The following is a 57,671-nucleotide window of genomic DNA, read 5'->3' on the forward strand; positions in this document are numbered from 1 at the left end:
GTACGGGGGGGGGGGGGGGGGGGGGGGGGGGGGTGGGGGGGGGGGGGGGGGGGGGGTGTTGGGGGGAAAACCAAAAACCCCCCCCCACGACCCCCTCGCCGAACCGTGCAAATCACCCAAGTCGGACACTGTCACCGCGGAAAAAGTCCGTTATGAACAGTTGGAAGGTGCCTGGTCGGCGAGTCCCGCTCCTGCCGCCAACTCCGGAACGCCACGTTTGCCTTACCCCTCTATAACCGTCCTTAACGCTCACGAGTACATGAAGGCCAGGGGCGACCGCCGCAGAATCCGCGTAGGTAGCCAAGACACCTTGGTCACCACTCGCGACCTCTGAACCGGCTACGAAAGTCGTGTCTTGTTGCTCCGATCATGCAGCCCGCGGGCGGAACCCTTGAACGGATCAGCACCATATGCTTCTATCTGCTCGATAGTCGCCGAAAAGGTGCAGTTTCGAACACGATCGACCGGGTTCAACGCCATTCCGGGAGGGCTCCGTGCGCCGTCGTACCCTGCTGAAAGCCGCTGGTGCGGCTTCCGCTTTCACCTTGCTCCCGGCGAGCGTCCGGCAGGCGCTCGCCGCCGAGGCGCCGACGGGCGGGCTCGATGTCATCGAGCATGTCGTGGTGTTCATGCAGGAGAACCGGTCGTTCGACCATTATCTGGGGACGCTGCGCGGTGTGCGGGGATTCGCCGATCCGGCCGCGATCAAACTGCCTTCCGGGGCCTCGGTCTTCCAGCAGCCCGACGGCGCGGGAACGCTGCTGCCGTACGCGATCGACGACCAGTTCATGGCCGACGTCGACCACAGCTGGTCCGGCGGGCACCGGGCGTGGAACAAGGGCCGCCACGACGCGTGGCGCGCGGCCAAGGGTGTTCGCTCGCTGACTTACCACCGGCGTTCGGCGCTGCCGTTCTATCACGAACTCGCCGACGCGTTCACGGTCTGCGATGCCTACCACTGCTCGGAAATGGGGCCGACCAACCCGAACCGGATGTATCTGTTCACCGGCAAACTCGGCTTCGAACCGGACGGCACGACCCGCGCGATCGGCAATGACGCGTGGCAGAACCCCGGGCACACCGGCTACACCTGGAAGACCTACGCCGAGCGGCTTCAGGCCGCGGGCCGCAGTTGGCGGGTGTATCAGGAATGGGACAATTACGGCGACAATTCGCTGGACTATTTCAGCAGTTTCCTTGCCGTCGGCGCCAAGGCCTTGTCGAAGGTGAAGGACTCCGCGGGCAAAGCCTTCCCGAAGCTGGAGTACTTCTACTACGCCCTGGATTCGGCCTCGGCCGCCGAACGGACCCGGCTGCTCGACGGACTGGCCGCGGGGGTGGCGACCTTGACCGCGACCGAGCGCGCTCTGTACGACCGGGGCCTGGCCAGGGTCGCGCCGAAGCAGTTGCCGGTCGCCTTCAAGGCCGATGTCGACGCGGGCAGGCTGCCGTCGGTGTCGTGGATCGTCGCGCCGGAATCGCAGACCGAACATCCCGCGTGGGGGCCCAACACCGGGGCCGAGCTGGTGAAGTCGATCCTCGACACGATCGCCTCGAAACCCGGCGTGTGGAACAAGACCTTGTTCCTGCTGACCTACGACGAGGACGGCGGCTTCTTCGACCACATGCCACCGCCCGCCCCACCCGCCTCGGACGACGAGGGCAAGAGTTCCGTGGCCACGACCGACGAATTCGTCTCCGGTGAGCCGATCGGGCTGGGGGTGCGGGTGCCCATGTTCGTCATCTCGCCGTGGAGCCGGGGCGGGAAGGTGTGCTCGGAGGTCTTCGACCACACCTCGGTGTTGCGGTTCCTGGAACGGTGGAGCGGCGTCGCCGAGCCGAACATCTCGCCGTGGCGGCGCACCGTATGCGGCGACCTGACTTCGGCGCTGGACACCACGGCGCCGAACGCGACCTATCCGGCGCTGACCGAACCGGTGCCGACGAGCGGGCCCTGGAACACTCAGCCGCAGCCGCCTTCCGTGCAGAAGCTTCCGGTGCCGGAGACCGGTGTCCGGCCCGCAAGGCCCTTGCCTTACCGGTTGGCGGCTTCCGGACGAGTGACGGCCGAGCGGTTCTGGATCGACTTCGCCAACACCGGAACCGCGGGCGCTCATTTCTCCGTGTACGCCAACGCGCACCGCACCGATGGGCCTTGGCGCTACACACTCGGCGGGAACGCGACGCTCTCGGACTACTGGCAGGTGGGTTCCCCGGAGGGCGCGTACGACCTCACCGCGCACGGCCCCAACGGTTTCCTGAGGCGGTTCGCGGGCAATCGGATCACCGCGACCACCGGCGGCGCGCCGAATCCGGAAGTCGTGCTGCGGCCGGGTTCCGGCGTCGTGTACCTGACGATGACCAACGCCGGCGCGGCGTGCGAGCTGACCGTGCGCACCGGCAACCGGGGTGGCGGACCGTGGACGTACACGGTCGCCCAAGGCGCGACGGTCGAGGACTGGTTCAGCACCGAAGGCGGCATGGGCGGCTGGTACGACCTGACCGTTCAGGGGCCGGACGGCTTCCTTCGCCGCTTCGCGGGGCATGTCGAGACGGGCACCGAGAGCATCAGCGACCCGGTGATGGGCTCCGGGCCGCTCGCCGCCACCGTCCGCTCGGCCGACAGCCAGGAGACCGTGGGCGAGTCCGGCGCCGCCACGAACGCCGTCGACGGTGATCCCGCCACCCACTGGCACACCAAGTGGTCCGGCGGGGAAGACCCGCTGCCCCACGAAATCCAGCTCGATCTGGGCGCCGCCCGCACCGTCACCGGCCTGGCCTACCTGCCGCGCCAGGACGGTTCCGGCCACGGCCGCGTCGGTGCGTACGAGGTCTGCCTGAGCACCGACGGGTCCGCCTGGGGAAGCCCCGTCGCCACGGGTACCTTCGCCGACGACGCCGCCCGGAAGACCCTGCGGTTCTGGCCCACTCGGGCGCGCTATGTGCGGTTCCGTGCCCTCACCGAGGCGGGCGGGCGCGGCCCGTGGACGTCGGCGGCGGAGGTCACCCCGCTCGGCTGGGCGTGACACGAACGGGCCCCGTCCACTCTCGATCCTGAAGCCTGCCGAGGGTTCTGGCATGTGGAAGCCGACGCGGGTGACGACCATTCCGCCGGGCCGGACCCAGCCGCTCACCGCGAACTGGCCGCCACGCATCCGGGGGACTTACGTGAACGGAATCCTCGCCGACCCGGCGTGAGGCTTCGGCCCGGCTACGCGGTGGCTGGGTGTACACCGCCCGCGCTGAAGTCACTCCAGTGACGTGTCGCCGAAGTGTTCGAGCAGCAGCCGCAGGCCGCCGATCAGTTCGGCCCACTGCGCCGGTTTCAGATCGGGCAGGAGGTCGGCTTCGTTCTCCAGGTGGAGTACGAAGACCTCGTCGACGACTTCGCGGCCTTTGCCGGTCAGCCGGATCTTGACCGAACGGCGGTCGTCGCTGTCGCGCACCCGCTCGACCAGGCCCTTGGCCTCCATGCGATCGATCCGGTTCGTGATCGCCCCCGAGGTGACCATCGCGGCCTTGAGCAGCGCGCCGGGTGTCAGGCCGTCGGCTTCGCCTGATCGGCGGAGCGTGGTGAGCACGTCGAACTCCCACGACTCCAGGTCGTGCCGGGCGTTGAACTCCTTGAGCTTCCGGTCGAGGATCCGGGAAAGCCGCTGAACGCGGCCGATCACCTCGGCGGGCCAGAGCTTGTCTTCGAGGTCCGGCCGCTCGTGCCGCCACAGCGCGATCACCGCGTCCACCGCGTCGGCCATGACGCCTCCAATCGTCTCAACATTAAGAGACTTGACATTGACAGAAGTCGGTGCTGTTATCTCAACGTTGAGATTATCAGTGAGGAGACATCATGGCGGTCATCGCCGAACGGCCTGTCGCTCCGACCGAGCAGGCGGCCGCGAAACCGACGCTCCGTGACGCCGCGCTCGCCGCACTGGCACCGGCCAGCTGGGGCACCGTGTACGTCGTCACCGCGACCCTCCTGCCCCCGGACCGGCCACTGCTGGCCGCCGCGCTGCGGGCTCTCCCGGCCGGGCTGCTCCTGCTGGCACTGACCAGACGGCTCCCGCACGGATCCTGGTGGTGGAAGACGACCGTGCTCGGAATGCTCAACTTCGGTGCCTTCCTGCCGTTGATCTTCCTCGCCGCGTATCGCCTTCCCGGCGGGGTCGCCGCGACCCTCGGCGCCCTCCAACCGCTGCTGGTCGCCTTGCTCGCGCTGCCGATGCTCCGCGTCCGGACACCGGCGCCGATCCTGCTCGCCTCGATCGTCGGCGCCGGTGGTGTCGCCCTGCTGACCCTTTCGGCGGAAGCCCGCCTGGACCCGCTCGGCCTGGCCGCCATGCTCGGCGCCGTCGGGCTCATGGCCGTTTCCCTGATCCTGACCAAGAAATGGGGCCGTCCCGAGCATCCGCTGGCGATGACCGGCTGGCAGCTGACCTTGGGCGGCGTCGTCCTGGCCCCGGCGACGCTCCTGTTCGAAGGTCTCCCGGACTCGCTGACGACCGCGAACCTGCTCGGCTACGCCTACATCGGCATCGTCACCACCGCGCTGGCCTACCCGCTGTGGTTCCACGGCATCGACCGCCTCGCCCCGGCGTCGGTCTCCCTGCTGACGCTGACCAACCCCCTCGTCGCCACGGCCGCCGGGTTCCTGGTGCTCGGCCAGACCCTCACCGGTTGGCAGCTCACCGGATTCGCCATTGCCCTCACCGCTTTGACGCTCAGCCAAACACTCAGGAGCCCCAGGTGACCGGCAACTCGTGGACGCCGTAGATGTTCATGTCGGTCTTGAGCCTGACCTCGCCGGCGGGGACGGCGAGCGCGAGCGTCGGGAAGCGGCGCAGCAATCCCTCGAAACCCGCCTTCATCTCGATCCGCGCCAGCTGCTGGCCGAGGCACTGGTGGATGCCGTGCCCGAAGGACAACAGGCCGCGGGCGTTGCGACGCAGGTCCAACGCGTCGGGATTCTGGAACCGCCGCGGGTCACGGTTGGCGGCCAGCAGCGAGATGATGACGGTCGACCCCGCGCGGATCGTTTCACCGCCGAGTTCCAGGTCTTCCGTGGCGTAGCGGAAGAAGATGTCGGCGACGGACAGGTAGCGAAGCATCTCTTCGACGGCGCCGGGCAGCAGCTCCGCGTCGGCACGCAGTTCGGCCAGCTGTTCGGGGTGTTCCAGTAGCGCGAAAGTGCCCAGCGACAACATGTTCGCGGTGGTCTCGTGGCCCGCGAGCAGCAGCAGGAAAGCGGCTCCCGTCAGCTCCTCGATGGTGAGGTCGTCGTGGCGGCCGAGATCGGACAGGATGTCGTCGCCGGGCGTCTCGCGTTTGCGGGTGACCAGTTCGGTGAGGAAGGTGTTCATCCCGATGAACGCGGCCATCTTCTCCTCCAGCGTCTGGTCCCTGACCATGAGCTGGGCGGAGTCGGCCTGGAAGTTCTCCCGGTCCTCGTAGGGGACGCCGAGCAGTTCGCAGATCACCAGCGACGGCACCGGCAGCGCGAACTCCTTGACCAGATCGACCGGCGGGACCAGCGCGGCCATCGCGTCCAGCTGCCGTTCGGTGATCTCGACGATGTGGTCTTCGAGCTGCTTCATCCGTTTGACGGTGAAAGCGCCGGTGAGCCGCTTGCGCAACCGGCCGTGGTCCGGCGGGTCCATGGCGACGAACATGCCCGGCATCGGCGGGGAGGGCTCGGTCGGGGTGGGCATCCCCGGCGTCTCGTACGGCGCGTGGAGGATGCCGATGTCCTGGCGCGAGCTGAACCGGGTGTCGGCCAGCAGCTGCCGGGCCTCGTCGTAGCCGGTGACGAGCCAGCCCTCGTGGCCGTCGGGGAAGACCATGGGACTCACCGGGCGGGCCTCGCGCAGCCGGGTGATCTCGCTGGGCGGGTCGAAGGGGCCCGCGTCGCGGTCCATCGGGAGGCCCTGCGGGATGGGAACCGTCTGAGTCATCGCTTCGCCTTTCGTGGTGGTTGTGACCACCACTGTCGTCGCGAGCCCTGACATCGGGCTGACACGGCGCTGACACCACCCGTGTCAGCGTCGTGGCGGGGGCGTGTCAGCGTGGCCGCCCAGAGTGGTGCCCATGACAGAAACAGCGATCGCGGTTTCGGGACTGCGAAAGACCTTCGGGGACAAGGTCGTGCTCGACGGCATCGACCTGGAAGTCCCCGCCGGCACCATTTTCTCCCTGCTCGGCCCGAACGGGGCGGGGAAGACCACGACGGTGAACCTGCTGACCACACTGATGAAGTCCGACGGCGGGACGGCGAAGGTCGCCGGCCACGACCTCGTGACCGAGGCCAAGGCGGTGCGCGCGGCGATCGGGGTCACCGGCCAGTTCGCGGCGGTGGACGAACTTCTGACGGGCCAGGAGAACCTGCAGCTGATGGCGGACCTGAGCCGCGGAACCGCGGGCAAGCGGGTCGTGGCCGACCTGCTGGAACGCTTCGACCTGGTGGAATCGGCGCGGAAACCGGCGGCGGCCTACTCCGGCGGTATGCGCCGGAAACTGGATCTGGCGATGACGCTCGTCGGCGATCCGCGGATCATCTTCCTCGACGAGCCCACCACGGGACTGGACCCGCGCAGCCGTCGCACGATGTGGTCGATCATCCGTGAGCTGGTGGGCGGCGGCGTCACCGTCTTCCTCACCACCCAGTACCTCGAGGAAGCCGACCAGCTCGCCGACCGGATCGCGGTCCTCGACCAGGGCCGCCTGGTCGCACAGGGCACTCCCGACGAACTCAAGCGCCGGATGCCCGGAACGCATGTCCGGCTGCGGTTCACCACCGTCGCCGAACTCGACGCGGCCGCGCGGATCCTCCCCGGGGCGACCAGGGACGACGAGGCGCTCGCCCTGCGGATCCCCAGCGACGGCGGGACGAAATCGCTGCGCTCGCTGCTGGACCGGCTCGACGAGTACGCGGTCGCCGCCGAAGAGTTCTCCGTCCACACCCCTGATCTCGATGACGTTTTCCTCGCCCTGACGGGCCACAGCACGGAGGCAGTGAAGTGAAATCCGCGTCCACGGTGATGTTGCGCCGTAATTTCAAGCACCTCGTCCGCAACCCGACCTCGGTGTTCAACGCGATCCTGATGCCGGTCGTGATGATGTTGATGTTCGTGTACGTGTTCGGAGACGCGTTCAGCGTCGGCGTCGATTACGTCGACTACGCGACGCCGGGATTGATGCTGCTGGCCGTCTGCTACGGGCTCGGCGCGACCGCGACCGCGGTGAACTCCGACATGACCAAGGGCATCATCAACCGGTTCAAGGTCATGGACGTCTCCCGCGGCGCGGTGCTGAACGGGCATGTCGTCGCCAGCGTGCTGACCAACCTGCTCGCCATCGCGGCACTCACCGGGGTGGCCTTCCTGCTCGGCTTCTCCCCGGCGGCCGGTTTCCTCGACTGGCTGGGTGTGGTGGGGATCGTCGTCCTGCTCGGTTTCGCGGCGGCCTGGCTCACGGTCGCGCTGGGGCTGTCGGCGAAATCGCCGGAAACCGCGGGGATGGCCTCGGTGCCGCTGGTCATGCTGCCGTTCTTCAGCAGCGCGATCGTGCCCGCCGAGAAGATGGGACCCGGGCTCCGGGAGTTCGCCGAGTACCAGCCCTTCACGCCGATCATCGAGACCCTGCGCGGGCTGCTCAACGGGGCACCGGCCGCGGGCGACGTGCTCCCCGCCCTCGGGTGGTGCGCCGGGATCGCGCTCGCCGGATACCTGTGGGCGTCCTCGACGTTCAAGAAGCGAGCGTGACCTCGGCCAGCCGCTTCCAGTCCGCTTCGGTGCCCTCTCGCGCCGCCTCCGCGAATTTCGCTTCGCCGAGGCGGCGCAGCACGGTCTCCTCGATCCGGGTCACGTCCGGACGGGACCGGTCCGGCAGCCCGCGCAGCTCGTCGGCCGCCCCGAGCAGCCGTGCGGCCTGCTCGGGATCGTCCTGGCGCAGGGCCAGATCCGCGATCCCGACGAGCATGTGGGCGATCAGGGGCACGTGCCGCACCTCGGCGGCCGCGTGCCAGGCCGCCTGCCGGTGTTCACGGGATTTTTCGAGCTCCTCCGCGAAATAGCCGAGAAGGTCGTGGCTGATGGCGCGAACGTGGCCGAGGCCGGCTTCGTCGCCCATCACGGTCGTCGCGATGTCGAGCTGCCGCGCCGCCTCCTCGGTTTCCCCGCGCCAGTGGGCGAGTTCCGCGTGCGCGAGGGCGAGCATGCCCAGCGCGCCCGGCCAGGTGACGCGTTCGGCGTACCGCTGCGCTTCGGCCACCGCGGCCGCGCTGGCCTCCTCGTCGCCCATCAGCCAGTACAGCTGCGCCTGCCGCGACCGCAGCCGGATGAGGTCCTCCATGGAGCCGACCTCGGTCACGACCGTGACCGCCTCTTCGTAGTACGCGCACGCGGTGGCGAACTCGCCGCGAGTGGCGATGCGGTCCGCCAGTTCGGTCAGGGCGAACGAGATCCCGAATCGTTCGCCGATCGCCCGGAACTCGGCGAGCGCCTGCTCGAGATACTCGTCCGCCTCCCGGCCGGGATGGCCGAGCGTGATCCGCATCTTGCCGAGGTGCAGCCTGCCCAGCGCGCGGACCCAGTCGTTCTCGTCCTCCAGCACCGGTTCCCACGCGGACAGCGCTTCGTCCCCGGCCAGCATGCGTTCCAGCGGGACGACGAGCCCGAGCAGCGGGTGCTTGTTCTCACTGCGCGTGCCCAGCCGGTACGACTCGTGGATCCACTTCGCCGCGGTGTGTTCGTCGGCGAAACCGGAACTCACGAACAGCGAGACGAGCCCGTACACCACGGCCGCGACGTCGTCGGACACCTCGCCCGGCGTCCTGACGGCCGCGCTGACCAGCTCCATGCCTTCCGTGCGGTGCCCGCTGAGCCACCAGTACCAACCGCAGGCCGCCGCGAGCCGCATCGCCTCCGGGCCCTCGCCCGCGGTGAGGGCGCCACGCATCGCGGACGTGATGTTGTCGTGCTCGGCCTTGAGTTTGGCGAGCCATTCCAGCTGCTCGGCGCGACGGAGCATCGGCTCCGCGGCCTCGGCGAGCTCGGTGAAATAAGCGAGATGCGCGTGGCGCGCCACCACCGTTTCGCCCGCCTCGGCGAGCCGTTGCGCGGCGTACTCCTTGATCGTGCCGAGCATCCGGTAGCGCGGCGCTTCGTCGCCCGCCGCGACCAGCAGCGACTTTTCGGTCAGCGTGGTGAGCAGTTCGAGGACCTCGTACTGCTCGACCGCCTCGCTGACGCAGACCCGCTCGGCCGCTTCGAGGCTCGCCCCGCCCGAGAACACCGAGAGCCTGCACAGGACCGTCCGTTCGGCGTCGGACAGCAGCTCCCAGCTCCAGTCGACCATGGCGCGCAGCGTCCGGTGCCGGGGCAGCGCGGTCCGGCTGCCGCCGGTCAGCAGGCGGAACCGGTCGTCGAGCCGGTTCGCGAGCTGCTCGATGGACATGGTGCGCAGCCTGGCCGCGGCCAGTTCGATCGCCAGCGGCATCCCGTCCAGGATCCGGCACACGCGCGCCACGGTGGACAGAGTCGTCTCGTCAGCCACGAAATCCTTGTGTACCGCGCTCGCCCGGTCCCGCAGCAACCGGACGGCGGGGGAGGATTCGATCTCGGCGGCGCCGGCGTGCCGGTCCGGCACCGCCAGCGGCACGACATGCCACAACGTCTCGCCGGTGATACCGAGCGGCTCCCGGCTCGTCGCCAGTATCCGCAGACGGCGGCATTCCCCGAGCACACGATGGGCGAACGCCGCGGCCGCCTCGATCACGTGCTCGCAGTTGTCGAGGATCAGCAGGACTTCCCGGTCCCGGATCGCGGCGATGACCCGTTCGACGGGCTCCGCGTTCGACGAGTCGCCGAGCAGGGCGTCCCGCAGCCCGAGCGCGGCGAGAGTCGCTTGCGCGACATCATCTTCCGGGCCGATGGCCGCGAGTTCCACCAGCCATGCCCCGTCCGGCAGATCGCCGAGCAAGGTGCGCGCGGTTTCCGTGGCCAGCCGGGTCTTTCCCGAGCCGCCGGGACCGAGCAGCGTGGTGAGCCGGTGCCCGGCGACGAGGTCGCGGACCTTGGCGACGTCGGCGTCCTTGCCGACGAAGCTGGTCAGCTCGGCGCGCACGTTGGTCTTGCGGTTCTCTTCACGCCGTCCCAGTTCGCCCCGCAGCAGCGCGACGTGTACCGCGGACAGCTCCGGCGACGGATCGACGCCGAGCGCGTCGGCCAGGGCTTCCCGCGTGCGCTGGTACACGAGCAGCGCTTCGGTGTCGCGGCCCGTCGCCGCGAGGGCCCGCATCTGCGCGGCGACGAGCCGCTCGCGCAACGGATGCGCGGCCACCAGATCGGTCAGTTCGGTGACGAGGTTCGCGCCGTGGCCGAGGTCGAGTTCAGCGTCGAACCGATCCTCCAGCGCCGTCAGACGAAGCCCTTCGAGCCGGGTGACCGCCGCGTCGAAGGCGCCGCTGTCCTGCAGGCCGACGTCCTGCATGGCCGCGCCGCGCCACAGGGCGAGGGCCTCACGCAGCCGCTTCGGCTCCTCGTCGCCGCGGGCCTGGCCGACGAGACGCTCGAACCGCACGGCGTCGACGGCGTCGGGCGACACCTTCAGCCGGTAGCCGTCGGTCTGGCCCTCGACGACCCCTTCCGGCAGCACCTTGCGCAGCCGGGAAACCAAGCGCTGCAAGGCGTTCGTCGCGTCGGCGGGAGGTTGTTCGCCCCAGATCCAGTCGACAAGCGTCGCCTTCGGGACCACCCGGCCCGGTTCGAGCGCGAGCGCGATCAGCAACCCGCGCAACCGGGCACCCGGCACGTCGGCGAGACCGCCGTCGTCCGTGCGCACCTCGAAGGGCCCCAGCATCCCGATCTGCATTGGGCCGATTTTGCCACGGGTGACCAGGGGACTTACGACTCGCCGGAGATCCTCGCCGAGCCGATCGACGCCGCGGTGATCGCCCTGGCGGCGGTCCGGGTCGACGAACCGGAGTTCAGGCCGGTGAGCGACGTCTGGTCGAGGGCGTGCACGACGAACTCGTAGGTGTTCACGGTGGAGGGCGAGCACGGGCCCTGGTAGCCGTAGAGGCTCGCGCTCCCGCGGTAGTAGACCTGCCTGGAGCCGTCGGGCACCGGTGGCCGGTAGACGTGCTGGACGTTCTGGGGGAGCGAGACCGTCGTCACCGGGATGTCGTAGATGACCCAGTGGATCAGGCCGGCGTTGTCGAGGTCGCGCATGACGATCGCGTAGCTCTTCGCCCCGGCTGGAGCGCCCGACCAGGCCAACGGCGGCGACTCGTTCTTCTTGGCCGGGTCCTGCCCGCCGCCGCTGGTGCACTCGTGGACCTTGGGCATGAGGCCGCCGTCGGCGAACGCGGAGCTGGACAGGGTGAACGCGGTTTGCTCCGCCGCAGCCGTCGGGGAAAGGCAGGCGGCGCCGAGGGCGAACAGGGCGCAGAACACGATTCTCGTTGCTCTCATCGGAGACTCCCGAGGACGTTTGTGGTTCCCGTGCGCGGAATTCAGCGTAGGCAGCCCGGAACGGGGCGGCTAGCGCACTTTTCCGGCCTATCGAGGTGATTTCGCCGGATTCAGCCCGTCTCACGCGTGCTTGGGCGGCGAACTCGTGTGCTTGGGCGGCGAACTCGCGTGCTTGAGTGGCGAACTCGCGAGTTCCGGCTCTGGACGGGCGGTTCCGGTCGCTCGCCCTGTCGTGTGGTGATGCCGGCGCGGCCGACGGAGCCGATTTTACCGTGAGGAAAGGAGAAAAAGACAAAGGGGGAGCGAGTCGTGCGAAGCTCAACCGCTCGGCTGCTTCTCGACGACCCTCCTGCGGCGGGTGCGGGCGGCGCGCCACCGGGACGGATGTACTGCTGTGTCTCCCGCGCGTCTTCACGTCTCGACCTCGACCTCGATCTCTGAGCCGGCGTATACGGAATGTCGGCGCCCGGTCGCTAGGCTCGCGCGGATGGTGGAACCCGCATACGATCCCGAACTCGCCGCCGTACTGCCCGTGCTCGCGGGGAATGTGCCGGTCGGCATGACGGCGGATCAGCTGGAGCGCTACCGGGCGCTGCCTTTCCCGACGATCGAAGAGCAGATCGGCGACCGTCCGGTCACCTGGACCGACCACGAGATCCCCGGGTACGACGGCGCGGAGATCACGGTCTCGGTCATCGCACGCCGGGATCATCGCGGCGGCGGGCCGGGGATCTACCACGTGCACGGCGGCGGAATGGTGATGGGCGACCGGTTCGCGTCGGTGCATCCGCTCGTCGACTGGGCCATGAAGTACGACGCCGTCGCGGTCACCGTCGAATTCCGCCGTGCGCCCGAACATCCGCATCCGGTGCCGGTGGAGGACTGCTACGCCGGACTGGAGTGGATGGCCGCGCACGCGGACGAGCTGGGCTTCGACCCTGGCAAGCTGATCATCTTCGGTGGGAGCGGCGGAGGCGGTCTCGCCGCGGGGGTCACGTTGCTGTCGCGCGACCGCGGCGGGCCGGTGCTGTCCGGTCAGCTGCTCCAGTGCCCGATGATCGACGACCGGAACGAGACCGTGTCCGCGCGCCGGTACGACGGTGTCGGCGTCTGGGACCGGACCAGCAACCTGACGGCGTGGACGATGGTCCTCGGGGACCGGCGAGGCGCCCCCGATGTCTCACCGTATGCCGCCCCGGCCCGTGCGACGGATCTCAGCGGATTGCCGCCGACCTTCATCGACGTCGGCGCTGTCGAGGTGTTCCGGGACGAGGCCGTGGCGTACGCGAGTGCGATCTGGGCCGCCGGGGGAGAGGCGGAACTGCACGTCTGGAGCGGCGCCTTCCACGGCTTCTACGATCTCGCGCCGGAAACGGCCGTCGCCCGATCGTGCCTCGCCGCCAGGGAGTCCTGGCTGGAACGGCTGCTCGCCGGACGTGAACGAATTTCTCCGAATTGCCGCGGGAACGGGGCGGTGTAACCCTGGTCATACCGAACGACACCACCACCACGAAGTACAGGAGTCGTTATGACCACCACCGAAATGCCCGCTGTCCACGAATGCACGGTCAGCGGATGCTCGTACAACCACGACGGCTGTCACGCTTTCGCCATCACGGTGGGTGGCGGCAATGGATCGGCCGATTGCGGAACGTTCGTCCCGCTCAACACCAAAGGCGGACTCGATCGAGTGACCGCGCAGGTGGGAGCCTGCTCCCGGTCCGATTGCCGCCACAATTCCGCATTGGAATGCACCGCATCGAGTGTCCGGGTAGGGCCGGGCGAGGGTGACCATGCCGCCAACTGCCTGACCTACGCACCGTAGCGGGTACGGCTGGCCCTGAGTGGCGATTCGTGAGTGAAAAGGGTCGTTAGAACGACCCTTTTCACTCACGACCACCTGACCCGACCGCGCACCCCGCCTCCGTCACGTTGCGAAAGAGGCTTTCGCAACATGCCACCTTTGCCCCCTCAATAAGCCCGAATCGCCACTCACGACCGTTCGCGGGCGACGTCAGCTCCCGGCCTGGTCGCAGGTGGCGGCGTCGGTGCCGAGCACCGGGTCGGTCACCGGGCGGTTGGTGATCGGGATGGTCTTCTGGGTGGTCAGCGCGCCGTCGCGAAGGGTGTAGACGGTGCGGGTGCCCGAGTAGGTGAGAGGGTCGGCGCCGACGTCGTCGGCTTCGGCGGCGACGGTTTCGAAGGTGCGGCCGCCTCCTTCGAGCGGGGTGCACCGGTAGCCCAGGTGGGCGGCGACGCCACCGCCTTCGGCGATCGACAGCGGCTTGCTGTCGTTGTCGACGACCTGGCTGAGGTTGCGGCCGTCGTAGTGCAGAGCTGTGAAGAAGGTGGTGTTGGCGCCGACGGACTGGGTGACGATCAGTTCGGCACGGCCATCGCCGTTGAGGTCGGTGACGCGCGGGGCCTTGAGCGGGACGGAGCTGTCGGCGCCGAGGTGGATCGAGGTGAAGGTGCCGTTCACGGTGGCGGAGACGACCTGGTCGTTGTAGCCGGTGAGCTGGGCGGTGACGGTCTCGATCTCGCCGTTGCCGTCGAGGTCGGCCACGGTGGTGACCGGGTCGCCGGAGGGCGGGGTCAGCGGATTGTTCAGCGGGCTCGCCAGCGCCGGGACGATGGCGGCCAGGCTCAGCGCGGCGGCGACGCCGGTGATGGTGGCGGTACGGACGATGCTGGTGTGCTTCATGGTGTTCTCCCTCCACGCTTTCGGTGAACTTTTCACCGAAAGTGCTCTCATGAGGGGAGACGGTTGCGGCGCGGGAGCGTGCAGTGAGAGTGTGATGTGCCACACGAACGCAACCCAGGTGGCCCGCCCCCGAAGGAGCGGGCCGCCCGGATCAGCCGATCGACCACGACTGGAGCGCGGAACCGGTGTCGGCCCGCTGTGTGACGGCCGCACCGTCCGAAGTGGACGCCGTGGTCAGGAGCAGGCCCGAACGGACGCTGGCGAGTTTGTAGGTGCCGTCGGGCTGTTTCGCCGCGGTCCAGCGTTGGTTGGACCCGCCCGTGCACGTCCACTGGATGACGCGCGCGCCCGCGGTGGTGGCTCCGCCTTCGACGTCGGCGCACAGTTTCGAATGCGTGTTGGTCAGGGTGTAGGAACCGTCGGTCTGCCTGGTGAACAGCCACTTCTGGTTGGCGCCCTGGTTCGGCGTCCAGGTGACCAGAGGTGTGCCGGCGGCCGTCGACGAGTCCGGGTCGTCGAGGTTCTTGCCTGCCGCGGCCAGGGTGTGGACCCCGCCGAGAGTGCCGGCGCCGGCGTCGGTGAACTTCAGCGTCTGCTCGGCCGCGGTCCGGCCACCTCCGACGGCGTTCCCGGTGGTGTCTGTCCAGGAGCGCAGCGGGGTGGTCTCCGCCGGCCGCGAGGCCTTGCCGGAAAGGCCGAGCACGAGCCCGCTGTAGCGGTTCACCAGCCGGAAGGTTCCCTTGTCCGCAGTGGACGGGATGACGAACCACTGCTGCCCGACCGTCGAGGACGACGTCACGGTGGGTTTCGCGCCCCACGTCCGGCCCGCCTGCACGGCGTCGACGCCGAGGAGCTGGCCCGTGGCGGCGTTGGTGACGCGGTACGAGCCGTCGCCGTCGGACGAGAACTGCCACGCCTCGCGGTCGGAGCCGGTCGTGCTCGCGACGGACGTCGTCGCGGTTCCGTTTCCCTGCGCGAGAACCCGGCCGTCGCCGAGGCCGATGCGGTACTTGCGTGAAGTGTCCACAGGGGACGGTGTGGGTGCGGACGACGTGATGGTCTGGGTGGTGTATTCACCGCCCGCGTTGTTCGAGCACGCCACCGCGCAGTACGACCGGAACTGCTTGCCGATGATGGTCGAGTTCGTCTTGTTCGCGGCGTCCACGAACCAGCGGTACCACGACTGGTTGGTGTAGCTCCCGGTGTCGCCGATCAGCCGCCACTTCTGCGTCGTCAGATCGTCGGTCACGTAATACCGCTGGGGGACGACGCTGTCCACGGCCTCCGGCGCGCCGATGTAGAGACCGAGATGCGCGTTGTAGGCGATGTTCATGATGAACAGATCCGATTTGCGCGGCAGTTGTCCCGCGGCGATCTGCTCGCTGACGTTGCCGGTGTTGGCCGGGTCGTAGTCGTCCGCGACGGGTGTGTAACCGGTGTCGCCCGGGGCGGACACGGGGACCATGTTGCTCTCGCGGCCGCCGACACCGGGCTGGGTCCATCCGCCGTCGAACCACTTCTGCCACGAGCCGGACGCCATCTTGGCCGAGATCGGCGAGCGGGCGACGTGCGCCAGCCCGGTCATCGGGCCGCCGGCGCCCGCCTTCGGCACGATGCGCGAACCGTAGTAGACGTAGAAGTACCCGGAGGCGGTGTCGACGAACAGGCGCGGGTCGCCGTCGCCGTAGTCGAACGTCTGATGCGGGAAGGCCGACGTGTCACCGCGTTCGGTGCTGTAAGGCGAGGTGATCACGTGGTCGGAGATGGTCCAGGTCTTGCCCTGGTCCTTCGACACGGCCATGTCGATCGCGTCGTAGTGGGAGAACGAGTAGGCGCCGAACGGCTCGGGCGTGAACTCGTTGTGGATCAGGCCGTACCAGTCGCCGGTGTCCGGATCGACCCAGGTGCCGACGAGGTCACAGAAGTTGCGCTGCGAGTAGCCCGACCCGGCGGGCGGGTAGGTGGACTCCTTGCCGGTGGGGCTGTTGTTGCAGCGCCAGGTCGTGTCGTCGTTGCGGTCGGCGGGGTTGGCCGGGTTCACCGCTGTGCTGATGGGGTTCTTGGTGAAGCTGTCGAAATCGCGCCCGCTGTAGAAATCCCACTCACGCGGCTGGTCCGCGCCGTAGAGCGCGGCCGCCTGCTGGAAGTAGAACGTGCCGTCCTTGTCGACATAGCTACTCGCCGGGGTGTCGGTGGTCGGGCTGAACGACTTCTTGGCGTCGACCGTGATGGTGTACGTCGCGTCCGGCGGTGCGGCGTCGGACGACACCGGTACCACCGTGGTCGCCGCCACGGCCAACGCCGCGGCGCCGAGAAGAGGCAGGGTCCGCATGACTCTCTCCCAAGGGTGACCCGCACCACAGTTGGCGGGGCGGTCGCCGATGTTATGAACGTTATTGCGCGTAAGTCAACGCATTCACTCAACTTCAAGCGTCGTTCATGCACTTATTGCGCGGAAAGTCCAAGCGGTGCCGCACGGAAGTCCAAGCTCACTCCGGCTCGTCCGTCGGCACCAGCGGCGGATCGTCGGGCGAGGGGATCCGCGAACTCCAGCCACCGGGGACGGCCTGGACGCGCGACTCGCGGAAGCGCCCGGGCGAGACCCCGACCCGGCGGGTGAAGAGCCTGCTGAAGTAGGCGGCGTCCTCGTAGCCGATCGCCTGGGCCACCTCCTGAACCGGCATCCGCGTGGTGGTCAGGAGTTCCTTCGCGCGGTTGAGACGGAGGGTCAGCAGGTGGTCCTTCAAACCGGTCTCGGTGCTCCGGCGCACGGCGGCGCGCAGTTCGGGCAGCGTCATGCCGCGGCGGGCCGCGATCTCCGCGACGCTGATCGGCAGCAGGGCGTCCCGCGCCAGCGCCTCCAGCAGGGATCCGCCGCTCGGTGTGCTGTCGGCGCCGGCCCGCCGCAAGGCCACCAGCAGGTGATGCACGGCCGCCGAAGCGTCGACCTGTGCCAGCGGGCTGCCGCCTCGCGCGCAGCGCACGATCCGGCTCACGATGTCGCGGACGACCTCGACGTCGCCCAGCGGCACCACCGGCGTCCCGGGTGTGACGTAGCCGAGTTCCACGTAGGCGTCCACGGCGCCGCCGTCGAAGTCGACGAAACATTCTTCCCAGCCGTGCGCGGGGTCGGGCGCGTAGTGGTGCCCGACCCCGGGGACGAGCCACAGCAGGGCGGGCGCGACGACCTCCTGCCGTTCCCCGCCCGCCACGGCGAACCACCCGCGCCCCTTGGACACCACGACGGCCACGTAATGGTCGAGCACGCGCGGCCCCACCACGGGCAGGACGCCGTGCTGCAGCCCGACACCGAGGCACACCAGGCCCAGCCGTCGGTGCACGGCGGACGGTGTGAAGTACCGCATCCAGGTCCGGTAACCCATCCCCGCATCTTCGCGCAATCACCCCAGAGCGGCGTCGAGGGTGACCGCGGCGTCGATGAGCGAGAGGTGAGTGAAGGCCTGCGGGAAGTTGTCGAGTTGCTCGCCACTCGGCGCGATCTCTTCGGCGTAGCGCAGCGCGCCGAAGACCGACGGTGAATCGAAGCGCGGGCTGCGGAACCAGTCGATCGACCCGCCGGTGGTGACCAGTGCGGCGGTCTGCAGATCGCCGATCAGGCCGTGATCGGCGATCGCGGTTTCGGGCATGGTGCCTCCTCGGGTATCGGGTGCGGTCTCGATCACCGCCTCATCCGTCCGGGGTGAAGTGGTTCTTATTGAGGGGTAAGGCAAAGGTGGCCTTGTTGACGAAGGCGGGGGTACGTGGTCGGTCCCCGCCCGGCCACGCCATGATCGTCCCGCCCTTGGCCCTCGCCCAATACGTAGCCGGCTACGCGGCGACGACGATGACCGTGGCCGTCAGCGTGCTCGCCGCGGACCTCGGCGCCGGACGGCGGTCACGATCACCCGCAGGGCGATGCTCAGCACCACCAGGTTCGCCACCGTCTGGACCGTCGCCAGTATCCGTGCCGTGGCCGAAACCGGTCCTATGTCACCGAAACCCACCGTGGTGAACATCGTGACCGTGAGGTACAGGGCATCCGTCCGCGTCAGCTCGGTGCCGAACGAGCCGGGCTGGTCCTGGCCGAGCACGTAGTAGCCGTCGGCGAACAGGAGCAGGAACAGCGGCACGATCAAGGCCAGCGCCTGGATCCCTTGCAGGGCGGCGAACGGTGAACGCAGGATCATCCGTACCTCGCCGACGACGATCAGTACCACGATCGCGAGGCCGCAGGCGAAGGCGGCCACGGTCCAGGCGTGCAACCCCTGGTCGACCGGGAGCAGGTAGTACAGGCACAGCAGCGCGGTGACCGTCAGCAGCGGCCGCAGCACCGCGAGGTGGAAGAACCGCCATCCGGACGCCGACGTCAAGACGAGAGCGCCTTCCGCTTGAGGACGCGGAATTCCTCCTCGTCGATGGCTCCTTGGTCCAGCAGGCGTTTCGCCTCGGCGATCCGCTCCGCGGCATCTTTGCCCACTGTGGACGAAGACCGCGAGTGCCTGCCCTGCGTGCCCAGGTAGAGCAGGACACCGACGAAGGGCAGCAAGAACACCAGCACCGTCCAGCCCGCCTTGGCCCAGCCGGACACTCCTGGCCTGCGGTAGAGGTCGCTCAGGACGAGGAACAACAGCCAGAACCAGGCGACCCAGCAGAAGAACACCAGCATCGTCCACATCAGCTCGGAGAACGGGTAGTCCGTGCTCGCCAAGGCCATGATCTCTCCTCACACCGGATCGGTCGGGTCCGCTTCACTTGACCGGAGCCAGGGCCCGCTCGCCTCACCCGGGACAGGTGAGGCGAGCGGGCGTCAGCCCGGGAAATCGGTGACCTCGATGTCCAGCAGACCGCGCCGGAGCGCGATCGCCACGGCGTCGCGCCTGGTGCGGACGTCGAGTTTCGTGTAGATCCCGCGGACGTGGGTCTTGACGGTGTTCGGCGAAACCGTCAGGTCCTGGGCGATCTCGTCGATCGACCGCTGGGTGGGCAGCAGGCGCAGGACATTGCGTTCCCGTTCGGTCAGCGGCGCCGGCATCGGCGGAGTGCACGCTTCGCGTCGCCAGGCGAGCACCTGGCCCGCGAACCGCTCACCGGTGCCCAGTTTGCCGAGTCGCGTGGTCAGGAACGCGATGACGTCGGAAGGAGCGAACACGAACGGGAACCGGACGTCACCGGGTTCGGCGGCGCGCAGGGCGTCGTCCAGCGACCGCACCGCCCGCTCCGGCGCCCCGGCCGCCAGCGCCGCCCGCACGCCGACCAGCGACGCTTCGACCCCCGCCCACGGCAACAGCATCGGCGCGTCCTCTTCCGACAGTGACCGCAGCACGGAACTCGCCGCGCCCTGTCTGCCGAGCCGTAGCTGGGTCCGGGCCCGCATCAGCAGCAGTTCGCCCGAACCGGCGATGACCGGCTGGGCCCAGCGGAAGGTCTCCCTCGCCTGAGCCGCAGCGCCGAGCCGCAGCGCCGCCCGGTGCTCCAGTAGCGCGCACCACGCCGCGTGTTCGGCGGAGAAACTCCGCCCGGTGCCAAGGCGCGTGCGTGCGCGGCGCATCCGCCGCAGTCCCGAGTGCCAGCCGCCGAGCTCGAATTCGGCCGCACCCCGCAGGGTTTCGGCGATCAGGCCCAGGTTCCGGGCCGCCCGGGCGGGTGCGTCGCCGAGCATCCGCCCGATCTGCTTCGCGTGTTCGACGCATTCGGCGGCCTCACCGCGCAGCAAGGAGCCGTAGGCGAGCTGGGCGGACACCTGGGCTCCTTCGAGCGAGCGATGCGGGTCGTGTGCCACGTGGCGGGCCCGCACCCGGCGCGCCAGCGTGTCCATCGCCCGGTAGTCGCCGTCGGACCCGGCCAGTCCGCTCAGGGTGATGAGACATTGGGTGCCGAGGAAGTGGTGCCGCGCGTTCTCGGCGGATTCGGCTACGCGTGCCAGGGCCTCCCGCGCCGAACCCCGATCACGGCGGGCGGTCAGGACGCACACCCGGTGCAGGGTCGCCAACCCGCTGAGCCCGGTGTCCGCCGCCAGGTACTCGTCGACCTGCTCGGCCGCGCGGACGGCCTGCGCCGGCCCGCGATCGACCTGGGCGAGCCGGGAGTGCACCAGCTGCCGCAGCACCGTCAGCTCCGCTTCGGGTTCTTCTGGCCAGGCCGCTTCCGCGCAGCTCAGCTGCGACTCCGCCAACGTCGGCTCGCCTCGCTCCAGGTGCAGCGCGGCCGAGATCAGTGCGAGCAGGGGGGAAGCCGCGGCCCGCTGGTCGCCGAGGACGGCGAGCGCGAGCCGCAGCACGTCGTGCTCACCGGTGAGGAACAGCGTCACCGCGTGGCGGCGCAGCAATTCGCCGACGCGCGTGGTGTTGCCGGAGCGGACGCTGTGCAATAACGCGGAGGCGGCCCGGTCGTGTTCGGCGAACCAGCGCGCCGCCGCCGCGTGCAGGGTCCTGGTTCGCTCCGGGGCCCGCCGCAGCAACTCGGCCCGCAGGTAGGTGCGCAGCAGGGGTGGCAGTCGATGGCGTGCCGGTGTCCCGCCGGAGTCCACCAACTGCCCGGCCGGTTCGCCGAGATCACGCAACATCGCCTCCGCGTCCGGCCGGTCGGCCAAGGCGGCCGCCAGTCCGGCCGGGACTTCGTCGCAGATGCTGATCGCGCGCAGCAGGTCTCGTTGCGCGGCCGTCAGGGGAGCGAGCACCTCGTCGGTCAGGTAATCGAGTACCGCCCGGTCCCGTCCGGCGAAGAAGTCGGCGAGATTTCCTTGCCGTGCCGCGGAAGCGGCGGCGAGGCGCAGTCCGGCGGGCCAGCCGCCCGTCCTGGCGACGAGCAGACCGACCTGATGCGGCGGGATCCCCGGCCCGATCGCCTCGACGAGTGCTCCGGCCTCTTCCGGTGAGAACCGCAATCGGTCCACATTCACTTCGAGAAGCCTGCCCGCGACGCGGGCGCGCACCAGCGGTAGCGGTGGCTCACTGCGGCTCGAGATCGCCAGGCGCAGTCCCGACGGCTGGTGCCGCAGGAGCGCCCGCAGCCCGCGCCACGTGCCCGGATCGGTGATCTCCTGAGCGCCGTCGAGTACGAGCAGAACGGGTTCCGGCAGCATGTCCAGCGCGTCGGCGACCTTGGCCTGGAACGCGAGGTCCGTGCCCGGGGTGGCGGGCACCGCGAGTGACCGCACCGGGTTTCCCGCCGGGATCCGGGCGCAGCCGCTGAGCGCTTCGAGGACCGCTGACCAGAAGAACAGGTCGTCGTCCTCGGCGTCGGCGGAGACCCAGGCGACCGCGCCGCGGTGGCGGGCGGCCCAGTCGGCGAGCAGCACGGTCTTGCCGTAACCGGCAGGTGCCCCGACGAACACCATGGACCGCTCTTCCGCGTTGTCGAAGGCGGTCAGCAGTCGCGGTCTGGGAACGAGATCTCCGGGGGGATCCGGGATGGTCACCTTTGTCTTCGGCACCCGTCTCCGCGGGGAAATAACTTGGTTCTCCAGCATGCGCCTGCCTCCTTCGCGGTCAGTTTCACACCCCCATGGCGGATCCTGCCAGGAAATTCGGCCGTCTCACCCGCGCTGGGCGAGGAAAAGGAATCCCGCGCGCAGAATCGTGTGCTCTGTGAAAGTTCGTGGAGATTCATGGAGAAAGCGGAAAACCGGAAATCGGCCGACGCTCGCATTCGTCACGATGCAGTTATTCTGGGTCGGTCCCGTCGAGTTCGTGGTACTCGACGTTCTGCGAACCGGCCGTGTCGGCACCGAGGCGATGGTGTTCTCGCTCGCCGCCTTCCTCGCCACACTGACCTCGGTGACCTCGGTTCGGCTCGCCGTCAGGGCCGGTCTCGATCTGCTCGGGCGGTCGCTCTTCCTGCCATCGCACACCTGGTCGTCGATCATGTTGGCGGTCGATCTGGCTGTGCTCGCCGCGGCGTTTTTCTCGGCGGGGCGGGCAGGCGGAGGAAAGGGGAACCGATGAGCCTGCCGATTCCGGCTCGGCGTGGACCGTTGGCGGGAGCGAATTACGTCTTCCGGGGCAGTGGTCGAATCCCCGAACAGGCGGCCAGGGTGGTAGACGATTTCCGGGGAATGCTCGTGGTCCCGGTCGGCAAGGAGATGATCGTCTTCGGCACCGTCACCGATCAGGGGAGTATCTCGCGCATTCTGCGGACGCTCGAGGCACTCGGGATGTGTGTGGAGTCCGTGCACCGGGTCAGGGAACTTCCCCTGCGGGAGATCGGCGGGCGTTTTCCGAATACGCGGTGATCCGGGAAGGTGCCGTGGCGTCCGTGAAGGCCTCCTTGAGGGACCCAGAGTCCCTCAAGGAGGCCTTCACGGACCTACCGTCCAGTGCCTGGACCGGGTCAGAGCCGTCCGGGAACGGGGAACTCGCCGAACGCGGTGCGCAGTCGTGCCTCTTCCTCGTCGGAGAGATTCGTGGTCACCAGGGTGGCACCGGTCTCCTTGAAGGGCTCCGCGACCCGATCCAGGACGGCGTCGTCCGACATCACGAACAGCGCGGACGTGCCCGGCGTGACGCGGTTCCGGACGGTGGCGATGAACTCGTCGTCGATGCCGACGCGGGAAAGTGAACCGGTCATCGCCCCGATCGTCGCCCCGACGGCCATCCCCAGCAGCGGCACCAGGAAGATCAGGCCCAACAGCAGCCCCCAGAACCCGCCGCCCAGTGCCCCGGAGCCGGTCAAGGAGCCGAGTTCCTTGGTCTTCGGCTTCTTCCGGCCTTCGGGCCAGGTGACATAGGCCGCGTCGGCGATCGAGATGAGCTGTTGCTTTTGCAGTCGTTCCAGCAGCGCGAGCGCGTTCTCCGCGCCGTCCGCGGTGGGAAAGGCCCATACGGTCAGCGAAGTCATGATGCGGTCCTCCTCGATCCGGAATCGGTGGTCCGAGCGGCACTGTGCTCCGGGCCGCCCCCGCCCCGCATCGCCCGCGCCGGATGAGCCGGTGCGGTTCCGGCAGCGCCCGATCTCACCTGACGCGGGCGAGGCCGCCGTCATGGCGAACCCATCATGATCACCCGAGTCCGCAGTCCCTCCTCCCGGAAAGAGGAATCATGAGCGAAAGAGCGCACCACCGGACAACCACGCCCGGCACCGGGCCGCCGTCCCCGCCGGATCCGGCCGCCTCCCGGTCGCGGCGGTCTGGCTGGATCTGGTTCGCCGGGTCGATCACCGTCATGGCCGGTCTGTTCACCGCCGTGGAAGGACTGGTCGCGCTGTTCGACCAGAACTACTACCTGCTCGGCCCATCGGGGTTGCTCGTCTTCGACCTCGGCGCCTGGGGATGGATCCATCTGATCGTCGGCGCCCTCGCGGTGCTCGCGGGGAGCGCGCTGTTCACCGGGGCTCCGTGGGCCCGCATCATCACCGTCGTGCTCGCCGGCTTCAACGCGTTGGCGCAGATGGTGTTCCTGTCCGCGTATCCGATCTGGGGCGTGGTCGTCATCGCTCTCGACGTCCTGGTGATCTGGGCGGTGCTGGTGCACGGGGACGAGGCCGCGGAAGAGCTCTGGTGATCCGGAGGCCACACCGCTGACCAGCACAGTCGTGGCCTCGCCGGGGTCGCGGTCCCTCGGACGATCAAGAGGTTGACTTGCCCGCTCGAACGACGTCGCGGTCCTGGCGGATGCCCGGAGCCAAGGTGATGGTGCCGCGGGTGCCGGGCATCTTCGTCCCCCGTTCCCGGCTCATGGCCCTGTTCGACCGCGCCGGCACCCGGCCGGTGACCGTGCTCCGGGCCCCGGCCGGTTCCGGGAAGACCACCGCACTGGCCGGATGGGCCCGCGATCGGCGGGACGTCGGCTGGGTGTCGCTGGACGACGACGACAACGACGAACGCCGTCTGTGGGCGGCGATCCTCCTCGCGTTGCGGCGTAGCCCCCGCCTGCCGGAGTTCCGGCTCAGGCCGCCGGTGCCCGGGCGGCGCACCGAGTTCCTGGCCGACCTCGGTGAAGTGTTCGCCGGACTGCGCGAACCGGTGTGGCTCGTACTGGACGACGTCCAGGAGATTTCCGACCCGGAGCCGTTGGAGGCGCTCGCGGCGCTGGCCCGGCATCAGCCTCCGATGTTGCGGCTGATGCTGGCCACCAGGGTCGAGCCGAAACTCCGGCTGGCCCGCCTGCACGTCGAAGGCGCGCTTTCGCGGCTCGGTGCCGCCGAACTGCGGTTCAGCGTGGAGGAGACGGCGTGCCTGTTCCGCGCCACCGGGGCCGCGGTGAGCGAAGACCTCGTCCGCGATCTGTCCGAGCGCACCGCGGGCTGGGCGGCCGCGCTCGGCTGGGCCGCTGTTTCGCTGCGCGATGCCGGGGACACGGACGGGCTCGTCGGCGCCGTCGGGGGCGACGAGCTCGCCGTGGCCCGGTTCTTCGCCGACGAGGTCCTCGCCTCGCTGCCGTCAGCGACGTCGGATCTCTTGCTGTGCATCAGTGTCTGCGACACGGTGAGCGCGAGCCTCGCGGCCCGGCTGTCGGGCTCGCCGGACGCCGGAGTGACACTGGACGAGCTGGAGCGCGAGACCGGGCTTGTCGTGCGCACACCGGCCGACACCTACCGGCTTCCCGCCCTGTCGCGGGGTTTCCTGCAGGCGGAGCTGGCGCGCCGGTCCCCGGCGCGGGTACGGCGGCTGCAGGGGATCGCGGCCCGCTGGTACGCCGGGGAAGGGCGGTTCGGGGAAGCACTGACGCACGCCATCGCGGGCGGTGACCGCCAACGTGTCCTGGGGTTGGCGCGGGACCACGCGGTGCGTCAGGTGCTGGCCGGCGACGGGGAACTCGTCCGCGGAGCGCTCGCCTACCTGGGGGAGGGGGCTTTGGTCGCGAGCCCACGGCTCCGGCTGGCGTCCGCGCTGGACCACGTCCAGCGCGGCGAGTTCACCGCCGCCGCCACCGATCTCGGCGACGACGGCCTGCGCCTGCTGGCCGTGCCCCATCTCGCGCTGGTGACGGGGAGCGGCCCACTCGAGACCGCGGTGCCCCGGGTGGCGGGGGCCCCGGAGGCAGGCGCTTGGGAGAAGCTCGATCTGGTCTGGCGGTCCCTGCATCGGGGCGCCCGGCGCCACGCCGTCACCCGCGCCGAAGAAGCGCTGCGCCTGGCCCACGGAGAACGTCTCGAACACCTCGTGCTCCACAGCAGACTCGCGCTCGCTGTCGCGACGGCGTTGCTCGGTGACCACACGGCGATGAGGCGAGCATGCATCGGAGCGCTCGCCGTCGCACGACGGCACGGGTGGCGCCGGTCACCGGGTGTCGCCGAATGCCATCTGATGCTGGCTTACGACGACTTGATGCGCTTCGAGCCGGTGGCGGCGGCAGGCGAGTTGGCCAGTGCCCCGCGAGCTGAGGTGCCCGGCTCCGCGCCGGTTCTCGGACCGCTCCGCGGGTTCTTCGAGGGCATGGTCAGCTTCGACGGCGGCGACCGGGTGGCGGGCTCGCAGGCCATGCGGACGGCACGGCGACGGCTCGCGGATCTGGACCTGCCTCGCGAGATCACGGGAATGTGCACGGTCGTGGAACATCACGCGGCGCTCGTGGTCGGCGAAGGGCTGCACGCGGCCGAGGTGTTCGCCTGGGCGCAGGAGAGATTGCCCGGCACCGCCGAGCTGGCACTGCTTCGGATACGGGCCCACCTCGCGGCCGAAGAGACCGATCTGGCCGAGAAGGCCCTGCGGGCCACCGCCGCCGCTCCCGCGTTGCTGCCCGCCACCCCGGTGGACACCTGCCTGGCGGAGACCGCGCTCGCGTTGCGTTCCCATCGGCGGACCCTGGCGCTGCACGCGCTCGACCGCGCGCTCATCCTCGCCCGGCCACATCGGCTGGTACGTCCGTTCGCGCTCGCCGAGCCGCGGGTCAGGAACCTGTTGATCGACCATTCGGGCGGGTTCGGCTCGCTGGACCGCTTCGCGCAGACGGTCCGCGGCCGTCTCGTCCCGGACACCTCGTCCAGCGAGCTGACCGATCGAGAACAGGTGGTGCTGAGGCGGTTGCCGTCCCAGCGTTCGCTGGACGAGATCGCGTCGGACCTCACGGTTTCGGTCAACACGGTGAAGACCCACGTCCGGTCCATCTACGGCAAGCTCGGGGTGAACAACCGCCGGTCGGCCGTGGTGGTCGCGCGCCATCACGGCCTGACCTGACCGCACCGGTCAGTCCTTCTCCCGGTTCGGCGCGCACAGCAGCGCCTCCGCCCACCGGGCGCGCGGATCGACGTCGATGAGCAAGGCCTTGGCCAACAGCGTCGCCGGCACGGCGAGGACGGCGCCGAGCGGACCGAGCAGCCAGGTCCAGAAGACGAGCGCCAGCACGGTGACCAAAGTGGACAGACCGACCGACTCCGCGACGAACCGGGGCTGGATCAACGACTGCACCACGAAGTTCAGCAGGACGTATACGGCGACGGTCATGAGCATGACACGCCAGCCACCGTCGAGGAGCGCGATGAGCGCGGGCGGGGCCACACCGATCACGAAGCCCACGTTGGGCACGTAGTTGGTGACGAAGGACAGCAGGCCCCACAGCACGGCCGCCGGGATGCCGAGCAGAGCGAGCGCGACGATGTCAAGCGCCGCCACCACTCCGCCGAACACCGTCGTCACGATCAGGTACCTCCTGGTGCCGAAGGCGAAACGGCGCAACGCCGCGCTCGCCCAAGGCCGATCGCGCGCGATCCGTCCGAGCCGTTGCCCGGCCCACGCCGATTCGGTACTCAGGAACAACATCAGGGCGAGCAGGAAGGCCAGGTTCGTGACCAGGCCGCCGACGCCCGCGAGCAGGGAACCGGCGAAACCGATCAGCTTCCCGGTGTCCACAGCGGACATCATTTCCCGAATCTGTGGATCGCCGATCCCGAACCGGCCGAGGAACGCCATTCCGTCCCGGAGCAGTTCGTCGGCCTGTCCGGCATAGCGGGGGAGCAGGGCGGACAACTGCGCGAGGGACACCACGATCACCAGGAACAGCACGAGCAACGCGGCGTAGACGGTGACGACCAGGACGGCGACCGTGAGCCAGCGCGGGAAACCCTTGCCGCGCAACCACGCTCGCACCGGATCGAGGGTGATCACGATGACGAGGGCGAGGAACACGGGCCCGACGAGCCAGGCGACGGCGTTCAGTCCGGCCAGCACGATGACCGCGGCGGCGGAACCGAGCAGCACCACCAGCGCGCGGGGCAGTGGCGCGCCGGTGCCCCGCAGGTCGGGAGGCGGCGACGGAACCGGTGGCGCGCCGGTGGAGAGCCCTCTCGCGAAGCGGCTGACTTCCTGTCGCTCGTCCGTTGTCCGGCGGTGGCGTGCCCATCGCGGCCGGCGGAGCGGGTGCGATGGGAAATCGTCGAATGAGATTCGCACCATGCGGCATCCTCCGGAGACGGTCTGGCGATCGGCTGTTCCACGGTGGCAGGGCATCACCGTCCGGAGGTCACCCGGCGTGGGCGAAAGCTGCCGTCCCTGAGGCGGCCGCGCCGCGCCGGCTCTCGTGAGTGGTGAGGACGGTTGGAACCGTGAAAGAGGGAATTCGGCCGATTCACCGCTTGATCGCAGCGAATTCCTCAGCCGTGCGTCGGCGCCTGCTCGCCCGCCGGAAGTTCCGGTATACGTGGAAGGGACGGCGCCGCCGGGGAGGACGGCATGGCGCTTCAAACAAGGGGGAAATCGATGTTCGACGCACGTATTGTCGCCGATCAGGTCAGTCCGCTCGCCAAGCCGAAGATCAGAATCCTGTTCTACACGGATTTTGTCGGCTTCACCGGGAACAACGGATTCTCATTGGGGATCGTCCGTGATCTGATCTTGGCGAATCAGCCGTTCTTCGCTCAGTTCGAGATCGATTTGATCAACCGGCACGAGGGCGGGCACGCCGCCAACAAACTCACTTCCGATGTCCTCTGCGGATACGAGCAGGTGTGGTTCTTCGGACTGCTGCAGTCCAACATGCCGGGGGAGCCGGAAAACGAGCTCGTGGACGCGGAGGTCGCCGCGCTGCGGGCATGGATGGACGCCGGTGGTGGCGTGCTGATCACCGGTGATCACTCGAATCCGCGTCCGCCGGGGGCGGATCCGTCGCTGCCCGAGTACCTGAACCTGGGGCGGGCGCTGGGGCACCGGGTTCCGCGCGCGGGTGAGCTGCGGGTGTGGAACGACCGGCCGGACGCGAGTATCGAGTTCAGCCACAACACCCACCAGCCGGATCCGTGGGGCAGCGACATCGACAACCCGATCCCGAACGACCTCGACCCGTACCCGCAGGAACTGATCCTGCGGAAGCGGCTCGGCAGGCCGCACGCGTTGTTCCAGGGCAGGCAGGGTCCGATCACCGTTTTCCCGGACCACATGCACGAGGGCCAGCTGCTCATTCCCGAGCGGTATCCGTCGGACGTGTGGCCGTCGGGGCGCGCGGGACAGCCGAAACCCGAGATCGTCGCGCAGGGCACCGACAAGCGCAACGGTCAGGTCTACGGCGTGTCCAGTGTGTACGACGGTGTGGCCGCCGGGGTCGGGCGGATCGTCGCCGACGCCACGTGGCACCATTATTTCGACATCAACCTGTGGGGTTTCCAGAACGGCGGCGAGGTGCTCGACCGCCTCACCGAGTACTATGTGAACCTCACGCTGTGGTTGGCGCCGAGGCCGGTCAAGCTGGAAGTGAACGCGCAGCTGCTGTACTGGCTTTCGCGCAACCTGAGCGTCCGCGCGGTGCTGCCGGAGGGTTTCCGGGTGCCGGGGATCACCGCGGCCGGACTGGTCCGCGAGGTCGGCGGGCAGAGTGTGCTCGACGACCTCGTCTGGCCGCTGGAAGGGAAGCCGGGGGTGCCCGAAGAATTGTTGCTCGGTGCCGTCGTCAAGGAGTCCGTCGCCGCGCTGAGCGGCGGGGACGTCGAGGCGTTCGACTCCGTGGGCGTCGTCGAACGGGGCCTGCGGGCCGGGGCCGAGGAGTACGCCGCCGAGCTGCGAGCAGCGCTCGATGACGTCGAAGGCCTGGGCGAGCGCATTTCGCAGGGTATTCGCTGACCTTCCGGGTCTACGTGAGTGGTGAGGACGGTTCTGACCCAATGCCACGTAGCTCAAGTTGATCAATCTCTTGGCCTGCGGTTTTGTCGGTGTCGACTGTCGGTGCGGCATCAGGCGGGGGTCGCGGGGTCGTGAGTGATCCGGGTCGTTAGAACGACCCTTTTCACTCACGACCCCTGTACCGACGCCACACGGCACACCCGCCACACCAGCACCGCCGAGAAGCACTCAGCGAAACGCAGGCCCCGGCCAGGACAACGAAGACACGGAATTGGGTTTCATCCTCAAGACAAGCCAAGTGGCATTGGGTTCTAACCGTCCTCACCACTCACGACCCCGCGGTCGCCCGCCCGGTCATCGGGCCTGAGTCCGAGCGCGAGGTGGAGCTGGCGCGCCCACCAGCGCACTTGCGCGGCCGAATCGTCCGACGCGGCTCCGGTGATCCCGGCGCTGCGCCGGAAATCGCTCCCGTACAGGGCCTCCGTGGCCATCGCCTGATGCAGGGCGGCGACGGCGAGCCGCGTGTCTTCGAGGGAGCAGCCGGGCGGCCGCAGCCGGTGGAGGGCGTCGACGACCGGGTCGAGCATCCCGCTGCCCGGGTCGCGCCAGCCCGCCGCGTGCAGTGCCACCGCGAGCTCGCCGTAGCCGTTCCGGTACAGATCGTGCAGCGCCTCGACGAGTTCGAGCAGGTCGGCGCCGCGGTCGAGCCAGCTCGCGAGGAGTTCCTGAAGGGCGTCCCGCAGACGGCGGCCACCGTGCCGGAGGAGTTCGGCGAGCAGTTTCTCGCGGTTGCCGAAGTGATGGGCGACGCCGGCGTCGGTCATGCCGACCCGCGCGGCAACGGCCCGCATCTGGACCGCGGCGACACCGGACTCGCCGAGCAGTGAGGCCGCGGCGTCGAGGATCAGCCGCCGGGCCTCTTCGGGAGTCCGGCGTGCTCGGGGAGTCGTCACAATCGGGATCGTACCTTGAGGTGCCAAGGTATCCGCGCTACCTTGACAGGTCAAGGTGAGGAGGGCTGTCATGAGTGCCGAAACCAGTCTTGACCTGGGCGATGTCATCCTGCGGGGCACGGTGACCGGCGCCGGTCCGACGGTTCTGCTGCTGCACGCGGGCGGGGAACGCCGCGTGGTCTGGGCGCCGGTCGCCGCGGTGCTGGCCCGGCGCGGGTTCCGGTCGGTGGCCTTCGACCTGCGTGGTCACGGGGACAGTTCCGGCCGGGCGACCACGCTCCGGGCACTGGCCGGCGACGTGGCCGGGATGATCGGGAGCCAGCCGGCGCCGATCGTCCTCGTGGGGGCCTCGGTCGGCGGTTTGGCCGCCATCGCCGCGCTGGCGGACCCCGTCGTCGCGGCCAGGGCCTCCGGGCTCGTGCTCGTCGACGTCGTACCCGACCTCGAACCGGCCCGGGTGCGTTCGTGGCTCGGCTTCCACGGGCTCGGCGGCCGCTACACCCGCCTGGTGGAGGACGTCCTCGGCTCGGGTTCCGCCCTGCTCGCGACGGCGGGGGCCCTGGACATGCCCATCCTGGTGGTGCACGGCGGGCAGGGCTCACCGCTCCGCGAAGCCGATGTGGGTCGTTTGCGCACGGCCAATCCGCGTGTCGCCGTCACCGGTGTCCCGGCGGCGGGGCACCTCGTGGCCAGAGACGCTCCGGAAGCCCTCGCGGACCTCGTGTCGGCGTGGCTTTGTGGCATCCGTCACGGGACGGTTTCGACGCCGGGGACGGGCGGGCAAGATCTGCGATAGAGCTGTACGGCGCAGGTGAAGACAACGTCGTGCACTCGGCGCTACCGGTTGGTAACTTATTGTCCGGGCATCGAAAACCCCATAAGAAGCGGCAACATCGCGCTGCCTACAATGTCGGGCATGACCTACAGCGAACCAGCGCGATCAGCTGCCCCCCGCACCGGATCGCTGGCGTCCGCCTCCTCCTCGGCCGTCTTGGCAAGGGGAATCACGATTTATGGATGCGGGCAGGACGAGGCCGCCCTGTTCCGGGAGATGGCACCTCGTTTCGGCATAATGCCGACCATTTCGGAGGAGCCGGTATCCGAGGCCAATATCGAACTGGTCTCCGGAAACAGGTGTATCAGTATCGGTCATAAGACCCAGGTCACGAATACCATTCTTCTCGCGCTCGGCAAAGCGGGCGTGAAATACATCTCCACGCGGAGCATCGGCTTCAACCACATCGATGTGGAGTACGCGGCGAGCGTCGGCATCACCGTCGGCAATGTCGCCTACTCGCCGGACAGCGTCGCCGACTTCACGCTGATGCTCATGCTGATGGCTGTGCGCGACGCCAAGTCCATCATCCGCCGCACCGAGGTCCACGACTACCGGCTGAACGAGGTGCGCGGGAAAGAGCTGCGCGATCTGACCGTCGGAGTGGTCGGAACAGGGCGTATCGGGGTCGCCGTCCTGGAGCGGCTGCGTGGTTTCGGCTGCCGGGCGCTGGCCTACGACACGGTGCTGACCGCCTCGGCCGATTACGTCCCACTCGACGAATTGCTGCAGCAGAGCGACATCGTGACACTGCACGTGCCGCTCAACACGGATACCTATCATCTCCTCGACGAGAAGAGCATCGAGCGGATGAAGGACGGCGCGTACATCATCAACACCGGACGTGGTCCGCTGATCGAAACCGAAGCCCTCATTTCGGCACTGGAAAGCGGAAAGCTGGGCGGAGCGGCGCTGGATGTCCTCGAAGGAGAGGAAGGTATCTTCTACGCCGACTGCAGGAACAAGGCGATAGAGAGCGAAACGTTGCTGCGGTTGGAAAAACTGCCGAACGTGCTCATCAGTCCGCATACCGCCTATTACACGGACCACGCGCTGAGTGACACTGTTGAAAACTCCATCATCAATTGTCTCCAATTCGAAAGCGGGAAGTAGTATGGGTAGGCTGAAAATCGGAATTCTGTTCGGCGGGCTTTCCGAAGAACATCCTATCTCCATCAAATCTGCGCGCGAGGTCCAGAAGAACCTCGACCTCGAGAAGTACGAGCCGTACTACATCGGGATCACCCAGAGCGGTTCCTGGATGCTCTGCGACGGCCCCGCCGAGGATTGGGAGAACGGGAACGTCCGCCCGGCCGTGCTGTCGCCGGACCGCGGGGTACACGGTCTGCTCGTCCTGGACGAGGGCAAGTACGAGACGATCGCCCTCGACGTGGTGCTGCCGGTCCTGCACGGCAAGTTCGGCGAAGACGGCGCGATGCAGGGCCTGCTGGAGATCTCCGGCATCCCCTACGTCGGCTGCGACCTCCCGAGCTCGGTCATGTGCATCGACAAGGCCCTCACCTATTCCGTCGTCCGCGGCGCGGGGATCGCGACGCCGACCTTCTACATCGTCACGCCGGACAATGACGTCGACCCGGACCAGCTGAACTACCCGGTCTTCGTGAAGCCCGCCCGCTCCGGCTCGTCGTTCGGCGTCAGCAAGGTCTCCGCGAAGGAAGAGCTGCCCGCCGCGCTGGCGGAGGCGCGCCAGTACGACGCGAAGGTCCTGATCGAAGAGGCCGTCATCGGCAGCGAGATCGGCTGCTCGATCCTCGGCAACGACGAAGACCTGTTCGCGGGCGAGGTCGACCGGGTCGCGCTGACCCACGGCTTCTTCAAGATCCACCAGGAGAAGAGCCCCGAGACCGGCTCCGAGAATTCGAGCTTCATCGTCCCCGCCGACATCCCGGACGAGTCGCGTGACCTCGTCCAGGAGACGGCCAAGGTCATCTACCGCGCCCTGGGCTGCCGCGGGCTCGCACGGGTCGACCTGTTCCTCAAGGAGGACGGGAGCGTGGTGCTCAACGAGGTCAACACCCTGCCCGGCCTGACCTCGTACAGTCGTTACCCGCGCATGATGGCCGCCGCCGGCCTCTCGCTCGGCGACGTGATCGACCGCCTGGTGAAGCTGACGCTGGCGGGCCGTGACGAATGAAGGATGATTTCGTCTTCGTAGACGAGGTTGTCTCCGGAATACGCTGGGACGCCAAGTACGCCACGTGGGACAACTTCACGGGCAAGCCGGTGGACGGGTACCTGGTGAACCGGATCGTCGGCACGCGGGCGTTCTGCGCGGCGCTGGAGAAGGCGCGGGACAAGGCCGAGGAACTCGGCTTCGGGCTGCTCCTGTGGGACGGGTACCGCCCGCAGCGCGCCGTGGACCGCTTCATGCGCTGGGCGGAGGAGCCCGAAGACGGCCGGAAGAAGGTCAGGCACTACCCGAACATCGACCGGCCTCAGATGTTCGAAAAGGGCTACGTGGCCACCAAGTCGGGCCACAGCCGCGGCAGCACCGTGGACCTGACGCTCTACCACCTGGACACCGGCGAACTCGCCGACATGGGTGGTGACCACGACCTGATGGACGTCGTCTCGCATCACGGGGCGGCGGGCGTCACGGAAGAGGCCGCGAAGAACCGCGCGCACCTGTGCGCGGCCATGGAGGGATCGGGCTTCAGCTCGTACGAGTGCGAGTGGTGGCACTACAGCCTGAAGGACGAGCCCTACCCGGACACTTATTTCGATTTCCCCATCGCGTAGGTGTCGCGCGTGAAGGCCCCCTTCCCTCGGCTCAGCCGAGGGAAGGGGGCCTTCACGCGCTTCGGGGTTTGTGAAGGCACTCTCGCGGCGACAATTGCCGCGAACACCATTTCATCCTATGAATTTCCGTGCGGGGGCCGGACGGTGTGGTCCGTCCCGTGTGGTGATCGGGGGAGGTCGAACGCTGTCCTTTTCCTGTCCTGTGCGCACGAAACCTCCTTCCGGTGGATCGGTGGACGGCGCCGCCGACCATGACGGCACGGACGAACCGGGGCCGGCTTCCAGCCTGCCACGCTTCGCTTTGCTCGCGGGTGATCCCCGGCCGGGTGAGATTCCGCCCGGACCGTGGGACGCGGGCTCGGCCGTTCGTGTGAACAAGTGTCGAAGAACGGAACATGAACCGCCGGTGCTGTGATCATCCGGAGAGAAGACGAGCCGCGCGAACGGCCTAACAAGACCTGCGAACAGGCTAACCGGACGACAGGAACAAGGCTTGTACGCGGGCCCTTTACTTATGTTCGCCAAACGAGTCAATACGGCATGCGGAGTTCCGGATATTGATCTTGGGCCCCCTGTTCACTACGAAAATCACACTGTTCGTCAATTGCCGACATGGATTGTTCATGCCATGCTGCACAGGTGCGCATCAGCTGGGGCTGACATGGTGTGCGCGCTTTGCTGGGGACAGAGGGGGTGCGTCGGTGACTCGCGACCACGAGCCAAACCAAAGACTTCACTCGCCGATCCTCTGAACCGAGCGGTATGGAGTCATAAGATCGGACATGTCCGGGACTCGCGCTGAAGCGGGTGTCGGTTTCGTCAGGCTGACCAAGTGTCGGTCCTGCCGGGCCGAAGCCGTCGAGCGTTTCGTCTCGCAGATCGCCGTCGGGGCGATGGGAGGATGCCGTTCAGCTTCGGTAGTTCGTCGGAATACGCGCCAACGGTCAGCTGGGAGACCGTCGAGGCGGGCCGCCGCATGCGGTTCTGCCTGTGGCGCTTGAGGGTTCCTCACCGTCGAGGACATCCCGCCCTGCGGCCGAGGCCGGCGTCGGACGGGTTCATGGTGTCCAAGCACCGAAGCCGAGCAGTTGGACGGTGGGTTTCCGTGCCGTGTCTGAAAGTTGCTGAATCAACAGATTCAATGGGGGCTAGGTGGATCCGACGAGAGTTGACTTGTCCGCTCTCCCTGTCGTCGAAATCGAGCTGTCGAGACTGTCCACTGCTTGTTCGCCGCGCACTTCGGGCGAGGATCCAGAGCATGTCGAGACACTGTTGTCGGCGGAGTGGGAGCTACCGCCCATTCTCGTTCACCGACCGACGATGCAGGTGGTCGATGGCCTGCACCGGCTGAAGGCGGCACGAGTACGAGGCGATACGAAAATCTCCGCGAGGTTCATCGACGGCGCCGAGTCCGACGCCTTCGTGCTCGCGGTGGAAGCGAACATCCGGCACGGTCTGCCGCTTTCCCTCGCGGATCGGAAACGGGCGGCCGTCCAGATCATCGGGACACATCCGCAGTGGTCCGATCGGCGGGTGGCTTCGGCGACCGGCATTTCCGCGGGAACCGTGGCGGACCTGCGCAGGCGGGGCGGCGAAGGCGGAAACGGCGCCAGGATCGGGCGGGACGGGCGGATCCGGCCCGTCGACAGCTCGGAGCGGCGGAAGCTCGCCGCCGATCTGATCCGCAACGATCCCGGTCTTTCACTGCGTCAGGTGGCCAAGCAGGTCGGCATCTCCCCGGAGACGGTCCGGGACGTGCGCGGCAGGCTGGAGCGTGGGGAAAGCCCGACCCCGGACGGGAGCAGGAGACTGCGCACGAAGCCGGATCCGTTGAGCCTGACGGAAACCGACCTCGGTCACTCGCTGGACCGGGAACGGCTCACCGTGCTGGAGCGGCTCAAGGCCGACCCGGCGCTGCGGTTGAGCGAGGTCGGCCGGATCCTGTTGCGCATGCTCGCCATGCACTCCATGGACGGGCAGGAATGGGAACGGATCCTGCACGGTGTCCCGCCGCACCTGTACGGCGTGGTCGCCGGATTCGCCAGGGATCACGCCCGGGTCTGGGCGGGGTTCGCGGATCACCTGGAGAGCCGGGCGACCGATCTGGCCGCACGGTGATCGCGGGCGGCATCGGGTAGGCGCGAAGGGGGCTTTTCCGCACCACACGCGGAGAAGTCCTCTTCGTATTTCTCGCACGGTGCCCAGGCCGCGCGGCTCGACATCGCCGGGAGAGCGGCCTAAGAAGTAGCTGTGACCATCGAGAAGGCGCTCGTCGTCGGCACCGGCCTGATCGGCACGTCGGCCGCGTTGTCCCTGCGGGAAAAGGGTGTCACCGTCCATCTCACCGACATCGACGAACACGCCGTACGAGTGGCGCGGGAGCTCGGCGCCGGCCGCGAATGGACCGGCGAGGAAGTGGATCTGGCGGTGATCGCCGTCCCACCGCACCTCGTGGGGGAGCGGCTGGCCGCACTCCAGAAGCAGGGCGCGGCGCGGGCGTACACCGACGTCGCCAGCGTCAAAGCCGGTCCGATCGCCGACGCGGAGCGGCTCGGCTGCGACCTGATCTCTTACGTGCCAGGGCATCCGCTCGCGGGACGGGAGCGATCGGGACCGGCCGCGGCCCGCGCCGGCCTGTTCGCGGGCCGTCCGTGGGCGCTGTGCCCCGGCGTCGAAACCGGCGCCGAGGCACTACGGCTGACCTGCGAACTGGTGTCGCTGTGCGGGGCCGAGGCCGTCACCGTCGGCGCGGCCGAGCACGACTCGGCGGTGGCGCTGGTGTCGCACGCCCCGCACGTGGCGGCCTCGGCGGTGGCGGCGAGCCTGGCGAACGGCGACGACGTCGCTTTGCGCCTCGCCGGGCAGGGGTTGCGTGACGTCACCCGCATCGCGGCCGGAAATCCTTCGCTGTGGCGGAAGATTCTCGCCGGGAACGCGCTGCCGGTGGCGGCGGTCCTCGACCGGATCGCGGCCGATCTCGCCGCGGCGGCCTCGGCGCTGCGGGCGGGCGACCTGGACGACGTGACGGATCTGCTGCGGCGCGGGGTGGACGGCCACGGCCGGATCCCCGCCGGTCCGGCCGTGGCCCCGTAGGGCCGGTTCTTCTGAGAGGTAAGGCAGGCTTGGTGTGTTGCGAAAGTGGCTTTCGCGACATGAACGCGCGCCGCACCACCCTGTACAGAGTCCCTTGTGGACGGTCCGGCCGGAGATGGTCCCGGGCGCCACTCGTGGACATCGACACGATTCAGCACGATTGAACTCGCCGACTTCGTGCGTGAGAGGGATGCCCAAATGGAAGTAATGTTGCGCTTCGGGGCGTCGCCCAAGAGCGATGACGACCCCGATCCCTGGTCGAACCGGGTCCGTCCGGGGACGGTGCGCAGAGTCCTCGCGTATTTCCGCCCCCACGTCGGCAAGGTGGCGATCTTCGTCCTCATCGCCGCGATGGAGGCGTTCGTCGTCGTCGCGACTCCGTTGCTGATGAAGGAGCTCATCGACGGCGGCATCCTGAAGAACGACTTCGGGGTCGTCATCCTGATGGCGGTCCTGACCGCCGGCCTCGCCGTGGCGGGCGCGCTGCTGTCGCTGTTGTCCGCTTACGTCTCCGCGAAGATCGGGGAGGGAGTCACCTACGACCTCCGGGTGCAGGCCCTCGATCACGTCCGGCGGCTGCCGATCGCGTTCTTCACCCGCACCCAGACCGGGGTGCTGGTCGGCAGGCTGCACACCGAGCTCATCATGGCGCAGCAGGCGTTCGGTCATCTGCTGATGGCGGCCACCAGCGTGGTCACCGTCCTGCTCGTGCTGGCCGAGCTGTTCTACCTGTCCTGGCTGGTCGCCGTGGTCACGCTGGTGCTGGTCCCGCTGTTCGTCATTCCCTGGATCTGGGTGGGGCGGATCATCCAGCGCCGCACCGGAACGCTGATGGAGACGAACGCCGGGCTCGGCGGGCTCCTCCACGAGCGGTTCAACGTCCAGGGCGCGATGCTCTCGAAGCTCTTCGGCCGCCCGGACGAGGAGATGGCCGACTACCGCAAGCGTGCCGGGAAGATCCGCAACATCGGCGTGAGCATCTCCATCTGGGCCCGGATGTCCTTCGTCATGATGGCGCTGATGGCGTCGATCGCCACGGCGGTCGTCTACGGGGTCGGCGGCGGGCTCGTGATCGAGGGGGCGTTCCAGCTCGGGACGCTCATCGCCATCGCCACCCTGCTGGGGCGGCTGTTCGGGCCGATCACCCAGCTGTCCGGGCTGCAGGAGACCGCGCAGACCGTGGTGGTGAGCTTCGCGCGGATCTTCGAGTTGCTCGATCTCAAGCCACTGATCCAGGAGCGCCCGGACGCGAAGGAACTCGAGAAGAACGCGGCGCCGGGCATCGAGTTCGACGACGTGGTGTTCCGCTATCCCACCGCGGACGAGGTCTCGCTGGCGTCGCTCGAACACCTGCGGACCAAGCGGGAGAACGGGGACAAGACGGCGGACGTCCTGCGCGGCATCAGCTTCGAGGCGCCCGCCGGGACCCTCACCGCGCTCGTCGGCCCGTCCGGCGCGGGGAAGAGCACCATCACCCACCTGGTCTCCCGGCTGTACGACCCGAACGCCGGCGCGGTCCGCTTCGACGGGCACGATCTGCGCGACCTGTCCTTCGACTCGATCCGCGGCACGGTCGGGGTGGTCAGCCAGGACGCCTACCTCTTCCACGACACGATCCGGGAGAACCTGCTCTACGCCCGTCCGACCGCCACCGAGGAAGAGCTGGTCGAAGCGTGCAAGGGGGCGCAGATCTGGGACCTGATCCAGTCGCTGCCCCGCGGGTTCGACACCGTCACCGGCGACCGCGGCTACCGGATGTCCGGTGGCGAGAAGCAGCGTCTGGCCATCGCCCGGTTGCTGCTGAAGGCGCCCACGGTCGTCGTGCTGGACGAGGCCACCGCGCATCTGGACTCCGAGTCGGAGGCCGCCGTCCAGCGGGCGCTCAAGACCGCGCTGCGCGACCGGACGTCGCTGGTGATCGCGCACCGGTTGTCCACGATCCGCGAGGCCGACCAGATCCTCGTGATCGACGGCGGAACGGTCCGTGAACGCGGGACGCACGACGAGTTGCTGGCGCGGGGTGGGCTGTATTCGGAGCTCTACCACACGCAGTTCGCCAGGCCGGAGAACAACGCGCCCAAGCCGGAGCCCGAGGAAGACGAGTTCGACGAAGAGCCGGAACCGCTGGACACCGTGGTCTACGGAGGATGACGATGAGTTCCGCAGCGCAGGCCGCACCGACGGTGCTCGATCTCTTCGCCAGGCAGGTGGGCCGGGCGCCCGGCGCGGTGGCCGTGGCCGACGGGGACCGGCTCCTCACTTATCGGGAGCTCGACGAGCTGGCGGGCAGGCTGTCCGGCCGGTTGGTCGCCCTGGGCGCCCGCCGGGTCGCGGTGATGCTGGACCGCTCGGCGGATCTGCTGGTGGCGCTTCTCGCCGTCTGGAAGGCGGGCGCGGCGTACGTGCCGGTGGACGCCTCGTATCCCGCGCCGCGGGTGGCGTTCATGGTCGCGGATTCGGGCGCGTCCCTGATGCTGTGCTCGGCCGCGACGCGCGACAGCGTCCCGGACGGGATCGAGGCGATCGTCGTCACGGACGAAGCGGGTGACGTCGCGGTCGATCCGGCGAGCCCGGAGGACCTGGCGTACGTGATGTACACGTCCGGCTCGACGGGCAAGCCGAAGGGCGTCGCCGTCCCGCATTCCAGCGTGGCGGAACTGGTGGGGGATCCCGGCTGGGCGATGGAACCCGACGACGCGGTCCTCATGCACGCGCCGCATTCCTTCGACGCGTCCCTGTGCGAGATCTGGGTGCCGCTGGTGTCGGGTGCCCGGGTGGTGATCGCCGCGCCGGGGCCGGTGGACGCCCGCCGGCTGCGGGAGGCGGTCGCGGCCGGGGTGACGCGGGCGCATCTCACCGCGGGCAGTTTCCGTGCGGTGGCGGAGGAAGCGCCGGAGTCGTTCGCGGGGCTGCGCGAGATCCTGACCGGCGGGGACCTGGTGCCCGCGCACGCGGTGGACCGGGTGCGCCACGCCGCGCCCGGCGCGCGGATCCGGCATCTGTACGGGCCGACGGAAACGACGCTGTGCGCCACGTGGCACGTGCTCGAACCGGAGGACGACCCGGTGCCGGTGCTGCCGATCGGCCGTCCGCTCGCCGGACGGCAGGCCTGGGTGCTGGACGACTCGCTGCGGCCGGTCGCCCCGGACGTGGTCGGCGAGCTGTATCTTTCCGGCGCCGGGCTGGCCGACGGCTACCTCGACCGGGCCGGGCTGACCGCCGAGCGGTTCGTGGCGGATCCGTTCGCCCCGGGCAAGAGGATGTACCGCACCGGCGACCTCGCGAAGTGGACACCGGATGGCGAACTGCTCTTCGCGGGCCGCGTCGACGACCAGGTGAAGATCCGCGGGTTCCGGATCGAACCCGGTGAGGTCGAAGCCGCGATGACCGCCCAGCCGGACGTCCACGAGGCCGTCGTGTTGCCGATCGACGGCCGCCTGATCGGCTACGTGGTGGCGGACGTGGATCCCGCGCTCGTTCGCGAGCGGCTTCAGGCGGTCCTGCCCGACTACTTGGTCCCGGCCGTGGTCATGGCGGTGGCCGCGCTGCCGCTGACCGGCAACGGCAAGGTGGACCGGGCGGCGTTGCCCGCGCCTGATTTCACGGCGAAGGCCGACGGACGCGAACCCGTCACCGAGGCGGAGCGTGTCCTTTGTGGACTGTTCGCCGAAGTGCTCGGCATCGACCGGGCGGGTGTCGACGACGGCTTCTTCGAACTGGGCGGGGATTCGATCCTCGCGGTGCGTGTCGCGGCCCGGGCGGCGAAAGCGGGCCTGCTGGTGACGCCTTCGCAGATCTTCGGGGAGCGGACCCCCGCTCGGCTGGCCGCGGTGGCGGGCGCCGTGCGGGCCGAGCGGCCCGTCGACGGCCCCTTGGTCGAGCTGACCGCGGAAGACGAGACGGAACTGGCGGCCGCGGTCCCCGACGCCGTCGAGGTCTGGCCGCTGGCGCCGCTTCAGGCGGGTCTGCTCTTCCAGACGACCCTCGACGACCAGGGTCCCGACATCTACCAGACCCAGTGGATCGTGGAGCTGACCGGGCCGCTGGACGTGGCCAGGCTGCGGTCGGTGTGGGAGGCGGTCTTCGCCCGGCACCCCGAACTCCGGCTGACGTTCCACCGGCTCGCGTCGGGCAAGGCGGTGCAGGCCGTCGCCGGACGCGTCGAGCTGCCGTGGCGCGAGGTCGACCTGACCGGCGCGAGCGATGTCGAAGAGGCTGTCAAGGCGCTGTCCGTGGAGGAACAGCGGGACCGGTTCGACCTCGCCAAGGCGCCGTTGTTCCGGCTCGTGCTGATCAAGGTCGCCGAGGATCGGCATCGACTGCTGGTCGTCAACCACCACATCCTGACCGACGGGTGGTCGGTGGCGGTGATCCTCAACGAGGTGTCGGCGGCCTATACCTCCGGCGGCTTCCCGGACCGGACGGCCGCCTCGTACCGCGACTATCTGGCGTGGTTGGACAGGCAGGACAAGGAAGCGGCGCGGGCGGCCTGGCAGGCGGAGCTCTCGGACATCGACGTGCCCGCACTGGTCGCCAAGTCGGACTCCGCGACGGAATACGACTACCGCGTCACCCATCTCGCACCGGAGCTCTACACCCGGCTGACCGCGTTCGCCCGCGACCACGGGCTGACGCTCAACACGGTGGTGCAGGGCGCGTGGGCGCTGGTGCTGGCGCGGCTCGCGCGGCGAACCGACGTCGTGTTCGGCACCACGGTCGCCTGCCGTCCCGCCGAACTCCCGGGCGTCGAGTCGATGCCGGGACTGATGATGAACACGATCCCGGTGCGCGTCTCGCTGGACGGAAAGCAGTCCGTGATGGACATGCTCGCCGGCCTGCAACGGCGTCAGGTCGAGCTGATGCCGCATCAGCATCTGGGGCTGACGGAGATCCAGAAGACGGCCGGACCCGGCGCGATGTTCGACACGCTGCTGGTGTTCGAGAACTACCCGCGGGACTTCGCCGACCAGTTCTCGTATCTGGGCACGGTCGAGGGGACCCACTACCCGGTGACGGTCGGGGTGATCCCGGGCGAGGAGTTCCGGATCCAGCTCGCCTGCTGGCGTGAGCAGATCGACCGGGCCGTCGCCGATTCCCTGCTGGACTGGTTCTCCGGTGCCCTCGGCGCGATCGTCGAAGATCCGTCCGGTCTCGTCGGGCGGACCGGTATGGGCGAGATCCCGTTGCCCCCCTGGGAACCCGCGCTGCTGGACGGCGAGCCGCTGCCGGAGCTGATCGGGCGGATGGCGGCCGAGCGGCCGGACGCGGTGGCGGTCACGGACGGCGAAGGCGACCTGACCTACGCGGAACTGTGGGACCGGGCGACGAGGTTCGCCGCCGTACTGCGGGCGGCGGGCGTCGACCGGGAGTGCCGCGTCGGACTGGTGGCCGGACGGTCCGCGTGGTGGCTGATCGGGATGCTCGGGGTTTCACTGGCGGGCGGCGTCTTCGTCCCGGTGGATCCCGCGTACCCGGCCGAGCGGGTGAAGCTGATCTTCGGCAGCGCGGATCCGATGCTGCTGGTGTGTCAGGGAAAGACGCGCGACGCGGTGCCGGAGGAGTTCGCGGACCGGCTCGTGGTGCTCGACGAGCTGGACCTTTCGGCAGCCCCGGACGTGGTCTTGCCGAAGGTGGGGATGCGCGACGCGGCGTACGTGATCTACACGTCGGGATCGACCGGAACCCCGAAGGGCGTGATCGTCACCTACTCGGGCCTGGGCAACCTGGCGATGGCGCATATCGAACGCCTGGCCGTGACGCCGTCGTCCCGTGTCCTGCAGTTCGCGGCGCTCGGCTTCGACACCATCGTGTCCGAGGTGATGATGGCGTTGCTTTCGGGCGCGACGCTGGTGATGCCGCCGGACGAGGATCTGCCGCCGCAGGCGTCGCTGAGCGACACGCTGGAGCGGTGGGACGTCACGCACGTGAAGGCTCCGCCGTCGGTGCTGGCCACCGTCGACGTGTTCCCGGCCGGGGTCGAGACGGTGACCGCGGCGGGGGAGCTCTGCCCGCCGGGACTGGTGGACCGGCTCTCGGCCGACCGCCGGATGCTCAACGCCTACGGGCCCACCGAGACCACGATCTGCGCGACGGTGAGCATGCCGCTGGCGCCGCACGGCGAGGTGATCCCGTTCGGCGGGCCGATCGCCGGGGTGCGCGGCTATCTGCTGGACGCGTTCCTGCGTCCGTTGCCGCGCGGCGTCGTCGGTGAGCTGTACCTGGCCGGGATCGGGGTGGCGCGGGGCTATCTGGGCCGCGCGGCGCTGACGTCGGAGCGGTTCGTCGCCGATCCGTTCGTCCCCGGTGAGCGGATGTACCGGACGGGCGACCTGGCGTACTGGACGGACGAGGACGAGCTGGTGTCCGCCGGCCGGGCCGACGACCAGGTCAAGATCCGCGGGTTCCGGGTCGAGCCGCGCGAGATCGAGTTCGCGCTGTCCAACCATCCCCGGGTCACGCAGGCCACGGTGACCGTTCGCGAAGGCCGTCTGGTGGCTTACGTGTCGCCGGGCGACGTCGACCCGGAGGCGCTCCGGACCGAACTCGCCGAGCGGATGCCCGCGTACATGGTGCCCGCGGCGGTGATGGCGCTGGACGTCCTGCCGCTGACCGCGCACGGGAAGATCGACCGGAAGGCGTTGCCCGAACCGGATTTCTCGTCGAAGACGGTCGGCAGGGAGCCCGCGACCGAGGCCGAGCGGATCCTGTGCGAGGTCTTCGCCGAGGTGCTCGGGCTGGCGCGGGTCGGGGTCGAGGACAGTTTCTTCGAGCTGGGCGGGGATTCGATCTCGTCCATGCAGGTCGCGTCCCGCGCGCGTCGCGACGGCATCGCGCTGACCCCGAAGCAGGTGTTCGAACACCGGACCCCGGAACGGCTCGCGCAGCTGGTGGCGCCGGCGCCGCGGCAGGAATCGGGCAGGGCCACCGATGGCATCGGTGAAGTCGCGCTGACGCCGGTGATGCGGCTGTTCGGGGACGGCGTCGCGGCGCCGGGCTTCGCGCAGTGGATGGTTCTGGGTGCCCCGGCCGATCTGACGGAAGAAACGTTGACAGCCGGGCTCTCGGCGGTGCTGGACACGCACGACATGCTGCGGGCGCGGGTCGCCGACGGACGGCTGGTGGTCGGCGAGCGCGGCGCTCCCGCGACCTTTACCCGGGTGAAGGTCGACGGCGCGCTGGACGAGGCCGCCGCGGCACGGGAGGCCGTCGGACGGCTGGATCCCGTCGCGGGCGTGGTCGTCCAAATTGTGTGGTTGGACGCCGGAGCGGACCGGGTCGGCCGTCTGATCGTGGTGGCGCACCATCTCGTGGTCGACGGGGTCTCGTGGCGAGTCCTGGCGGCGGATCTGCGAGCGGCGTGCGAGGCCGCGGCGGCCGGCCGGGAGCCGGAACTGGAGCCGGTGGCGGTGTCGTTCCGCCGGTGGGCGGGTCTGCTCCAGGAGTGGGCGGTCTCCGCCGAGCGGGTCGCGGAACTCCCGGCGTGGCAAGCGATTCTCGGGCGGGAGGAAAAGCCCGGACGTGCCCCGGCGGGGAAGGTGCGCTCGAAGTCGTGGGTGGTTCCTTCGGCTCAGACGTCGGTGCTGGCCGGGCGGGCTCCGGTGGTGTTCCACTGCGGCGTGCACGAGGTCCTGCTGGCCGGGCTCGCGGGAGCGGTGGCCCGGTGGAGTGCGTCGGACTCGGTGCTGGTGGACGTCGAGGGCCATGGTCGTCATCCGGCCGAGGGGATGGACCTGTCCAGGACGGTGGGCTGGTTCACCAGCACACATCCGGTGCGGCTCGACGTCTCCGGGATCGATTTGGCCGGGGTGCTCGTCGGTGACGCTGCGGCCGGGACATTGCTGAAGGCGGTGAAGGAACAGTCGCGCGCGGTGCCCGGCGACGGGCTCGGGTACGGGTTGTTGCGCCATCTCAACACCGAGACGGAGCCGCTGCTGGCGGCGCTGCCGTCGGCGCGCATCGGGTTCAACTACCTCGGCCGGTTCGCCGCCGGTGAGAGTGGCGAAGTGCGGGCGTGGCAGCAGGTCGGCGAGATCGGCGGCTCGATCGACGCGGACATGCGGCTGCCGCACGCACTCGACGTCAACGCGATCGTCCAGGACCTGCCGGACGGGCCGGAGCTGATCCTCATGCTCGAATGGTCGGACGACGTGTTCGACGAAGCCGGAATCGCACGACTGGTCCAGGAATTGCTGGATGTGTTGTCCGGACTGGCTTCCCAAGCGGAAGACCCCGCCGCGGGCGGGCACACCGCATCCGATTTCGGTCTCCTCGAATTGGACCAGGACGAGATCGAGAGCTTCGAAGCATTGGCAGCGGAACTCAGCGAAGGCCGGGCATCGTGAACACTTCGACGACAAATTCTGGATCGGCCCCTTCTGGATCGGCACTGGCCGAGGTCTGGCCGCTTTCCCCGATGCAGGCGGGCATGCTCTACCACGCCTCCCTGGACGACGAGGCGCCCGACATCCACCTCATCCAGCAGTCGCAGATCATCGACGGGCCCTTGGACACGGAGCGATTCCGGAGATCCTGGGAGATCGTCCTCGCCAGGCACGCGGCGCTCCGGGCGAGCTTCCAGCGGCGGAAGAACGGCGAGACGATCCAGCTCATTCCCCGGGACGTCAAGCTTCCGTGGGCCGAACGCGATCTGTCCGATCTGTCAGAACCCGACGCGCTGGCCGAGGTGAGCGCGATCGCGGAGAAGGAGCGCTCCACGCGGTTCGACCTCACGCGGCCGCCGTTGCTGCGGCTGATGCTGATCCGGCTCGGCCCGGACAAGCACTGCCTCGTGACCACGAGCCATCACCTGCTCATCGACGGCTGGTCGCGGGCGCTCATCGAGGCGGATCTCCTGGAGATCTACGCGACGGGTGGCGTCGCGCGTGCTCCCGGTTCCTACGGGAATTACCTCGCCTGGCTGGGAAAGCAGGACAAGGAGGCGGCCAAGGCGGCTTGGCGCGCGGAGCTGGACGGGGCCGACGGAACGTCGCTCGGGCTTCCCGAAACTCCCGGAAAGGCGCATGGGCTGCCGTCGAGCGAGGTGGTCCGCCATTCGCCGGAGTTCACCTCCGCGCTGGCCGAGTTCGCCCGCCGCAACGGATTGACGTTCAACACGCTCGTGCAGGGCGCGTGGTCGCTGGTGCTGGCGCGGCTGGCGCGCCGTCAGGACGTCGTGTTCGGCGCGGTGGTCTCCGGGCGGCCCGCCGGACTGCCCGGCGCGGAGCAGACCGTGGGGCTGTTCATCAACACGGTGCCGGTCCGTGTGCGGTTGGACGCCTGCCAGCCGGTCCTGCGGATGCTCACGGAACTGCAGGGGCGGCAGTCGGACCTGATGGCGCACCACCACCTCGGCCTGCCGGAGATCCAGAAGCTGGGCGAGGCGGGTTTCGACACGATCGTCGTGTTCGAGAACTACGCCGACCCCGCGACCGACTCGCCGTCCGAACTCAGCCTGACCCTGCGCGACTTCAACCAGGCGACGCCGTACGCGATGACCCTCGGCGTGATGCCGGGCGAAAGCCTGGAAATCGAACTGCAGTATCACGCTGTCGAGGCCTCGGTCGCCAAGGCGGCGCTGGACGGGCTCACCCTGGTGCTGGAGCGGATCATCGCGGCACCTGGGACGCCTGTCGGCAGGCTGGACGTGCTGGACGACGCCGGCCGTGAGCTGGTGGTCGAGCGCTGGAACGAAACGGACGACATCGTGGACGCGTCGTCAGCGGTGGAACTGTTCGGCCGCCAGGTGGAACGGACTCCGCACGCGACGGCGATCGTGGCCGCGGACTGGAAGTATTCGTTCGCGGAACTCGACGAATGGTCCGGCAAGCTCGCGACGGTGCTGACCGTGCGAGGTGTGCGGCGTGGTGACCGCGTCGGGGTCGTGGTCGAACGGTCGGCGGAACTGTTGGCGGCCTGGCTCGCGGTGTGGAAGGCCGGCGCGGTGTACGTGCCGATCGATCCGGCCTATCCGGCCGAGCGGGTCGCGTTCATGCTGGAGGATTCCTCGGCGGCCGCGGTGGTGTGCCGCGCCGGGACCGCGACGCCGTCCGGGTATCCGCGGATCCACGTGGACGATCCGGTCGACGGCGAGGCGTCCCTGGTCCCGGTCGGTGCGGACGACCTGGCGTACGTGATGTACACGTCCGGCTCGACAGGAACACCGAAGGGCGTGGCCGTCTCGCACGGCGGCGTCGCGGCGCTGCTGGGCTACCAGGTGTGGGATCTGCACCCCGGTGACGCGGTGCTGATGCACGCGCCGCATACGTTCGACCCGGCGTTGTACGAGGTCCTGGTGCCGCTCGTGGCGGGCGCGCGGGTGATCCTCGCCGGTCCGGGCGTGATCGACGCGGACACCCTCGCCGCGCACGCGGCGCGAGGCCTCACGTCGGTGAACTTCACCGCCGGCCAGTTCCGCGCGCTGGTGCAGGAGAAACCGGACTGTTTCGCGGGGCTGCGTTACTTCCAGACCGGCGGGGACGTGGTGCCGCTCGGTGCGGTGGAGCGGGTGCGGCAGGCGTGCCCGGACCTGCGTGTCCTGCACACGTACGGGCCGACGGAAACGACGTTCTGCGCGTCGTGGAAGGTGATCCGGCCCGGCGACGAGCTGGGCTCGACGCTGCCGATCGGCAAACCGCATCCGGGGCGGCGGCTGTACGTGCTGGACGTCTTTCTGCGGCCGCTGCCGCCGGGTGTCGCGGGCGACCTGTACATCGCGGGCGCCGGGGTGGCGCACGGCTACCTCGGTCGCACCGCGTTGACGGCCGAAAGGTTCGTCGCCGATCCCTTCACCCCCGGCGAGCGCATGTACCGGACGGGGGACCTGGCGTACTGGAACGACGAGGGCGAGCTGGTCTTCGCCGGACGCGCGGACACCCAGGTCAAGATCCGCGGCTATCGCGTGGAACCGGGCGAGGTCGAGGCGGTGCTGGCGGACCAGCCGGGCGTCGACCAGGCGGTGGTGGCGGTCCGCGACGGACGGCTGATCGGCTACATCGTGTCCGGCGCCGGGGTGGACCCGGTGCGGCTGCGCGACCGGATCGCCGGGCTACTGCCGGAGTACATGGTGCCGTCGGTGGTGATGGCGCTGGCCGCGCTGCCGGTGAACGCGAACGGGAAGGTGGACCGGAAAGCGCTGCCGGAGCCCGATTTCAGCGGGCATATCGCCGGCAGGGAACCGGTCACGGAGATCGAGCGGCTGCTGTGCGAACTCTTCGCCGAGATGCTCGGGCTGGACCGGGTGGGCGCGGACGACAGCTTCTTCGAGCTGGGCGGGGATTCGATCGTCTCGATGCAGCTGGCGGCGCGGGCCCGGCGTGAGGGGATGACCTTCGGCGCGCGGGAGGTGTTCGAGTACCGGACACCGGCGGGTCTCGCGTCGTTCGTCGAGCTGGGGGAGGAGCCGGACGAGGTCCCCGCGGCGCGGAAGCCCGCCGCCGACTTCGAACTGGTCGACATGGGGAAGGACGAGATCGAGGAACTCGAGTCCGAGTTCGACACCGTGTAAGGCTCGCTTTTCGCTTTGGGGTCGTGAGTGGCGTTTCGGGTTCTTACCCGAAACGCCACTCACGACCCCCTTTCGCTTTTCGGTGGTGCAGGGGGCCGTGTCGCGAAAGTGGCTTTCGCGAGACCGGGGGTCTGGGTCGCGCTGGTCGTGAGTGGCGTTTCGGGTTCTAACCCGAATCGCCACTCACGACCCCCTGTACCGCAGGAAAACGGGGCCCGTTGGACATGTTGTCCGTGCCGACCCTTCGGGCGACGATTCTGCGGGGGGACATGCCGCGTTCGACGTCGGCTCCTCGACTTCGCGCAGACGGGAACGAGGAATTCGAGGCTGGTTCGCCGAAGGACTTCGCTGATCGAGGGAGATATTGATGGCTCAGTCGCGGATCGAGGACATCTGGCCGCTGTCGCCGTTGCAGGCAGGGCTGGTCTTCCACGCGGTCTACGACGGTGAAGGGCTCGACGTCTACATTGGACATTGGGTCCTGGAGCTGGACGGGCCCGTGGACGCGGCGAGGCTGCGCGCGGCGTGGGAGGCGCTGCTGGCCCGGCACGCGTCGCTGCGGGCTTGTTTCCGGCAGCGCAAAACCGGTGAGACCGTGCAGATCATCGCCAGGCAGGTCGAACTGCCGTGGCGCGAGATCGACCTGTCCCACCTCGACGACACCGCATATGCCGTGCGGGAGCTGGCCGAGGAGGACCGGACGAAACGGTTCGACCTCGCGACGGCGCCGTTGCTGCGGCTGACCTTGATCCGGCTCGGCGACGACAGTCATCGCCTCGTGGTGACCTGCCATCACGCGATCATGGACGCCTGGTCGCTGCCCATCGTGTTCGACGAGCTGTCGGCGCTGTACGCGGCGGCGGAGCTGCCGGAAGTGACGCCGTACCGCGAATATCTCGCGTGGCTGAACCGCCAGGACAAGACGAAGGCGCTCGCGGCCTGGACGAAGGAACTCGGTGATCTCGAGGCGCAGACCCTGGTGGCGCCCGCCGATCCGGGACGCGCGCCGGGAATTCCCGAGAGCATCACGGTCGAGCTGCCGTCGGAGCTCACCCGATCGCTGGAGGACCTGGCCCGCGGCAACGGATTGACGCTGAACACGGTCGTGCAGGGCGCGTGGGCGATGGTGCTGGCGCACCTGACCGGCCGCACGGACGTCGTGTTCGGTGCGGTCGTTTCGGCGCGCCCGCCGGATCTTCCCGGCGTGGAGGGGATGGTGGGGCTCTTCCTCAACACCGTTCCGGTGCGCGCGCGGCTGCGTGGCTCGGCGCCGGTCGTCGAGATGCTGGCGGAGTTGCAGAAGCGGCAGTCGGCGCTCATCCCCGACCAGTTCGTCGGGCTGGCGGACATCCAGCAGGCGGCCGGACCCGGCGCGAGCTTCGACACCATGATCGTCTTCGAGAACTTCCCGCGTGAGCTCGGCGGGCCGGATTCCGCCGCGCCCTTCGGCATTCGCGTGAACCAGGGCCAGGAGGCCGCGCACTACCCGCTGACGCTGGTCGCCGTCCCCGGCGAATCGATGCTCGTCAAACTCGACTACCTGACGGACCTTTACGACGAGGCGGCCGCGCGAGCCATCGTCGAGCGGTTCACCGGTGTGCTGCGTCAGCTGTCGGGTGACCTCACCGTCGCCGACATCGACGTGACGAGCGCGGTCGAGCGCGAAACGGTCGGGCAGTGGGGTGTCTCGGCTGAGCCGGCACCGGACGTACTGGCGCCGGATCTGTTCTCGCGTCAGGTCGAAAGCGCGGTCGCCGTCGTCGCCGGTGACGAAACGCTGTCGTACGGGGAACTGGCCGAGCGTGCCGAACGGCTCGCGGGGTACTTGAGCGGCAAGGGAGTCCGGCGCGGCGACCGGGTCGCCGTCGTGATGGACCGGTCGCCCGATCTGATCGCGACGCTGCTCGCGGTGTGGAAGGCGGGCGCGGCGTACATCCCGCTGGACCCCGCGTACCCGGCGGAACGCGTGAAGTTCATGCTGGCGGACGCGGAGCCGTCGGCGGTCGTGTGCTCGGAAGCGCATCGGGACGCCGTCCTGGATGGTGGTCTGGAACCGATCGTCCTCGACGATCCGGAGACTCGGCGAGCGGTGGCGGAGTCCGCCCGGCTGTCGATCGGCGCCACGGCGGACGATGTCGCGTACGTGATGTACACGTCGGGCTCGACGGGAACGCCCAAGGGTGTCGCGGTGTCGCACGGCAACGTCGCGGCGCTGGTCGGTGAGCCGGGCTGGGACGTCGGTCCCGGCGACGCGGTGTTGATGCACGCGTCGCACGCTTTCGACATCTCCCTGTTCGAGATGTGGGTGCCGCTGCTGTCGGGTGCCCGGGTGGTGCTCGCCGGATCGGGCGCGGTGGACGGCGAGACGCTGGCCGGCTACGTGGCGGCCGGGGTCACGGCGGCCCACCTGACGGCCGGGAGTTTCCGGGTGCTGGCGGAGGAGTCGCCGGAATCGGTCGCCGGGCTGCGCGAGGTGCTGACCGGGGGCGACGCGGTGCCACCGGCGGCGGTCGAGCGGGTCCGCAAGACTTGCCCGGACGTGCGGGTGCGGCATCTCTACGGGCCCACCGAGGCCACGCTGTGCGCGACGTGGTGGCTGCTCGAACCCGGCGACGACATGGGGTCGGTGCTGCCGATCGGCCGCCCGCTCGCGGGACGGCGCGTGTACGTCCTCGACGCGTTCCTGCGGCCGGTGCCGGCGGGGTTGCCCGGCGAGCTGTACGTCGCCGGAGCCGGTGTGGCGCAAGGCTATCTGGGCCGCTCGATGCTGACGGCCGAACGATTCGTCGCGGATCCGTTCGTGCCCGGCGGGCGCATGTACCGGACCGGGGACCTCGCGTCCTGGACGGAGAAGGGCACGCTGGCGTTCGCCGGGCGCGCCGACGACCAGGTGAAGATCCGCGGTTACCGGGTGGAGCCCGGGGAGATCGAGGTGGCGATCGCCCGGCTGCCCGGGGTCGCTCAGGCCGTGGTGATCGCCCGTGGTGAGCAGCTGATCGGCTACGCCGTGCCCGAAGCGGGGCAGGATCTCGACCCGGCGCGCCTGAGCGGGCAACTCGCCGAGACGCTGCCCGAGTTCATGATCCCGGCCGCGATCCTCGTGCTGGACGAACTTCCGTTGACCGTCAACGGCAAAGTGGACCGGCAGGCACTTCCCGAGCCGGACTTCTCCGCGAAGGTGGCGGGCCGGGAGCCCTCGACCGAGGACGAGCGAGTCCTTTGTGGAGTGTTCGCCGACGTCCTCGGGCTGGAGCGGGTCGGCGTCGAAGACAGCTTCTTCGAGCTGGGCGGAGACTCGATCTCGTCGATGCAGGTGGCCGCCCGCGCCCGGCGCGAGGGGATCTCCCTGACGCCGCGGCTGGTGTTCGAGCACCGGACCCCCGAGCGGCTGGCGGCGCTGGCCAAGGAAGCTCCGGCAAAGCCCTCCACTGTGGACACAGGCGTCGGCGAGATCCCGATGACACCGGTGATGCTCGCTCTGGGCGAGAACGCCGTGCGGCCGGGCTTCGCGCAGGCCAGGGTCCTCGTCACTCCGGAAGGATTCGACCAGGACGCGCTGGTCAAGGCCCTGCAGGCCGTGCTGGACACGCATGATCTGCTGCGGGCGCGGGTGGAAGCGGGACGGCTGATCGTGCCCGAGCCGGGTGCGGTCGACGCGGCCGGTCTGGTGACGCGGGTCGAAGCCCGCGACCTGGACGAGGCCGCCGAACGCGCGGTCCGGACGGCGACGGGCACGCTGGACCCGGCGGCCGGGGCGATGCTGCGCGCGGTGTGGATCGACTCCCCGGAAGCCGGGCAGGGCCGCTTGGCGCTGGTGGCGCATCACCTGGCCGTGGACGCGGTCTCGTGGGGAATCCTGCTGCCCGATCTGCGCTCGGCCTACGAAGACGCGGCGCTCGAACCCGTGGCGACGCCATACCGGCAGTGGGCGCGGAGGCTGGCCGAGCAGGCGCGCGACGAGCGCACCGTGGCCGAAACCGAGCGGTGGATCGCCCTCCTCGACGGCGCGGAACCGGCCGTGGAGCTGAGCGCCGGGAAGACGCACTCGTGGTCCGCGACGCTGTCCGGCGCCGTGGCGAACGACCTGTTGACCCGGCTGCCGAACGCCTTCCACTGCGGGATCCAGGACGTCCTGCTGGCGGGTCTCGCGGGCGCCGTGACCCGGCTGCGCGGGACCGGCGGCGCGCTGCTGGTGGACGTCGAAGGTCACGGTCGTGAGGCCGCCGACGGTGAGGACCTTCTGCGCACGGTGGGCTGGTTCACCAGCGTGCACCCGGTCCGCTTCGACGTCTCGTCGGGGAATCTGCTGAAGACCGCCAAGGAACAGATCCGCGCCGTTCCCGGAGACGGGCTCGGCTACGGGCTGCTGCGTTACCTCAACCCCGAAACCGGCGCCCGGCTGGCGGAGTCGCCGTCCGCGCAGATCGGCTTCAACTATCTCGGCCGCACAAGTCTTTCCGCCAAGGACCGTGCGTGGCAGCCAGCGGGCGAAGGGCCGCTCGGTGGTGGGCCGGACATGATCCTGGCCCACCCCGTCGAGGTCGGCGCCGAGGTGCAGGACACGCCGGACGGGCCGCGGCTCGGGCTCGCCATCGACGGCCGGGATGTCGACCACGCCACGGTGGAGCGCCTCGGCGAGGCCTGGCTGGCGACACTGAACGCGCTCGCCGACGATTCGGCCGCGGGCGGGCACTCGCCGTCCGACTTCGCTCTCGTCGAGCTGGCGCAGCAGGACGTGACGGAGCTGGAAGCCGCGACGCCGGGGCTGACCGACATCTGGCCGCTTTCGCCGCTCCAGGAAGGCATGCTCTTCGAACGGGCCGTCGCCGATGACGGCGTCGACGTCTATCAGAGCCAGCGGATCCTCGACCTCGACGGACCGCTCGACGCGGACCGGCTGCGTGCCGCGTGGAATCAAGTGGTCGCCCGGCACGATTCGCTCCGGACGGGTTTCCACCAGCTGGCTTCCGGCGAGCCGGTGCAGGTCGTCGCCGCCGAAGCGGAAATCCCTTGGCGTGAGGTCGATCTGTCGCACGTCGGGGAGGCGGACGCGGCCGCGGAGATCGAACGCCTGCTCGCCGAAGACCAGGCGGAGCGGTTCGACGTGACCAAGGCGCCGCTGCTCCGCCTGATGCTGATCAAGCTCAGCCCGGTGCGGCGCCGGTTCGTGCTGACGTCGCACCACGTCCTCCTCGACGGCTGGTCCACGCCGCTCGTCCTGGGCGAGGTGTCGATCACCTACGCGGGCGGGCAAGCCCCGTCGAAGTCACCGTCCTATAAGGACTATCTGACCTGGCTGAACCGCCAGGACGTCCAGGTGACGCAGGCGGCGTGGCGGGCCGAACTCGCCGGTTCCGACGAGCCGACCGTGGTGGACGCCGACGCGGACAAGGCGATGGTCGTGCCGGGTGAGCACGCCGAATTGCTGCCCGAGACGGCGACGCGGAACCTCACCGGCTTCGCTCGCGGTCACGGCTTGACGCTGAGCACGATCGTGCAGGGCGCGTGGGCGCTGGTCCTGTCGCGGCTGGCCGCCCGGACGGACGTCGTGTTCGGGACGGTCGTTTCCGGGCGACCCGCGGACGTGCCGGACGTGGAACAGATGGTGGGGATGTTCATCAACACCGTCCCGGTCCGCGTGCGCCTCGACGGCGACCTGCCGGTGCTGGAAATGCTCCAGGATCTGCAGGCCCGGCAGTCCGCGTTGACCGAGCACCAGTACCTGGGGCTCTCGCAGGTACAGCGCGCGGCGGGGGCGGGCGCGGTCTTCGACACCATCGTGATGATCGAGAACTACCCGCATGACGCCGACGGTCTCGGTGACGACGGCGGTGTCGCGATCAGCGCCGTCGAGACCAGGACCGGCACCGGTTATCCGCTGACCATGAGCGTTTCGCCCGGCAAGAGCCTGCTGATCCGCATGGCCTACCGGCCCGACCGGATCGACGCCGGAACGGCGGCGGAGGTCGCCAGGCAGGTCGTGCGGGTCCTGGAGCGGGTGTCGGCGGAGGCTTCGCTTCCCGTGGGCCGCCTCGGTGTGACCAGCGAACCGGCGCGCGAATCCGTGGTGGAGCGGTGGAACGCGACGGGCGAGGCGACGACGGGTGTCACGGTGCCGGAGCTGTTCCGGCGGCGGGCCGCGGAATCCCCGGACGCGGTAGCTGTCGTCGATGGGGAACGCACGCTGTCCTACGCCGAACTCGACCGCGAATCCGATGGGCTGGCCGGGTATTTGGCCGCGCGGGGTGTCCGGCGCGGTGACCGCGTCGGCGTCGTGATGGAACGCGGCGCGGATCTGCTCATCGCGCTGCTCGCGGTCTGGAAGGCCGGTGCGGCGCAGGTCCCGGTGAACGTGGACTATCCCGCGGAACGGATCGAGCGGATGCTGGCCGATTCCGGTGCGGCGCTGGCGATCTGCGTGGCGACGAGCCGCGATTCGGTGCCGGACGGCGTCGAGCCGGTCGTCATGGGCGCGACGGAGCACGCGGCGCCGCCGGTCGTCGTCGGCGCGCACGACACGGCTTACGTGATGTACACGTCGGGATCGACCGGCGTACCGAAGGGTGTTTCGGTGCCGCACGGCAGTGTCGCGGCGCTCGCGGGTGACCCGGGCTGGTCGCAGGGCCCCGGAGATCGCGTGCTGCTGCACGCTTCCCACGCGTTCGACGCGTCGCTGGTCGAGATCTGGGTGCCGCTGGTGAGCGGAGCCGCCGTGGTGGTCGCGGAACCGGGCGCGGTCGACGCGCAGCGGGTGCGGGAAGCGGTCGAACGCGGTGTCACCACCATCCACCTGACCGCCGGGGCTTTCCGGGTAGTGGCCGAGGAAGCGCCGGAATCCTTCACCGGCCTGCGTGAGATCCTGACCGGCGGCGACGCGGTGCCGCTCGCCTCCGTCGAGCGGATGCGCCGCGCCTGCCCGGACGTCCGGTTCCGTCAGCTGTACGGCCCCACCGAGATCACCCTGTGCGCCACGTGGCTCGTTCTCGAACCCGGCGCCGAAACGGGCAGTGTCCTGCCGATCGGCGGACCACTGGCCGGAAGGCAGGCGTACGTACTCGACGCGTTCCTCCAGCCGGTGGCGCCGGGCGTGACCGGTGAGCTGTACCTCGCCGGTGCCGGTCTGGCGCACGGTTATCTGGGCGCTCCGACCGCGACGGCGCAACGGTTCGTCGCCAGCCCCTTCGCGGCCGGTGAGCGGATGTACCGCACGGGCGACCTCGCGCGCTGGACCGAAGACGGCGAGCTGCTGTTCGGCGGCCGGGCCGACTCCCAGGTGAAGATCCGCGGCTACCGCGTCGAACCGGGGGAGATCGAGGCGGCGTTGACCGCGCTGCCCGACGTCGCGCAGGCGGTCGTGGTGGCACGGGAAGAACGTCCCGGCGAGAAGCGGCTGATCGCCTACGTGACCGCGGAATCGGGACTGGACTCCGAGGCGCTCCGAGCGCGGCTCGCGGAGCGGCTTCCGGAGTTCATGGTGCCCGCGGTGGTGCTGGTGCTGGACACCTTCCCGTTGACCCTCAATGGAAAGATCGACCGCGCCGCCCTGCCCGCGCCCGAATTCGCCGGCAAACCGGCGGGCCGCGAGCCGCGGACCGAAGCCGAACGCGTGATGACCGATCTCTTCGCCGAGATTCTCGGGCTGGACCGGGTCGGCGCGGACGACAGCTTCTTCGAACTGGGCGGCGACTCGATCCTCTCGATGCGCCTGGCCGCCCGCGCCCGGCGCGAGGATTTCGTCTTCGGTGCCAAGCAGGTCTTCGAGCAGAAGACCCCCGCGGGGATCGCGGCCGTCGCCGGACGCGGCGGTGTGCGGCAGCCCGAGGTGGCCGACGGTGTCGGCGAGGTGCCGTGGACACCGGTCGTGCGGGCGCTGCTCGAACGCGATCCCGGCGCGATGTCGCGGGGCGCTTTGGCGCAGTGGGTGACGGCGGGCGTGCCCGGCGACCTGTCGCTCAAGGCGCTGACGGCCGGTCTGGACGCGCTGATCGACACCCACGACCTGCTGCGGAGCCGAGTCACCGAGTCCCGTCTGGTCGTGGCCGAGCGGGGAACCGTCGACGCCGCCGCACTGCTCCAGCGGATCGAGGTGGGCGACGGTGACCTCGACGAGATCGCGGAGCGCCACGCGCACGAGGCGGCCGGACGGCTCGATCCCGTCGCGGGTGTGATGTTCCAAGCCGTTTGGGTGGACGCGGGACCCGATCGGGTGGGACGGCTCGTGGTGGCCGCCCATCACCTCGCGGTCGACGTGGTGTCGTGGCGTGTCCTGCTGGCGGATCTGCAAGCGGCCTGCGAAGAACCGGTGCTCGATCCGCCGCCCGTCTCGTTCCGGCGCTGGGCGCGGACGCTGGCCGACCAGGCCGCGCAGCGGACCGGGGAACTGGAGACCTGGAAGGAAATCCTCGACGGCGCGCGGGCGCGGGTCGGCGTACTCGACCCGAAACGCGACACCATCGCGACTTCCGGACGCCGCTCGTGGACGTTGCCGCGGGACCGCGCGAGCGTCCTCGCGGAGAAGGCGACGTCGGCTTTCCACTGCGGCATCCACGAGGTGCTGCTGGCGACGCTCGCCGGTGCGGTGGCCCACTGGCGGGGCGGCACCGCCGTCGTGGTGGACGTCGAAGGCCACGGCCGTCAGCCACTCGACGGGATGGATCTGTCGCGGACGCTCGGCTGGTTCACCGATGTCCATCCCCTGAGGTTGGACACCTCCGGGGCGGACGCGCCTGGCCAGTTGTTGAAGCAGGTCAAGGAAAACGTGCGTGCGGTACCCGACGGCGGCCTCGGCTACGGGATGCTGCGGTATCTCGACGACGAAGCCGGGAAGGTGCTCGCGGCACTGCCGTCGCCGGAGATCGGCTTCAACTACCTCGGGCGGTTCTCGCCCCGGCCCGACGGCGACGCGGAACCCTGGCAGCTGGCCGGGACCATCGGCGGCACGGCGGAGGACGACCTGCCGCTGCGGCACGCCGTCGAAATCGACGCGGTGGTGCTCGACGGAGACGCCGGACCCGAGTTCACCCTGACCATCACCTGGGCGGAACGGCTGCTCACCGAAGCCGACGCCGAGTCGCTCGGCCAGGCGTGGCTGGAGATGCTGACCGGGCTCGCCATCCACGCCGAGGGCGGCGCGGGAGGACACACGCCGTCGGACTTCCCGCTCATCACGCTGACGCAGCAGGAGGTGACCGACGTCGAGGCCCTCGTCCCGAGCCTGCACGACATCTGGCCGCTTTCCCCGCTGCAGGAAGGGTTGCTGTTCCACGCGGTGGACGAGCGCGGCCCGGACGTCTACGCGGGGATCCGCGACATCATCCTCGACGGTCCGCTGGACGTCGCCCGGTTCCGTGCGGCGTGGCAGACCCTGCTCGA

General features: G+C 69.3%; 34 protein-coding genes and 1 pseudogene (1 of these 35 running past the window's edge). 21 read left to right on the plus strand and 14 right to left on the minus strand.

All coding sequences use genetic code 11. From position 1 onward, the window contains the following. Positions 1-494 precede the first annotated feature (494 nt). On the plus strand, positions 495-3,026 hold the full coding sequence (locus AC069I_RS32355; RefSeq protein ID WP_478267105.1) for a phosphocholine-specific phospholipase C: 2,532 nt from the start codon (positions 495-497) through the stop codon (positions 3,024-3,026). A 222-nt stretch (positions 3,027-3,248) separates the two neighbouring features. Here the strand turns inward: AC069I_RS32355 and AC069I_RS32360 are convergent, their stop codons facing one another. Then, the gene (locus tag AC069I_RS32360) at positions 3,249-3,755 is read right to left on the minus strand and encodes a MarR family winged helix-turn-helix transcriptional regulator (RefSeq protein WP_478229800.1); all 507 of its coding nucleotides are present in this window, start codon (positions 3,753-3,755) and stop codon (positions 3,249-3,251) included. 92 nt (positions 3,756-3,847) lie between these two features. On the opposite strand from AC069I_RS32360, the gene AC069I_RS32365 reads away from it, so the two are divergent. Beyond that, positions 3,848-4,750 carry an EamA family transporter gene (locus tag AC069I_RS32365; RefSeq protein WP_478229801.1) on the plus strand — a complete coding sequence of 301 codons (903 nt, stop codon included), beginning with the start codon at positions 3,848-3,850 and terminating at the stop codon, positions 4,748-4,750. On the opposite strand, the gene AC069I_RS32370 is transcribed toward AC069I_RS32365, so the two are convergent. Beyond that, positions 4,734-5,951, minus strand: a complete 1,218-nt coding sequence (locus AC069I_RS32370) for a cytochrome P450 (protein ID WP_478229802.1) — start codon at positions 5,949-5,951, stop codon at positions 4,734-4,736. The two genes, AC069I_RS32365 and AC069I_RS32370, sit on opposite strands and share 17 nt — an antisense overlap. 133 nt (positions 5,952-6,084) lie before the next feature. Here AC069I_RS32370 and AC069I_RS32375 point away from each other — a divergent pair, with 133 nt between their 5' ends. After that, a complete protein-coding gene (locus AC069I_RS32375) occupies positions 6,085-7,017 on the plus strand; it encodes an ATP-binding cassette domain-containing protein (RefSeq protein ID WP_478267106.1) in 933 nt (310 codons plus the stop codon). 17 nt (positions 7,018-7,034) lie between these two features. Next, entirely contained in the window at positions 7,035-7,757 is a 723-nt protein-coding gene (locus AC069I_RS32380; protein WP_425342090.1) for an ABC transporter permease, read from the plus strand. On the opposite strand, the gene AC069I_RS32385 is transcribed toward AC069I_RS32380, so the two are convergent. Both AC069I_RS32385 and AC069I_RS32390 read right to left on the minus strand, forming a co-directional pair. Next, entirely contained in the window at positions 7,741-10,866 is a 3,126-nt protein-coding gene (locus AC069I_RS32385; protein ID WP_478267107.1) for an AfsR/SARP family transcriptional regulator, read from the minus strand. The genes AC069I_RS32380 and AC069I_RS32385 overlap by 17 nt on opposite strands. A gap of 32 nt (positions 10,867-10,898) precedes the next feature. After that, positions 10,899-11,468, minus strand: a complete 570-nt coding sequence (locus tag AC069I_RS32390) for a YbhB/YbcL family Raf kinase inhibitor-like protein (protein WP_478267108.1) — start codon at positions 11,466-11,468, stop codon at positions 10,899-10,901. Between the two features lie 309 nt (positions 11,469-11,777). On the opposite strand from AC069I_RS32390, the gene AC069I_RS32395 reads away from it, so the two are divergent. From AC069I_RS32395 to AC069I_RS32405, 3 genes are read left to right on the plus strand one after another with little or no spacing between them, the layout of a single operon-like run. Continuing rightward, positions 11,778-11,909 (plus strand): hypothetical protein, encoded by a 132-nt coding sequence (locus tag AC069I_RS32395; RefSeq protein WP_478267109.1) that lies wholly within the window; start codon positions 11,778-11,780, stop codon positions 11,907-11,909. A gap of 46 nt (positions 11,910-11,955) precedes the next feature. Further along, positions 11,956-12,948 carry an alpha/beta hydrolase gene (locus AC069I_RS32400; RefSeq protein ID WP_478229806.1) on the plus strand — a complete coding sequence of 331 codons (993 nt, stop codon included), beginning with the start codon at positions 11,956-11,958 and terminating at the stop codon, positions 12,946-12,948. Between the two features lie 48 nt (positions 12,949-12,996). Further along, entirely contained in the window at positions 12,997-13,293 is a 297-nt protein-coding gene (locus tag AC069I_RS32405; protein ID WP_016331847.1) for a DUF1540 domain-containing protein, read from the plus strand. Between the two features lie 189 nt (positions 13,294-13,482). On the opposite strand, the gene AC069I_RS32410 is transcribed toward AC069I_RS32405, so the two are convergent. The 7 genes from AC069I_RS32410 to AC069I_RS32440 all read right to left on the minus strand — a co-directional run bounded on the left by AC069I_RS32410 (position 13,483) and on the right by AC069I_RS32440 (position 21,640). Then, positions 13,483-14,172, minus strand: coding sequence for a VCBS repeat-containing protein (locus AC069I_RS32410; RefSeq protein ID WP_478267110.1), 690 nt, complete (start codon positions 14,170-14,172; stop codon positions 13,483-13,485). A 151-nt stretch (positions 14,173-14,323) separates the two neighbouring features. Continuing rightward, entirely contained in the window at positions 14,324-16,504 is a 2,181-nt protein-coding gene (locus tag AC069I_RS32415; protein WP_478267111.1) for an RICIN domain-containing protein, read from the minus strand. Between the two features lie 157 nt (positions 16,505-16,661). Continuing rightward, positions 16,662-17,555, minus strand: coding sequence for a helix-turn-helix domain-containing protein (locus AC069I_RS32420; protein ID WP_478229809.1), 894 nt, complete (start codon positions 17,553-17,555; stop codon positions 16,662-16,664). Positions 17,556-17,573: 18 nt separating this feature from the next. Further along, on the minus strand, positions 17,574-17,819 hold the full coding sequence (locus AC069I_RS32425) for a hypothetical protein (protein WP_478229810.1): 246 nt from the start codon (positions 17,817-17,819) through the stop codon (positions 17,574-17,576). 210 nt (positions 17,820-18,029) lie between these two features. Continuing rightward, the gene (locus AC069I_RS32430; RefSeq protein ID WP_478229847.1) at positions 18,030-18,359 is read right to left on the minus strand and encodes an ion channel; all 330 of its coding nucleotides are present in this window, start codon (positions 18,357-18,359) and stop codon (positions 18,030-18,032) included. Positions 18,360-18,538: 179 nt separating this feature from the next. Then, a complete protein-coding gene (locus AC069I_RS32435; RefSeq protein ID WP_478229811.1) occupies positions 18,539-18,886 on the minus strand; it encodes an SHOCT domain-containing protein in 348 nt (115 codons plus the stop codon). Between the two features lie 93 nt (positions 18,887-18,979). Next, positions 18,980-21,640: a winged helix-turn-helix domain-containing protein gene (locus tag AC069I_RS32440; RefSeq protein ID WP_478267112.1), complete on the minus strand. Its 2,661-nt coding sequence runs from the start codon at positions 21,638-21,640 to the stop codon at positions 18,980-18,982. A 187-nt stretch (positions 21,641-21,827) separates the two neighbouring features. Here AC069I_RS32440 and AC069I_RS32445 point away from each other — a divergent pair, with 187 nt between their 5' ends. Next, entirely contained in the window at positions 21,828-22,115 is a 288-nt protein-coding gene (locus tag AC069I_RS32445) for a hypothetical protein (protein ID WP_478229813.1), read from the plus strand. After that, the gene (locus AC069I_RS32450) at positions 22,112-22,402 is read left to right on the plus strand and encodes a hypothetical protein (RefSeq protein WP_478229814.1); all 291 of its coding nucleotides are present in this window, start codon (positions 22,112-22,114) and stop codon (positions 22,400-22,402) included. Before AC069I_RS32445 ends, AC069I_RS32450 begins: the two co-directional genes overlap by 4 nt. Positions 22,403-22,500: 98 nt before the next feature. On the opposite strand, the gene AC069I_RS32455 is transcribed toward AC069I_RS32450, so the two are convergent. Continuing rightward, complete coding sequence (locus AC069I_RS32455) at positions 22,501-23,007, minus strand: DUF1269 domain-containing protein (RefSeq protein WP_478229815.1); 507 nt, start codon at positions 23,005-23,007, stop codon at positions 22,501-22,503. 200 nt (positions 23,008-23,207) lie between these two features. Here AC069I_RS32455 and AC069I_RS32460 point away from each other — a divergent pair, with 200 nt between their 5' ends. Further along, positions 23,208-23,669, plus strand: coding sequence for a DUF7144 family membrane protein (locus AC069I_RS32460; RefSeq protein ID WP_478229816.1), 462 nt, complete (start codon positions 23,208-23,210; stop codon positions 23,667-23,669). Between the two features lie 110 nt (positions 23,670-23,779). Beyond that, a complete protein-coding gene (locus tag AC069I_RS32465; protein WP_478267113.1) occupies positions 23,780-26,284 on the plus strand; it encodes a winged helix-turn-helix domain-containing protein in 2,505 nt (834 codons plus the stop codon). A gap of 9 nt (positions 26,285-26,293) precedes the next feature. On the opposite strand, the gene AC069I_RS32470 is transcribed toward AC069I_RS32465, so the two are convergent. After that, positions 26,294-27,499: an AI-2E family transporter gene (locus AC069I_RS32470; protein WP_478229818.1), complete on the minus strand. Its 1,206-nt coding sequence runs from the start codon at positions 27,497-27,499 to the stop codon at positions 26,294-26,296. Between the two features lie 303 nt (positions 27,500-27,802). On the opposite strand from AC069I_RS32470, the gene AC069I_RS32475 reads away from it, so the two are divergent. Then, positions 27,803-29,155 (plus strand): hypothetical protein, encoded by a 1,353-nt coding sequence (locus AC069I_RS32475; protein WP_478267114.1) that lies wholly within the window; start codon positions 27,803-27,805, stop codon positions 29,153-29,155. 311 nt (positions 29,156-29,466) lie between these two features. On the opposite strand, the gene AC069I_RS32480 is transcribed toward AC069I_RS32475, so the two are convergent. Next, a complete protein-coding gene (locus tag AC069I_RS32480; protein ID WP_478229820.1) occupies positions 29,467-30,108 on the minus strand; it encodes a TetR/AcrR family transcriptional regulator in 642 nt (213 codons plus the stop codon). Between the two features lie 70 nt (positions 30,109-30,178). On the opposite strand from AC069I_RS32480, the gene AC069I_RS32485 reads away from it, so the two are divergent. From AC069I_RS32485 to AC069I_RS32525, 9 genes and pseudogenes are all read left to right on the plus strand, one after another. Beyond that, positions 30,179-30,904: an alpha/beta fold hydrolase gene (locus AC069I_RS32485; protein WP_478267115.1), complete on the plus strand. Its 726-nt coding sequence runs from the start codon at positions 30,179-30,181 to the stop codon at positions 30,902-30,904. 120 nt (positions 30,905-31,024) lie between these two features. Beyond that, positions 31,025-32,056, plus strand: a complete 1,032-nt coding sequence (gene vanH / locus AC069I_RS32490; protein ID WP_478267116.1) for a VanH-AOV family D-lactate dehydrogenase — start codon at positions 31,025-31,027, stop codon at positions 32,054-32,056. A gap of 1 nt (position 32,057) precedes the next feature. Then, positions 32,058-33,098 carry a D-alanine--(R)-lactate ligase VanA-Ao2 gene (gene vanA-Ao2, locus AC069I_RS32495; RefSeq protein WP_478267117.1) on the plus strand — a complete coding sequence of 347 codons (1,041 nt, stop codon included), beginning with the start codon at positions 32,058-32,060 and terminating at the stop codon, positions 33,096-33,098. Next, positions 33,095-33,703 (plus strand): D-Ala-D-Ala dipeptidase VanX, encoded by a 609-nt coding sequence (gene vanX, locus AC069I_RS32500; RefSeq protein WP_478229824.1) that lies wholly within the window; start codon positions 33,095-33,097, stop codon positions 33,701-33,703. The genes vanA-Ao2 and vanX overlap by 4 nt, the downstream gene beginning before the upstream one ends. A 1,320-nt stretch (positions 33,704-35,023) precedes the next feature. Beyond that, positions 35,024-35,821, plus strand: coding sequence for a helix-turn-helix domain-containing protein (locus AC069I_RS32505; protein WP_340684939.1), 798 nt, complete (start codon positions 35,024-35,026; stop codon positions 35,819-35,821). 132 nt (positions 35,822-35,953) lie between these two features. Beyond that, on the plus strand, positions 35,954-36,796 hold the full coding sequence (locus AC069I_RS32510; RefSeq protein ID WP_478229825.1) for a prephenate dehydrogenase: 843 nt from the start codon (positions 35,954-35,956) through the stop codon (positions 36,794-36,796). Positions 36,797-36,994: 198 nt separating this feature from the next. After that, the gene (locus AC069I_RS32515) at positions 36,995-38,947 is read left to right on the plus strand and encodes an ABC transporter ATP-binding protein (protein ID WP_478267118.1); all 1,953 of its coding nucleotides are present in this window, start codon (positions 36,995-36,997) and stop codon (positions 38,945-38,947) included. 56 nt (positions 38,948-39,003) lie between these two features. Further along, positions 39,004-48,299, plus strand: a pseudogene (locus AC069I_RS32520) (amino acid adenylation domain-containing protein). 367 nt (positions 48,300-48,666) lie between these two features. After that, positions 48,667-57,671, plus strand: the 5' portion of a protein-coding gene (locus AC069I_RS32525; protein ID WP_478267119.1) for a non-ribosomal peptide synthetase. Its footprint extends 3,010 nt past the window's final position; 9,005 of the gene's 12,015 nt are visible here — the first part of the coding sequence; its start codon is at positions 48,667-48,669; its stop codon lies off the right edge, out of view.

It is taken from the genome of Amycolatopsis sp. NPDC043885 (genome assembly GCF_056435685.1).

What these genes read in the sequence shown, in the direction of transcription:
- AC069I_RS32375 (WP_478267106.1), top strand. Translation starts at nt 6,085, where the DNA reads ATGACAGAAACAGCGATCGCGGTTTCGGGACTGCGAAAGACCTTCGGG.
- vanX (WP_478229824.1), top strand. Translation starts at nt 33,095, where the DNA reads ATGAAGGATGATTTCGTCTTCGTAGACGAGGTTGTCTCCGGAATACGC.
- vanH (WP_478267116.1), top strand. Translation starts at nt 31,025, where the DNA reads ATGACCTACAGCGAACCAGCGCGATCAGCTGCCCCCCGCACCGGATCG.
- AC069I_RS32425 (WP_478229810.1), bottom strand. Translation starts at nt 17,819, where the DNA reads ATGCCCGAAACCGCGATCGCCGATCACGGCCTGATCGGCGATCTGCAG.
- AC069I_RS32430 (WP_478229847.1), bottom strand. Translation starts at nt 18,359, where the DNA reads ATGATCCTGCGTTCACCGTTCGCCGCCCTGCAAGGGATCCAGGCGCTG.
- AC069I_RS32365 (WP_478229801.1), top strand. Translation starts at nt 3,848, where the DNA reads ATGGCGGTCATCGCCGAACGGCCTGTCGCTCCGACCGAGCAGGCGGCC.
- AC069I_RS32440 (WP_478267112.1), bottom strand. Translation starts at nt 21,640, where the DNA reads ATGCTGGAGAACCAAGTTATTTCCCCGCGGAGACGGGTGCCGAAGACA.
- AC069I_RS32420 (WP_478229809.1), bottom strand. Translation starts at nt 17,555, where the DNA reads ATGGGTTACCGGACCTGGATGCGGTACTTCACACCGTCCGCCGTGCAC.
- AC069I_RS32410 (WP_478267110.1), bottom strand. Translation starts at nt 14,172, where the DNA reads ATGAAGCACACCAGCATCGTCCGTACCGCCACCATCACCGGCGTCGCC.
- AC069I_RS32460 (WP_478229816.1), top strand. Translation starts at nt 23,208, where the DNA reads ATGAGCGAAAGAGCGCACCACCGGACAACCACGCCCGGCACCGGGCCG.
- AC069I_RS32400 (WP_478229806.1), top strand. Translation starts at nt 11,956, where the DNA reads ATGGTGGAACCCGCATACGATCCCGAACTCGCCGCCGTACTGCCCGTG.
- AC069I_RS32465 (WP_478267113.1), top strand. Translation starts at nt 23,780, where the DNA reads ATGCCCGGAGCCAAGGTGATGGTGCCGCGGGTGCCGGGCATCTTCGTC.
- AC069I_RS32470 (WP_478229818.1), bottom strand. Translation starts at nt 27,499, where the DNA reads ATGGTGCGAATCTCATTCGACGATTTCCCATCGCACCCGCTCCGCCGG.
- AC069I_RS32515 (WP_478267118.1), top strand. Translation starts at nt 36,995, where the DNA reads ATGGAAGTAATGTTGCGCTTCGGGGCGTCGCCCAAGAGCGATGACGAC.
- vanA-Ao2 (WP_478267117.1), top strand. Translation starts at nt 32,058, where the DNA reads ATGGGTAGGCTGAAAATCGGAATTCTGTTCGGCGGGCTTTCCGAAGAA.
- AC069I_RS32370 (WP_478229802.1), bottom strand. Translation starts at nt 5,951, where the DNA reads ATGACTCAGACGGTTCCCATCCCGCAGGGCCTCCCGATGGACCGCGAC.
- AC069I_RS32475 (WP_478267114.1), top strand. Translation starts at nt 27,803, where the DNA reads ATGTTCGACGCACGTATTGTCGCCGATCAGGTCAGTCCGCTCGCCAAG.
- AC069I_RS32380 (WP_425342090.1), top strand. Translation starts at nt 7,035, where the DNA reads ATGTTGCGCCGTAATTTCAAGCACCTCGTCCGCAACCCGACCTCGGTG.
- AC069I_RS32445 (WP_478229813.1), top strand. Translation starts at nt 21,828, where the DNA reads ATGCAGTTATTCTGGGTCGGTCCCGTCGAGTTCGTGGTACTCGACGTT.
- AC069I_RS32485 (WP_478267115.1), top strand. Translation starts at nt 30,179, where the DNA reads ATGAGTGCCGAAACCAGTCTTGACCTGGGCGATGTCATCCTGCGGGGC.
- AC069I_RS32385 (WP_478267107.1), bottom strand. Translation starts at nt 10,866, where the DNA reads ATGCAGATCGGGATGCTGGGGCCCTTCGAGGTGCGCACGGACGACGGC.
- AC069I_RS32405 (WP_016331847.1), top strand. Translation starts at nt 12,997, where the DNA reads ATGACCACCACCGAAATGCCCGCTGTCCACGAATGCACGGTCAGCGGA.
- AC069I_RS32505 (WP_340684939.1), top strand. Translation starts at nt 35,024, where the DNA reads ATGCAGGTGGTCGATGGCCTGCACCGGCTGAAGGCGGCACGAGTACGA.
- AC069I_RS32360 (WP_478229800.1), bottom strand. Translation starts at nt 3,755, where the DNA reads ATGGCCGACGCGGTGGACGCGGTGATCGCGCTGTGGCGGCACGAGCGG.
- AC069I_RS32435 (WP_478229811.1), bottom strand. Translation starts at nt 18,886, where the DNA reads ATGGCCTTGGCGAGCACGGACTACCCGTTCTCCGAGCTGATGTGGACG.
- AC069I_RS32455 (WP_478229815.1), bottom strand. Translation starts at nt 23,007, where the DNA reads ATGACTTCGCTGACCGTATGGGCCTTTCCCACCGCGGACGGCGCGGAG.
- AC069I_RS32450 (WP_478229814.1), top strand. Translation starts at nt 22,112, where the DNA reads ATGAGCCTGCCGATTCCGGCTCGGCGTGGACCGTTGGCGGGAGCGAAT.
- AC069I_RS32390 (WP_478267108.1), bottom strand. Translation starts at nt 11,468, where the DNA reads ATGAGAGCAACGAGAATCGTGTTCTGCGCCCTGTTCGCCCTCGGCGCC.
- AC069I_RS32415 (WP_478267111.1), bottom strand. Translation starts at nt 16,504, where the DNA reads ATGCGGACCCTGCCTCTTCTCGGCGCCGCGGCGTTGGCCGTGGCGGCG.